The 57671-nt window shown below is 64.3% G+C and carries 51 protein-coding genes and 2 pseudogenes (2 of these 53 running past the window's edge); 19 read left to right on the top strand and 34 right to left on the bottom strand.

Features of this window, described 5'->3' with window-relative positions; all coding sequences use genetic code 11:
- The 10 genes from ACAH01_RS00595 to ACAH01_RS00550 all read right to left on the bottom strand — a co-directional run.
- Positions 1-457 carry the beginning of an argininosuccinate synthase gene (locus ACAH01_RS00595; RefSeq protein WP_170093096.1) on the bottom strand. It extends 818 nt beyond the left edge of the window, so only the first 457 of its 1275 coding nucleotides appear in the window; it begins with the start codon at positions 455-457; its stop codon lies off the left edge, out of view.
- A gap of 367 nt (positions 458-824) precedes the next feature.
- Complete coding sequence (locus tag ACAH01_RS00590; RefSeq protein WP_372479896.1) at positions 825-1517, bottom strand: PGF-CTERM sorting domain-containing protein; 693 nt, start codon at positions 1515-1517, stop codon at positions 825-827.
- 3 nt (positions 1518-1520) lie between these two features.
- Positions 1521-2438 (bottom strand): hypothetical protein, encoded by a 918-nt coding sequence (locus ACAH01_RS00585; RefSeq protein ID WP_372479895.1) that lies wholly within the window; start codon positions 2436-2438, stop codon positions 1521-1523.
- A gap of 167 nt (positions 2439-2605) precedes the next feature.
- A complete protein-coding gene (locus ACAH01_RS00580) occupies positions 2606-3694 on the bottom strand; it encodes a helix-turn-helix transcriptional regulator (protein WP_372479894.1) in 1089 nt (362 codons plus the stop codon).
- Between the two features lie 340 nt (positions 3695-4034).
- Positions 4035-4946 (bottom strand): ABC transporter ATP-binding protein, encoded by a 912-nt coding sequence (locus ACAH01_RS00575; RefSeq protein WP_153554837.1) that lies wholly within the window; start codon positions 4944-4946, stop codon positions 4035-4037.
- 17 nt (positions 4947-4963) lie between these two features.
- Positions 4964-5923, bottom strand: a complete 960-nt coding sequence (locus ACAH01_RS00570; RefSeq protein WP_372479892.1) for an ABC transporter permease — start codon at positions 5921-5923, stop codon at positions 4964-4966.
- Positions 5923-6690 carry an ABC transporter permease subunit gene (locus ACAH01_RS00565; protein WP_372480816.1) on the bottom strand — a complete coding sequence of 256 codons (768 nt, stop codon included), beginning with the start codon at positions 6688-6690 and terminating at the stop codon, positions 5923-5925. The genes ACAH01_RS00570 and ACAH01_RS00565 overlap by 1 nt, the downstream gene beginning before the upstream one ends.
- A 60-nt stretch (positions 6691-6750) precedes the next feature.
- Entirely contained in the window at positions 6751-7581 is an 831-nt protein-coding gene (locus tag ACAH01_RS00560; protein WP_372479458.1) for an IS5 family transposase, read from the bottom strand.
- 504 nt (positions 7582-8085) lie between these two features.
- A complete protein-coding gene (locus ACAH01_RS00555; protein WP_170092412.1) occupies positions 8086-8910 on the bottom strand; it encodes an IS5 family transposase in 825 nt (274 codons plus the stop codon).
- Positions 8911-8968: 58 nt separating this feature from the next.
- Positions 8969-9418 carry a hypothetical protein gene (locus tag ACAH01_RS00550; RefSeq protein WP_372479891.1) on the bottom strand — a complete coding sequence of 150 codons (450 nt, stop codon included), beginning with the start codon at positions 9416-9418 and terminating at the stop codon, positions 8969-8971.
- Between the two features lie 553 nt (positions 9419-9971).
- Here ACAH01_RS00550 and ACAH01_RS00545 point away from each other — a divergent pair.
- From ACAH01_RS00545 to ACAH01_RS00535, 3 genes are read left to right on the top strand one after another with little or no spacing between them, the layout of a single operon-like run.
- Positions 9972-10475 carry a 2'-5' RNA ligase family protein gene (locus ACAH01_RS00545; protein ID WP_372479890.1) on the top strand — a complete coding sequence of 168 codons (504 nt, stop codon included), beginning with the start codon at positions 9972-9974 and terminating at the stop codon, positions 10473-10475.
- A gap of 36 nt (positions 10476-10511) precedes the next feature.
- A complete protein-coding gene (locus ACAH01_RS00540) occupies positions 10512-10934 on the top strand; it encodes a PPC domain-containing DNA-binding protein (protein ID WP_170093103.1) in 423 nt (140 codons plus the stop codon).
- Entirely contained in the window at positions 10935-15053 is a 4119-nt protein-coding gene (locus tag ACAH01_RS00535) for a DNA-directed DNA polymerase II large subunit (protein ID WP_372479889.1), read from the top strand. It abuts the gene before it with no gap.
- Positions 15054-15073: 20 nt separating this feature from the next.
- On the opposite strand, the pseudogene ACAH01_RS00530 reads toward ACAH01_RS00535, so the two are convergent.
- Positions 15074-15145: pseudogene (locus ACAH01_RS00530) on the bottom strand (IS6 family transposase); the annotation flags it as partial.
- Between the two features lie 433 nt (positions 15146-15578).
- Between ACAH01_RS00530 and ACAH01_RS00525 the strand changes: the two are divergent.
- A complete protein-coding gene (locus ACAH01_RS00525; RefSeq protein ID WP_372479888.1) occupies positions 15579-15779 on the top strand; it encodes a hypothetical protein in 201 nt (66 codons plus the stop codon).
- 152 nt (positions 15780-15931) lie between these two features.
- A complete protein-coding gene (locus ACAH01_RS00520) occupies positions 15932-16153 on the top strand; it encodes a hypothetical protein (protein ID WP_372479887.1) in 222 nt (73 codons plus the stop codon).
- Between the two features lie 85 nt (positions 16154-16238).
- Here ACAH01_RS00520 and ACAH01_RS00515 read toward each other — a convergent pair whose 3' ends face one another.
- Positions 16239-16481 (bottom strand): hypothetical protein, encoded by a 243-nt coding sequence (locus ACAH01_RS00515; RefSeq protein WP_372479886.1) that lies wholly within the window; start codon positions 16479-16481, stop codon positions 16239-16241.
- 34 nt (positions 16482-16515) lie between these two features.
- On the opposite strand from ACAH01_RS00515, the gene ACAH01_RS00510 reads away from it, so the two are divergent.
- On the top strand, positions 16516-17832 hold the full coding sequence (locus ACAH01_RS00510) for a hemolysin family protein (protein ID WP_170093107.1): 1317 nt from the start codon (positions 16516-16518) through the stop codon (positions 17830-17832).
- Positions 17833-17858: 26 nt separating this feature from the next.
- On the opposite strand, the gene ACAH01_RS00505 is transcribed toward ACAH01_RS00510, so the two are convergent.
- Positions 17859-18275, bottom strand: a complete 417-nt coding sequence (locus ACAH01_RS00505; protein WP_372479885.1) for a hypothetical protein — start codon at positions 18273-18275, stop codon at positions 17859-17861.
- Positions 18276-18393: 118 nt separating this feature from the next.
- Here ACAH01_RS00505 and ACAH01_RS00500 point away from each other — a divergent pair, with 118 nt between their 5' ends.
- Positions 18394-19572, top strand: coding sequence for an aspartate kinase (locus tag ACAH01_RS00500; RefSeq protein WP_170093109.1), 1179 nt, complete (start codon positions 18394-18396; stop codon positions 19570-19572).
- A 28-nt stretch (positions 19573-19600) separates the two neighbouring features.
- On the opposite strand, the gene ACAH01_RS00495 is transcribed toward ACAH01_RS00500, so the two are convergent.
- From ACAH01_RS00495 to ACAH01_RS00480, 4 genes are all read right to left on the bottom strand, one after another.
- Positions 19601-20305: a metallophosphoesterase gene (locus ACAH01_RS00495; RefSeq protein ID WP_208627560.1), complete on the bottom strand. Its 705-nt coding sequence runs from the start codon at positions 20303-20305 to the stop codon at positions 19601-19603.
- 119 nt (positions 20306-20424) lie between these two features.
- Positions 20425-21702, bottom strand: coding sequence for an adenosylhomocysteinase (locus ACAH01_RS00490; RefSeq protein ID WP_372479884.1), 1278 nt, complete (start codon positions 21700-21702; stop codon positions 20425-20427).
- A gap of 45 nt (positions 21703-21747) precedes the next feature.
- Positions 21748-22590, bottom strand: a complete 843-nt coding sequence (locus tag ACAH01_RS00485; RefSeq protein WP_372479883.1) for a hypothetical protein — start codon at positions 22588-22590, stop codon at positions 21748-21750.
- A 138-nt stretch (positions 22591-22728) separates the two neighbouring features.
- Positions 22729-24027, bottom strand: coding sequence for an amidohydrolase (locus ACAH01_RS00480; protein WP_372479882.1), 1299 nt, complete (start codon positions 24025-24027; stop codon positions 22729-22731).
- A 162-nt stretch (positions 24028-24189) separates the two neighbouring features.
- Here ACAH01_RS00480 and hisG point away from each other — a divergent pair, with 162 nt between their 5' ends.
- The gene (gene hisG / locus ACAH01_RS00475; RefSeq protein ID WP_170093114.1) at positions 24190-25038 is read left to right on the top strand and encodes an ATP phosphoribosyltransferase; all 849 of its coding nucleotides are present in this window, start codon (positions 24190-24192) and stop codon (positions 25036-25038) included.
- A 147-nt stretch (positions 25039-25185) separates the two neighbouring features.
- Here the strand turns inward: hisG and ACAH01_RS00470 are convergent, their stop codons facing one another.
- The 3 genes from ACAH01_RS00470 to ACAH01_RS00460 all read right to left on the bottom strand — a co-directional run bounded on the left by ACAH01_RS00470 (position 25186) and on the right by ACAH01_RS00460 (position 27710).
- The gene (locus ACAH01_RS00470; protein ID WP_372479881.1) at positions 25186-26382 is read right to left on the bottom strand and encodes a matrixin family metalloprotease; all 1197 of its coding nucleotides are present in this window, start codon (positions 26380-26382) and stop codon (positions 25186-25188) included.
- 117 nt (positions 26383-26499) lie between these two features.
- Positions 26500-26742, bottom strand: a complete 243-nt coding sequence (locus ACAH01_RS00465; RefSeq protein WP_372479880.1) for a hypothetical protein — start codon at positions 26740-26742, stop codon at positions 26500-26502.
- Between the two features lie 2 nt (positions 26743-26744).
- Positions 26745-27710, bottom strand: coding sequence for a hypothetical protein (locus ACAH01_RS00460; RefSeq protein WP_372479879.1), 966 nt, complete (start codon positions 27708-27710; stop codon positions 26745-26747).
- A gap of 395 nt (positions 27711-28105) precedes the next feature.
- Here ACAH01_RS00460 and ACAH01_RS00455 point away from each other — a divergent pair, with 395 nt between their 5' ends.
- The gene (locus ACAH01_RS00455) at positions 28106-29149 is read left to right on the top strand and encodes a hypothetical protein (RefSeq protein ID WP_372479878.1); all 1044 of its coding nucleotides are present in this window, start codon (positions 28106-28108) and stop codon (positions 29147-29149) included.
- Between the two features lie 140 nt (positions 29150-29289).
- Here the strand turns inward: ACAH01_RS00455 and ACAH01_RS00450 are convergent, their stop codons facing one another.
- Positions 29290-29487: a hypothetical protein gene (locus ACAH01_RS00450; protein ID WP_372479877.1), complete on the bottom strand. Its 198-nt coding sequence runs from the start codon at positions 29485-29487 to the stop codon at positions 29290-29292.
- An 881-nt stretch (positions 29488-30368) separates the two neighbouring features.
- On the opposite strand from ACAH01_RS00450, the gene ACAH01_RS00445 reads away from it, so the two are divergent.
- The gene (locus tag ACAH01_RS00445) at positions 30369-31646 is read left to right on the top strand and encodes an MFS transporter (RefSeq protein ID WP_372479876.1); all 1278 of its coding nucleotides are present in this window, start codon (positions 30369-30371) and stop codon (positions 31644-31646) included.
- Between the two features lie 79 nt (positions 31647-31725).
- Here ACAH01_RS00445 and ACAH01_RS00440 read toward each other — a convergent pair whose 3' ends face one another.
- The 4 genes and pseudogenes from ACAH01_RS00440 to ACAH01_RS00425 all read right to left on the bottom strand — a co-directional run bounded on the left by ACAH01_RS00440 (position 31726) and on the right by ACAH01_RS00425 (position 36379).
- Complete coding sequence (locus ACAH01_RS00440) at positions 31726-32586, bottom strand: cyclopropane-fatty-acyl-phospholipid synthase family protein (RefSeq protein WP_372479875.1); 861 nt, start codon at positions 32584-32586, stop codon at positions 31726-31728.
- A gap of 789 nt (positions 32587-33375) precedes the next feature.
- Positions 33376-34308, bottom strand: coding sequence for a polyprenyl synthetase family protein (locus tag ACAH01_RS00435; protein WP_372479874.1), 933 nt, complete (start codon positions 34306-34308; stop codon positions 33376-33378).
- A 107-nt stretch (positions 34309-34415) separates the two neighbouring features.
- Positions 34416-34993: pseudogene (locus ACAH01_RS00430) on the bottom strand (IS6 family transposase).
- Positions 34994-35869: 876 nt separating this feature from the next.
- Positions 35870-36379 (bottom strand): DUF367 family protein, encoded by a 510-nt coding sequence (locus tag ACAH01_RS00425; protein WP_153554820.1) that lies wholly within the window; start codon positions 36377-36379, stop codon positions 35870-35872.
- Positions 36380-36468: 89 nt separating this feature from the next.
- Here ACAH01_RS00425 and ACAH01_RS00420 point away from each other — a divergent pair, with 89 nt between their 5' ends.
- Together ACAH01_RS00420 and ACAH01_RS00415 are read left to right on the top strand one after the other, a co-directional pair.
- Positions 36469-38013 (top strand): redoxin domain-containing protein, encoded by a 1545-nt coding sequence (locus ACAH01_RS00420; RefSeq protein ID WP_372479873.1) that lies wholly within the window; start codon positions 36469-36471, stop codon positions 38011-38013.
- Positions 38014-38057: 44 nt separating this feature from the next.
- Entirely contained in the window at positions 38058-38474 is a 417-nt protein-coding gene (locus tag ACAH01_RS00415) for a nuclear transport factor 2 family protein (RefSeq protein WP_372479872.1), read from the top strand.
- 3 nt (positions 38475-38477) lie between these two features.
- On the opposite strand, the gene ACAH01_RS00410 is transcribed toward ACAH01_RS00415, so the two are convergent.
- From ACAH01_RS00410 to serS, 3 genes are all read right to left on the bottom strand, one after another.
- Entirely contained in the window at positions 38478-40628 is a 2151-nt protein-coding gene (locus tag ACAH01_RS00410) for an amino acid permease (RefSeq protein ID WP_372479871.1), read from the bottom strand.
- A 298-nt stretch (positions 40629-40926) separates the two neighbouring features.
- Positions 40927-41403: an Lrp/AsnC family transcriptional regulator gene (locus ACAH01_RS00405; RefSeq protein WP_170093122.1), complete on the bottom strand. Its 477-nt coding sequence runs from the start codon at positions 41401-41403 to the stop codon at positions 40927-40929.
- Between the two features lie 143 nt (positions 41404-41546).
- Entirely contained in the window at positions 41547-42932 is a 1386-nt protein-coding gene (gene serS / locus ACAH01_RS00400) for a serine--tRNA ligase (RefSeq protein WP_372479870.1), read from the bottom strand.
- 614 nt (positions 42933-43546) lie between these two features.
- On the opposite strand from serS, the gene ACAH01_RS00395 reads away from it, so the two are divergent.
- The gene (locus ACAH01_RS00395; RefSeq protein ID WP_372479869.1) at positions 43547-44395 is read left to right on the top strand and encodes an alpha/beta fold hydrolase; all 849 of its coding nucleotides are present in this window, start codon (positions 43547-43549) and stop codon (positions 44393-44395) included.
- Positions 44396-44420: 25 nt separating this feature from the next.
- Here the strand turns inward: ACAH01_RS00395 and ACAH01_RS00390 are convergent, their stop codons facing one another.
- The 4 genes from ACAH01_RS00390 to katG form a co-directional block, all read right to left on the bottom strand.
- Complete coding sequence (locus tag ACAH01_RS00390) at positions 44421-44561, bottom strand: hypothetical protein (RefSeq protein WP_170093125.1); 141 nt, start codon at positions 44559-44561, stop codon at positions 44421-44423.
- Positions 44562-44586: 25 nt separating this feature from the next.
- Positions 44587-45075 carry a type II toxin-antitoxin system death-on-curing family toxin gene (locus tag ACAH01_RS00385; RefSeq protein WP_208627575.1) on the bottom strand — a complete coding sequence of 163 codons (489 nt, stop codon included), beginning with the start codon at positions 45073-45075 and terminating at the stop codon, positions 44587-44589.
- A 250-nt stretch (positions 45076-45325) separates the two neighbouring features.
- On the bottom strand, positions 45326-45601 hold the full coding sequence (locus ACAH01_RS00380; protein ID WP_015761721.1) for a hypothetical protein: 276 nt from the start codon (positions 45599-45601) through the stop codon (positions 45326-45328).
- Between the two features lie 205 nt (positions 45602-45806).
- The gene (gene katG, locus ACAH01_RS00375; RefSeq protein ID WP_372479867.1) at positions 45807-48008 is read right to left on the bottom strand and encodes a catalase/peroxidase HPI; all 2202 of its coding nucleotides are present in this window, start codon (positions 48006-48008) and stop codon (positions 45807-45809) included.
- A 95-nt stretch (positions 48009-48103) separates the two neighbouring features.
- Between katG and ACAH01_RS00370 the strand changes: the two genes are divergently transcribed.
- The 3 genes from ACAH01_RS00370 (at position 48104) to ACAH01_RS00360 (ending at position 52326) form a co-directional block, all read left to right on the top strand.
- Positions 48104-49054, top strand: a complete 951-nt coding sequence (locus tag ACAH01_RS00370) for an MBL fold metallo-hydrolase (RefSeq protein ID WP_372479866.1) — start codon at positions 48104-48106, stop codon at positions 49052-49054.
- A 37-nt stretch (positions 49055-49091) separates the two neighbouring features.
- Positions 49092-50984 (top strand): cation:proton antiporter, encoded by a 1893-nt coding sequence (locus ACAH01_RS00365; RefSeq protein WP_170093129.1) that lies wholly within the window; start codon positions 49092-49094, stop codon positions 50982-50984.
- 91 nt (positions 50985-51075) lie between these two features.
- Positions 51076-52326 carry an ArsR/SmtB family transcription factor gene (locus ACAH01_RS00360; protein WP_372479865.1) on the top strand — a complete coding sequence of 417 codons (1251 nt, stop codon included), beginning with the start codon at positions 51076-51078 and terminating at the stop codon, positions 52324-52326.
- Positions 52327-52383: 57 nt separating this feature from the next.
- Here ACAH01_RS00360 and ACAH01_RS00355 read toward each other — a convergent pair whose 3' ends face one another.
- Both ACAH01_RS00355 and ACAH01_RS00350 read right to left on the bottom strand, forming a co-directional pair.
- Complete coding sequence (locus ACAH01_RS00355; RefSeq protein ID WP_372479864.1) at positions 52384-52848, bottom strand: PaaI family thioesterase; 465 nt, start codon at positions 52846-52848, stop codon at positions 52384-52386.
- 361 nt (positions 52849-53209) lie between these two features.
- On the bottom strand, positions 53210-54349 hold the full coding sequence (locus ACAH01_RS00350) for a thiolase family protein (RefSeq protein ID WP_170093132.1): 1140 nt from the start codon (positions 54347-54349) through the stop codon (positions 53210-53212).
- A gap of 136 nt (positions 54350-54485) precedes the next feature.
- Between ACAH01_RS00350 and ACAH01_RS00345 the strand changes: the two genes are divergently transcribed.
- The 3 genes in view from ACAH01_RS00345 to ACAH01_RS00335 are tightly spaced (at most 39 nt apart) and all read left to right on the top strand, a layout consistent with a single transcriptional unit that may run on beyond the window.
- Positions 54486-55853: an ATP-binding protein gene (locus ACAH01_RS00345; protein WP_170093133.1), complete on the top strand. Its 1368-nt coding sequence runs from the start codon at positions 54486-54488 to the stop codon at positions 55851-55853.
- 39 nt (positions 55854-55892) lie between these two features.
- Positions 55893-56729, top strand: coding sequence for an MBL fold metallo-hydrolase (locus ACAH01_RS00340; RefSeq protein ID WP_372479863.1), 837 nt, complete (start codon positions 55893-55895; stop codon positions 56727-56729).
- Positions 56726-57671, top strand: partial view of a DUF418 domain-containing protein gene (locus ACAH01_RS00335; RefSeq protein WP_372479862.1) — the 5' portion only. Its footprint extends 257 nt past the window's final position; only the first 946 of its 1203 coding nucleotides appear in the window; it begins with the start codon at positions 56726-56728; the stop codon falls past the right edge of the window. The genes ACAH01_RS00340 and ACAH01_RS00335 overlap by 4 nt, the downstream gene beginning before the upstream one ends.

The following is a 57671-nucleotide window of genomic DNA, read 5'->3' as shown; positions in this document are numbered from 1 at the left end:
GGGTCAGTCCGAGTTCGCGGACGGGTGCGATCACGTCCAGTTCGGAGTCGCGCCAGACGGACTCGAAGCGAAGCTGGTCGTTGCCCTTGCCCGTACAGCCGTGTGCGACGGCCGAACAGCCCTCCTCTTGGGCGACTTCGAGGATGGCCTTGGCGATGACCGGGCGCGCGAGCGCGGTCCCGAGCGGGTACCCCTGGTAGTCGGCGTTGGCCTTGACGGCTTTCAGACAGAGGTCCGCGAAGTCCTCTTTCGCGTCGACGACGTACTGTTCGACGCCAAGGGCCTCGGCGGTCTCTTCGGCCTCCTCGAACTCGTAGTCGGGCTGGCCCACGTCGACGGTGACGCCGACGACCTCGTCGTAGCCGTACTCCTCTTTCAGCAGCGATACGCAGACTGTCGTGTCGAGCCCGCCCGAGAAGGCGAGTGCGACGGTTCCGGATGCGTTTTCTGGTGTCATGGGTTTCGTGTCTGGGTGGTGTCTGTCGACGGTCGTCGTCTGCGTCGCCGCACCCATCACACGAGCGTGCGAACGGCGAGACGACGCGGCGACCAACAGACGGTGGTCGGTGGTCGATGGTCGAACGAATCGGAAATCAGAGATGTGAGTATTGTGGGCCTAGAAACGGCCCCGTCGTCGTCGCCGAAGCGCGCGCCGGTCTGGCTGCTCGTCGGAGCGGATCCGACGGCGACCAGCGGTGAAAAGAGTGCCAGACCCGTTGCTGGGAGAGCGGCGTCCGCCAGCACTCTCGGTCTGACTCATGTACTCGCCACTATCCGGGGTTCGGTACTAATAGTTTCCGAGTCACACGCGGTGTGTGATTATTTCACGTCCCCGAGCGTCGTCGTAAGGCGAGGAGGCTCGTGGCCGCCAGTGCCGCGACCGCGCCGCCGACGCCGAAGCCGGGGCCGTCGGCGTCCGTCGCCGCGTCGGTATCGGCGGAGGGTTCCGCCGTCGCGACGACCTCGAAGTCGTCGAGTGCCGTCCCGCCGGCCCACTCCAGTCGCCCGTCACCGCTCTCTGCAGGCGAGGGCGTGACCGTCGTCGCCTCGTAGCCGTCTGGGAGGACGACGACGAACGCACGGTCGGGCTCGAAGCCACTGGCGAACGGCTCGTCGAGGACCAGTCCGTCCTCGGTCGTCGCTGCCAGCCCGCTCCACTGGACCGACACCTCGACGACCCCGGTCCGGTCCTCTCGCGTGAGTTCGACCGCCGCCGATTCGATCGCCATCTGTCGGCTGGTCCGGTTCTCGCTCGCGTTCGCGACGCGCTCGAACCGATCGTGAACGCGGTCCTCGAACGCGGCGGTCGCCGTCTCGTTGCGCTGTAGCTCCGCGAAAGCCGCTTGCTCGGCGTCGTCGCCCAGGTCGTAGGTGTACGTGATCGTCACCGCCGCGTCGCCGCGGTCGTCGAGTTCGACGACGAACGTCGGCTGCTGGGCGGCCGCCGCGGGTCCGGCGCTCCCGACTAACAGGAGCGTGGCGACGACGCCGACCGCCGCGATTCGGTTCGCGTCCATCGGCTATCGGCCCTGACCGCCGTCCGAGCGATCGTCGTCTCCCGGCCGTTCGCCGTCGCTCTCGGTCGCGTCCTCTGACTGCTCGTCGGTGGCAGTTTGCTCTCCGTCGGCCGACTGCTCGCCGGTGTCCGCCGATCCCACGTCCGTCGGCTGCTCGCTACCGCGGTCCGCTCCGTCGGCGGTCGTCTCGTTTTCTCCTCCTCGGGGGCCGCGCTCTCCCGCGCGGTCGCCGTCGGGGCGGTCTCCGCGTTCGGTTGCGTTGCGTGCGTCGCCACCGCGCTCTCCTGCGCGCTCGGGACCGAAGCCGTCACTCGCGTTGGCACCGGCGATCGAGCGGGCGATCGCGGCCACTTCCGGCCCGCTCAGCTGGTCGGCACGGTCGCGCAGCGTCTGAATCGCGGTCGCGTTGACGCCGTTGGCTTCGAGGGTCTCGGCGGGGAGCGACTGTGCGGTCTCGTTGCTCTGGTTCGCGAGTCGTTCGGCCGTGCGAGTCTCGGCGGCCAGTCGCGCCATCCGGGCGCGGTACTGACCCTCACTCATCGAACCGTTCTCACGCGCCGCCTCCAGCGTCTCTCGGCGCTGTTCGAGTTCGTCGAGTCGCTGCTCGACGTCGGCCACTTGCTGCCCGACGACGGCGGCCTTCGAGTCGTTGCTCTCGGACTGGGCGACGCGGATGCCGTACGCACGCGTCTCGACTTCACCGTCGATCTCGGCTCCCTGTACGCCCACGACGCCAGCGAGTTGCTCGCCGGGAGCGGTCGCGTTGGCGTCGGTCGCGTTCGCATCGGTCGTGTTCGTGTCGGTCGTACTCGTTTCGGTCGGCGTCTCGGTCGTCTGGGCAGCCAGTCCGGCCATCGGGACGGCCGCGAGGCTCCCGACGACCAGCACGACTGCGACCAGTACGGTGGTGGTGTCTCGCATCTGTACGCCATCCTTGTGCCGGCAACCCCATATAAAGGAGCGGCCATAACCCCGAATTGCCGACGATCAAGCCGAATTAAGCGCGATCGAAACCGCACGACAGCGTCGGTATGATCTCGTCTCGTCTCCCTCATTCGATCGAAACGTCGATGGTTTTATATACTGGTCTACGACTCGTCGTCCTCACCCACGTCACTCGCCAGGTCGACGCCGGGGAGCGTGACGACGTTCTCTCGGCCGATTCGGAACGTCTCCAGTTCGTCTTCCTCGCGCAGGTCGCCGATCACCTGACTGGTCTTTGCGGCGGTCCAGTCGAGTCGCTCGGCGATGGCCTGCTGTTTCAGCCGGCCACCGCTGTCGTCGAGCAACTGGAGCACCCGCTCCTCGTTGCTCAGTAGTTCCGGCGGCGGCGACGGGTCATCGCCAGCGTCCTCGGCAGTCGCTTCGCCAGCGGCTCCGTCGGGCGTGTCCGATCCGTCGTCGGCCGCCGCTCCACCGGCGACACCGTACCGGCGATTGGCCCACAGCAGCGCGACGACGCCGCCGGCCGCGAGCACCGTCGCGACCACGAGCAGCCAGGCGTCGCCTCCCCCGTCGTCCGCGCCGGTCGTCGTCTCGTCGGCTGTTGCGGATTCGCTCACGACGAGCCGCGGCTCGTCACTCTCGAAGTCGAGGCGGCCGTCCCAGGCGACCGTCTGCTCGTCGCTGCGGGTCGGCGACGGATCGACGCTCGTGCGCTCGTAGCCGGCGGGCCAGTCGATCCGCAGCGTGCTCTCCTCGTCGAGATACAGCCCCGACAGCGCGTCGCCCGCCCGGAGCTGGTCGCCTTCGACGGCGGCGAAGTTCGTCCACTCGAACCGGTAGGTGACCACGCCGTACTCCTGGGGCAGCGTCTCGGTCTCGGTCGCCACCGTGAGGTTCCGGAGCGCCATCTCTCGGCCGGTCGCGTTCTCGGCGGTCGCGATCGTCCGGTTCATGCGGTCGCCGAAGTCGGCCGTGTACGCGGTCGGATCGGCGCTCACGTCCGCTTGCAGGCTCTCGAAGGCGGCCGTCGTGTTGTCGTCGTCCAGCCGCGTCCGGTAGTGGACGGCCCACGACGCGTCGCCGTCTGCCTGCAACTCGACCTGTAGCACGACGGTGTCTGGATCGACCTGTTCCTGTGCCAGTCCGCCGAGCTGTCCGCCCGCGACCGGGACGACCAGCAGGGCGACGACGAGAGCCAGCACGGTGGCGCGCCTCCGGCGAGCTGTCGACATCTCACTCGGTGTTGGCCGCCTCGCGGTATATGGCTTTAGGCCGAATATATAGACTTTTCAACGCGGCTGGGTGACCCCCGTTCGAGTCACGGCCAACGAAATCTGCCGGCGGTTCGCGGGGACTCGTGGTTGGGTTGGGTCCTTATTTATTATATATTTGTTTGTATATTATGAGCCTGTCATACAATAGTTCTCAACAAATACTATTCATGGTTTAGAAGTTGAATAAAATATCGAATGGCGAAATCACGGACTTAAGAGCGGATTTAGGGCTGTATAATCGTCAAGTAGAGGCCGTGAGACGTATTCTATGACACGCTGACAGGGTCAAACCCGCACCTTAGTCGACATACGCCGTGAAAACCTCTTCCAGAGACGGTCGGTCCGTTTCGAACTCAGTTACTTCAATCCCCGCCTCGGTCAATGCGACGACGATGTCCGACCGAACACTCGTGTTCGTACAGTCGACGACGATGGTCGATCCGTCTATGGACGTATTATTGACTCCGTCGAGTCGTCGAACCGACTCCGGAACACGCGTCGGTGGCGTCTCTGGAACGATAGTCAACGTCGGACCGCTATCGACGGACGCCCGAAATTCCTCGATTGACACCTCTGCAACCGTGCGTCCGTCAGTAACGATACCGACCCGATCACAAATTGCATTGACGTGTGCGAGCTGATGCGAGGAGAAGAACACGGTTGTTCCGTTCTCATTTTCCGCTTCGATGATCTCTTTCACTCGCGCTGCACCATCGGGGTCGAGTCCCGCTATCGGCTCGTCCAGAACTAGCAACTTGGGACTGCCGACGAGCGCCATCGCAAGTCCGAGTCGCTTCGTCATCCCACGCGAGTATTCGCCCGCTTTCTGATCAGCAGAGTCGGAGAGTCCGACCCGTTCGAGATAGGCCCCAGGATCGTGTTCGTCGCGAAGCCGACACGCGAGGGTGAGATGTTCGCGTCCAGTCAGTCCTGGATACGGTGTGAATCCTTCTGGCAGTATGCCGGTTCGCGCCTTGACGGCCACCTCGTCGTTTCTAGGATTGAGACCGAAAACCCGGACGCGTCCAGCCGATGGCCTCAAAAAGTTGATAAGAAGGCCGATAGTCGTCGTCTTCCCGGCACCGTTCGGCCCGAGGAATCCGTATACCTCCTCAGATTCGACACGCAAGTCGAGGCCGTCGAGAGCGGTGACGTCGCCGAAGGTTCTAGTCACGTTCGTCAATTCGATCGGTACGCGTTCTGTGGTCATAGTGGGTGTCATATCTCTCAGTGAAGTTCGAGGTTCGCAATTCGACTGTGGGTGTACAGTAATGGAGTGACGATCCAGATGAGCAATACCCCAACTGCCACCGGCCAGGTGAAGGCGACGGGTGGATTCGCCGTGACCTCGCTGGTGGAGAGAAACGCGGTCGAAAACCCGTCGATATCACCGGCTGCGATCTGGTGAAGCTTCGGTACCATGTCGTCGTACGGCGCGGCGACGAGCGTGAGATAAGCTTGTTGTGGATCGAGCACGAACCCCCCGGGAGAGAGACCGACGACGTCGAGAAGGCGGCCGTGCCAGTTGAAGACTGTGACCAGAACGAAGACGACGACAGCCGTCGCAACATGTCGATCGGTGCTGAACGAGGCCGACAGCGCGATGCCGATGCTCGTCCAGACGACACCGTACACGAGCGTGACCGTAGCGAAGATGAGGAACCGCCACACAGATGCGGTCTCGAAGTGTGTCACTATCCCGATCCAACCGACGCCCAATGCTACGACGAGGCCAAGCACGAACACTCCCGCCCGTCCCAAATACATTCCAGCGAGCATCTCGGCGCGAGGGCAGGGGAACGCCAGCAGTGTCTGGAGCTGTCCGTCCGTCCGTGGATTCACGATGGTCGGGTAGCCGATCAACAGTCCTACGACCGGGATCAGGAAGACGAGCGAATTGACGTGCCAGGCAGTACTAACGAAGCCGTAGACGGCGTAGGAGCCATCCAGGGTTTCCGGTTTATTCAGAATCATAAAATACGTTGCTCGTCCCCCGTCCGTCCCGTCTATCGGGTTGACGTTCCCGGCGACCCGCCAGGTCGAGAACACGACGAACGCGAGCGCGACGAGTATCGACTTCGATGTCAGGAGACGCCGCCCTTCCAGCCGGGTTATCGCACCGATTGTCCGCAGTGATCTCGTCGCTCCCGTAGTGGCGTCGCACTCACCGACAATTCCGGAAGTCATCAACCGATCACCTCGTTCCGGACGCACAGGTAACCGAGCGTGATCGGACAGCAGACCCATCCGGCGAGGACGGCGACGGCGACGAATGGAGAGAGAAGTTGTGGGGAATACAACTGTATCAGTGGCGAGTACGCGGCCTCAACCTGAGTGGTGAGTAACTGTGCATAGGACTGGAACGGATGGAGGATGATGAACACTGACCTACGTGCAAGCAGAAACGGAATACCGTACACCATGGCGAAACCTCCACCGATGATGCCGAGAATCCCTTGCTTCCTCGTTGAGGCAAGGGCGGAGAGGCCGATCCCCGGTGCGATGAGTGCCAGTCCTAGGCTGATCGTGAGAAATCCCGTACCGAACTGGCGAATTAGGGAACCACTCGCACCGAACGCCATCATAGTCAGTATGCCGATCGCCGTTCCGGTCGCCAGCACGATCGCGAAGGCAGCCAAGTGGGCGACGACTGTCGCGAGGTAGATTTCGCCTCTCGTCAGGGGAAGCGACCCGAGACACGTAAGGTTACCACGTCCGCTGCCACCATGGATCGACCCATAGCCACATAAAAATGCTAAAAATGGGAGGAACAGGGTGGACAAATCAAAGATGCGAAGCCAGAACCGACTGACTGCGCTGTGGTTTGCCTCAAGTGCGAGTAATGGTACCCGTACGACCGATGACGTGTCGGCGCCTACAGATACCATCGCGCCGGCAACGAACATTGCGATGACACCAGCGACGAGTAGCCAGTTCCGAACGGACCGACACAGTAACTGGGACTTCAGAATCAGAAGAGTCGGCTGTGTTGAATCGCCATAAGGCGGTAGATTTCATTGTTTCACAGCACGTTTGATGTTGTAGACGACACACATCAGGGCGATTTCGCGGAACTCACGAAACCAGGATCGCGCTCGCACGGCGAAGCCGAGCGAGCGCTTCACAGCCGAATTGACGGTCTCAGTCATCGAGCGCTGGTTGTATCGCTGTTCGTCGATTCTGGCGTTGTGTGCGTGGTCGTAGGGAGCGAAGATGCGGTGCTTGATCAGGGGTCTGATGCCGAGTTCACGCAATGCTTCGCGGAGCGCTTGCTTGTCATAGCCTTTGTCGGCGGCCAGAGACCGCAGATCGCCCGCGTTCCGACGGGCGATCTGCTCGGCGAGGTCTGCGTCGCTTCCTTCCCTATTCGTCGAACAGTGTACGTCAAGGACGGCTTGAGTGTCTGTATCGACGAGTTTCGTGACTTTTAGCTTCTGCACGCGGTAGCTGATTCGCTGGCAGTAGTGGCGGCTGGCGGCCGAGCGTTCGTAGAATGTGGCGTCGATAGCAGCGTGTTTCGATGGGTCGTGTAGCTGCGCCGACTGGCGCAGCAACACTCGACAAACGCTCATCTCGATCCGGTCGAACGCTTTACACAACGTGGATGGAGAGGGAAGATCGGCCGCATTGAGGCCGATCTCCCCGGTTATTTGTGGCATCTCTTTGAGCAGGTCAATCGTCATTCGGTAGGACGCATCAAGGTAAATCCGCAGACAATGGAGAGAAACGAGGGCGTAATCGGCGAATCCGCCGCCACCTTCCGGGGCGGCGGATTCGTCTCCATCGCCAGTAACTCTTTGAGCAATCGGTACAATCTCTCCAGTGAAGCGGGAGATTTGTGTCATGGACAACCAAATCATCCCGCTTCAACTCCTTTGATTTAGCGACCTATCCCGACGCCGTCTAGTGATTCAACAGAGCCGAAGAGTCCAAAACCGTCGTCGAAACGGAACAGCGGTGGAGGGAATCCCCTTCTTACTCTCGGAGGACATCATCATCGAATGAATTGCCAATACACATGTGTTTTTTGATATTATATGTGGTGAATAAGGAAGGAAGTTTCCCCTCTTCGAACCTGGGAAACAGAGGGGTCCTAAAGGTTCTTTCTGCTAGCTTAGAAGAACTTGACCCCTGTGTCTTTTTTCAGGAAGAATCGGATTGCCTCGTTGATGGTTCCGTAGTGGTCTATCGTCGCGTTTATGTTCAGTGAGTTTCCTTCCCACCAGACGTTTGCTTCGTGGTCCGCATTCGTTTTGGCGATAAGCGGGAAGTCCGTGTTATAGAACTCTGCCGAGTGGTTCAGTTCATTGCTGCTCTTTCTGCCGTGTTGAATAGATACTGAGTCACGGTTAGAGTGGTTCACAGAGCGGTTCTATGTTGGAGACAGCGAACATCAGGACAATCTCACGGAACTGTCGATACCACCCGAGCGCTCGCACGGCATCGCCGAGCGAGCGCTTTGTTGTCGAATACGAAGTCTCGGCCATCCAGCGCTGAGAGTAGCCTTTTGACCGGATGAGTGCGTTGTGTCCTTGCGTCAGTGGTCTGGATCCACGCTGTAAGATGAGTGGTTCGACACCGAGTGTGTAGAACTCGTATTTCGTGATCCAGTTGTGGAAGGCCTTGTCAGCTGCGACGGACAGCAGGTCGTCCGCGTTCCGGCGGACGACCTGCGGCCCGGTTTTCGTATCGTGTTTCCACCGGGCCGAAATATGTACGTCAAGGACGGCAAGCGACTCTCTATCGGTTAGTGTCGTCACTTTCAGCGTTTGCACGTTACTTCCCGACCGCTGGCGGTAGTACGATGAGGCAGCGCGGCGGTCGAAGAACGTACTGTCGAGTGCGGCGTGGCCAGACTGCGGGTGCTGCTGCGCAGAAATGCGCAGCAGCGCCCGCCAGACCCACATTTCCAGCCGGTCGAATGATTTGTAGATCGTCGTGTAATCTGGCAGATCGTCCCGATCAAGGTTGAGGGCATCACGGATCTCCGCCATGTACTCCAACCGGTTCGGCGTTTCACGGTAGCTGTGGCCGTCTTCGAGCCGATAACAGTGCAAGACGACGTGGATCCAGCGGGCGAACCCGCCGCTGGCGGGCTCGCCCGCGTGCTTCCCCAACGCTTGTTTAGCCAGGTGCCGACACTGCTCAATGAAGTCGAGGAGATCGATCTCCATACCAAGCTCGATTTCCTCGGCTTCGCCCTTCTAATCCGTGATGTCAGCGATTAAATCGCTATTCAACACAGCAGCTCTTTCCGTAACTGTAGTCTTCGGTGTACCAGTGCGTGTTGAATGACTCCGGAACGTCACAGTCTGTTACTGGTGGAAGTTCACGACAGGGGAATCGGTCCCCGAACTGATCACCATCGCAGGCTGCACCATCCACGTTCTGAGTGATGATTGAATGATCATCAAACTTGCAGTTACCACTTTCTGGAGTGTAATTGAGGACAGAGTTGGACCGTGCCAATGATCCACATTCACTAGAGTTCGTCTCGGCCCAGGCCGCAGCTTCCCAATTGTCTCCCCAGTCAGGCTCGGGTAAGTCTTGGGCACTGATGTCTCCACTAGTCGTTCTCTGGCCCATACTCGCATCGAAATTTTCGACGTCTTTTTCGGACACCGAGAAATCGCCTTCTCCAAGCCGAGACACGGACTCGTCCTCGCTGTCGGTGTTAGTCATGCTCCTGGCCTGTTTCGGATCGAGTGATATAGAGTACCATGTACCGTGGCCCCCGCCCTGGGATTGCGCTTCAACTGACGGTGCCTCTTGGCTTATGTGGATGTTCGTCCGCGACTTGATTACGCTCCCATCTTGTACGAATTTGATGGTGGCGGACTCGAGACCAGAACGATTACTAGTATCCAACTCGATTGTCTTCCGCGTCATCTCGCTACCGTTATGATCTCGCTGCCGACCTTGCTGTGCCGCACCGGCAGTCGTTCCGAAGACGGTCAATGCAGACGTCGCGCTCAGCTTTTGGAGAACTGATCTACGATCGATATTGGAAACGCCGTTGTTATCTTCTGACATCAACGTAAAGGGTGTCTGGTATCAATGTGAATCTAGACCACGTCGAACGACAGTCGCCGTCTGATGGACCAGTGCTGTCGTTACATAAGAATTGTATGCGAACACACAACGGGGACGATTGGGTAAATAAATCGCTTTCGAACAGCGTGTACGATCGGTCGAAATCGGGTCGCTTTTCGCCGTCGCCGCCGTCGGTCCGGACGTGTTCAGCCTGAACGTCCCCGTTCCGGGCGAGGTCGCGCGGCTGGCGAGCGACCTGGCTCGCGAGTGGCCCAGCGCGAGCCCGCGCCCCCGCGGCGAGCACTCGATGGTCGCCAAGCGGCTCGCGACCGACGACCACCCCGCCAGCGTCGTCGAGGCTCGCGCTCGGGAGGTCCTCGCCGACCAGCCCGCCGTCGCGGTCCGCATCACGGGCGTCGACTGGTTCGCCGAGCCGACCTCCGGGACGGCCCCGGTCGTCTACCTCGCCGTCGAGAGTCCGGGGTTGCACGACCTCCACCGCACTCTCTGTGACGCGTTCCACACCGTCCCGCGGGTCGAGGGCGAGGAGTACACGCCACACGTCACCGTCGCGCGTGGCGGCGACCGGGCCAGCGGGCGTCGGCTGCTCGACCGCGACATCGAACCTATCGAGTGGGTCGTCGACGAACTGGCCTTCTACGACGCGGCCCACGCGGTGGAGTCCGGCCGGGTTTCCCTCGGGTGACAACCCTTTTGCCCTGCCCTGCCCTCTCACTCCAGTATGGATTACCGCGAAGTCGAGACCACCCGAGAGTACGTCTGTCGGCTCGAAACCGGGCGTGACTGGCGCGCCCAGATCGAGGACTTCGCCGACGAGCAGGGGATCGACGCGGCCTTCTTCCAGGGGCTCGGTGCCGTCGAGGACGCCGAGATCTACTTCTACGACCAGGAACGCCAGGAGTACGACGCCGTGACCTTCCCGGAACCGCTGGAGGTGGCGGCCTGCGTCGGCAACGTCTCGCTGCTCGACGGGGAGCCGTTCGCCCACACCCACGCCGTCCTCTCGCGACCCGACGGGTCGGCGCTTGCGGGCCACCTCAACAGCGCGACCGTCTTCGCCGGAGAACTCCACGTTCGCGCCTTCGACGCCGAGCTCGTGCGCGAGCACGACGAGACGACGGAGCTGGACCTCTGGGGGCTGTAGATGCGCGAGGTCGACGAACGCTACTTCGACCGCCTGGAATCCCAGCTCGACGACGCCTTCGAGGTGGCCCAGGCGGCCAAGCGACGCGGCGGCGATCCCGTCCCCGAGGTCGAGATCCCGACGGCCCGCGACATGGCCGACCGCGTCGAGAACATCCTCGGGATCGACGGCGTCGCCGAGCGGGTGCGCGAACTCGAAGGCGAGATGAGCAGAGAGGAGGCCGCACTGGAGCTGGTCTCTGACTTCGTGGAGGGCGAGGTCGGGAACTACGACTCCAAGGCCGGCAAGGTCGAGGGAGCCGTTCGAACGGCCGTCGCCCTGCTGACCGAGGGGGTCGTCGCCGCACCGATCGAGGGGATCGACCGCGTCGAGATCCTCGAAAACGACGACGGCACCGAGTTCGTCAACGTCTACTACGCCGGCCCGATCCGCTCGGCCGGCGGGACCGCACAGGCACTCTCGGTCCTCGTGGCCGACTACGCCCGCGCGCTGCTGGGCATCGAGGAGTACAACGCACGCGACGAGGAGGTCAACCGCTACGCCGAGGAGATCGAACTCTACGACAAGGAGACGGGCCTCCAGTACTCGCCAAAGGAGAAAGAGTCGAAGTTCATCGCCGAGCACATGCCGATCATGCTGGACGGCGAGGCGACCGGCGACGAGGAGGTCTCGGGCTTTCGGGACCTCGAACGGGTCGACACCAACTCCGCCCGCGGTGGGATGTGTCTCGTCGCCGCGGAGGGCATCGCGCTGAAGGCCCCGAAGATCCAGCGCTACACCCGCAACCTGGACGAGGTCGACTGGCCGTGGCTACAGGACCTCATCGACGGAACGATCGGCAAAGACGGCGGGGACGACGGCGAGGACGAGGAGGTCGACGACGGGGACGAAGAGAGCGACGGCGAGGACGAGGAGAGCGACGGGGACGACGACGGCCCGCCGCGTGCCGATCCCAGTACGAAGTTCCTCCGTGACCTCATCGCCGGCCGACCCGTCTTCTCACACCCGAGCGAACCCGGCGGCTTTCGCCTCCGCTACGGCCGGGCGCGCAACCACGGCAACGCGACTGCCGGCGTCCACCCCGCGACGATGCACCTGGTCGACGACTTCCTCGCGACCGGCACCCAGATCAAGACCGAACGGCCCGGCAAGGCCGCTGGCGTGGTCCCGGTCGACACCATCGAGGGGCCGACGGTCAAGCTCGCCAACGGGGACGTGCGCCGGATCGACGACCCGGCCGACGCCATCGAGGTCCGCAACGGCGTCGAGAAGGTGCTGGATCTGGGCGAGTACCTCGTCAACTACGGCGAGTTCGTCGAGAACAACCACCCGCTCGTGCCGGCCTCCTACACCGTCGAGTGGTGGCGACAGGAGTTCGACGACGCCGGTGGCGACCTCCAGGCCCTGCAAGACGACGTTCACGTCGACCTGGCCGATCCGACCGCCGAGGAGGCGCTGCGGTGGGCCGAGGCGTACGACGCTCCCCTGCACCCGAAGTATACCTACTGCTGGCACGACGTGACCGTCGACGCCGTCGGCGCGCTGGCGGCCGCCGTCGAAGACGCCGAGAGGGCCGAGACGGACGGCGCAGCCGTAGCAACGCCGTCGCCGGACCGTGATACCGACGGCGACCTCGTTCTCCCGAACCGCGAGCCCGTCGCCCAGACGCTCGAACACCTGCTGGTCGAGCACACCCAGCGCGAGGACACCATCGTCGTCCCCGACTGGGAGCCACTGGTCCGGACGCTTGGCTTCGACGCCGCTCTCGAACGCGAGTGGTCGCTCGACGACCTCTCGGAGGACGCCCGCACGTACGCGGACGGCGACAACGCCATCGAGGCGATCAACGAGATCGCCCCCTTCCGGCTCCGCGAGCGCGCCCCGACCCGGATCGGCAACCGGATGGGCCGCCCCGAGAAATCAGAGGAGCGAGAGCTGTCACCGGCCGTCCACACGCTGTTCCCCATCGACGAAGCCGGCGGCGCTCAGCGCTCGGTCGCCGACGCCACCAAACACGCCGAGGAGATGAACGACCAGCAGGGCCTCGTCGAGGTCGAGGTCGGTCGCCGCCGCTGTCGGGACTGTGGCACCGAGAGCTTCCGGGGCCGCTGTCCGGACTGCAACGGCGTCACCGACGCCGTCTACGTCTGTCCCGACTGCGACTCCGAGGTCGAGCCCGACGAGTCGGGCCGAGCCGAGTGTGCCCACTGCGAGACGATGGCCTACCCCACCCAGTACGAGGCCATCGACCTCGGCGAGGAGTTCCGCGACGCGCTCGCTGCCGTCGGCGAACGCGAGACGGCCTTCGACATCGTCAAAGGCGTCGAGGGGCTGACCTCCAAGGAGAAGATCCCCGAACCGATGGAGAAGGGGATCCTCCGGGCGAAACACGACGTGTCGGCGTTCAAAGACGGCACCGTCCGCTACGACATGACGGACCTGCCGGTCACCGCGGTCCGGGCGTCGGAGCTCGACGTGAGCGTCGACCAGCTCCGCGGGCTGGGCTACGAGGAAGACATCCACGGCGATCCGCTGCGCCACGAGGACCAGCTCGTCGAGCTCAGAGTCCAGGACGTGGTGCTCTCGGATGGCGCGGCCGAGCACATGCTCAAGACCGCCGCGTTCGTCGACGACCTCCTCGAGCAGTACTACGGGCTCGACAGGTTCTACGAACTCGACGACCGCGAGGAGCTCGTCGGCGAACTCGTCTTCGGGATGGCACCCCACACAAGCGCCGCGACGGTCGGGCGCGTCGTCGGCTTCACCTCCGCGGCGGTCGGGTACGCGCATCCGTACTTCCACGCCGCCAAGCGGCGCAACTGCTTTCACCCCGACTCGCGACTCTGGTACGAGGACGAGACCGGCGACTGGCAGTACGGCCCCATCGCCGACCTCGTCGAGGAGCGACTCGACGACCCGCGCGAGGACGACTTCGGGACGCTGGTCGAGGAACTGGACGGCGACGTCACGGTGCCCTCGGTCGACGCCGACGGTCGCCCGTGTCGCAAGCCAGTCGAGGCGGTCTCGAAACACCACGCTCCCGATCACATGGTCCGCATCGAGGTCGGCGACCGCTCGCTGCGGGTGACCCCCGACCACACGATGCTGCGACGGAGCGGTGACGGGATCGAAGAAACACCGGCCAGCGAACTCTCGGCCGGCGACGAACTCCCGGCCTACGACGGCGGCGAGACGACCGTGATGACGGCGAGCGATACCCCACAGCCCTCGGCGGGAGCCGACGACGGCGTTCCGTTCGACGAAGTGGCGTCGGTCGAGTACGTCGAGAGCGACACGAACCACGTCTACTGTCTCACCGTCGCCGACACCCACACGGTCGCCCTCGACGGCATCTACTCTGGCCAGTGCGACGGCGACGAGGACTGCGTGATGCTGCTGATGGACGGCCTGTTGAACTTCTCGAAGACGTTCCTGCCGAACCAGCGCGGTGGCCGGATGGACGCACCGCTCGTGATGTCCTCGCGGATCGACCCCAGCGAGATCGACGACGAGGCCCACAACATCGACATCATGCGGGAGTACCCACGGGAGTTCTACGAGGCCACCCGCGAGATGGCCGACCCCGGCGAGGTCGAGGAGATCATGACCATCGCCGAGGAGACGCTGGGCACCGACCACGAGTACACCGGCTTCGACCACACCCACGACACCTCCGACATCGCGCTCGGCCCGGACCTGTCGGCGTACAAGACCCTGGGGTCGATGACCGACAAGATGGACGCCCAGCTGGACCTCTCGCGGACGCTGCGGGCCGTCGACGAGACGGACGTGGCAGAGCGGATCATCGAGTACCACTTCCTGCCGGACCTGATCGGCAACCTCCGGGCCTTCTCCCGCCAGGAAGTCCGCTGTCTCGACTGCGGCGAGAAGTACCGCCGGATGCCCCTCACCGGCGACTGCCGGGAGTGTGGCGGCCGCGTCAACCTCACGGTCCACGAGGGGTCGGTCAACAAGTACATCGACACGGCGACGATGGTCGCCGAGGAGTTCGACTGCCGGGAGTACACCAAACAACGCCTCGAAATCCTCGACAAGTCGATCAAGCGCGTGTTCGAGAACGACAAGAACAAACAGTCAGGTATTGCCGACTTCATGTGAGACCACCTTTTTACGCGGCGGGTGCGCTCGTTCTCCCAAACGTCTTGATCGTCCGTTTCTAACGTTTCTCTGAGCAGGTCTGCGAGTTCCATGATCAGTTCTCGCTACGGCCTGCTCGTTCCTCAATCCCTCAACTAGACAGTGCCGATTCTTTCGTTGCGTCACTCAGCCGACAGCAGGACGCTCTCACGTGGGCGACACCTGTTCAGACACGAGATCCCTGACCGACGGCTTGATTGAGGTGACTGGGTGGATTCCGAAGCGACCGCTGACAATTCATGTAGGTCCGACGACGATCCTTCTGGGGAGTATCAGAAAGACAGTTGGTTCAGCCAACTGAAAACTGAACAGTGATCAGATTGGCCAGAGCCAGTCGTACGCTGGTGCAACCTGCCTGAGTTACGCTATCGCCGTTACGCAATCCGATCTTGAGCAGCGGTACGGTGGCGAATGACACCAATCGGAAGCACTCGCCGGTTCGATAATAATGACAACTAATACATGTTTCGGGCGGTTTCGCAGAGTATGAGCGACAGTGACGGGAAAGCGATGTGGTTATTCACGCTTGCGCTCGGCGGCGCGCTCAGCGTGGCGGTTACCGATCAGTTCGTATTGGGTCGGTTCGGCGAGATGGCAGTCGCTGCAGCGACGATGTTAGTGGTCTATTACGTCGTGCTGTTCGTGTATCGCCAGGTGGAGGAGCTTAACAGCGAGGAGACAGCGTGATGCCCATCCAGGCTACCGCGTCTTTCAACAGCAGTCGACCTAAGCCACAAGTAGAGAGTATCATAGAAGAGTTCATAGGGATTGCTAAACCAGCTCAAACAAATCCAAACCGTCGTACACTTGTCGCACGCTGTTCTAAGATTGCTGTAGCTATGGCGGAAGAGAAGTTCGGCGTCGCTGTTGACGAGGAAATCGTACGAGGAGTGGACGAATGGGTGGCTGAGTGTGACAATCTCGGAGCTAGCCGCTCCGAGACCGTCGAAACCATCCTCACAGCGTTCGTTCAATCCGAGACGAACCACGTCGAACGGGTGAGAAAACTCATTATTCGAAAACAGAAAAGTTCTTTCGCGGTCAATTCGCACACCTACTGAACGGTTGTTTCTGGCCATAAAAAATCGAAAGAACAGCGATTCAACAGCACAGCTCTCGTCGGCCTCGTCACCCCCTTCTCGACTCTCACTCCGCTTTCGAGAACACCAGTACCTGTGGTCGGAGCCGAAGGCCGGCGAGGCCGTCGGTCGTGTGGCTGTGGTCCTCGCTGGGGTCGGTGGACCGGCACACGAGCCGGTCGGCCAGCGCCGGGGGCATCCGGCCGTCCGAGTCGATGGCTGCTGGAAGCTCACGGTCGTGCTCGTCGGTGAACCGCCAGACCGTCTCCGTGGGACGGGGCGCGGAGTGAACTTCCTGTCTCGACCCCACCGTTTAACCCCGAGACGCTGGAAGGACTGGCCACATGACCGACATCGCACTCTCGCTGGGGGGTATCGCGCTCGCGCTCTTTCTGGTCCTGCTGAACGGCTTCTTCGTCGCCTCGGAGTTCGCCTTCGTCCGGATCAGGGCGACCTCCGTCGAACAGCTCGTCGAAGAGGGGGCGGCCGGTGCCGGCGTGCTGGACGACGTGATGGACCACCTCGACGACTACCTCGCGACGACGCAACTGGGGATCACGGTCGCCTCGCTGGGGCTGGGGTGGGTCGGTGAGCCCGCCATCGCCGACCTGCTGGAGCCGGTGCTGGCTCCGATTCTGCCACCGAGCCTGCTCCACGCCGTCGCCTTCGCCGTCGGATTCACCGTCATCACCTTCCTCCACGTGGTCTTTGGCGAACTCGCACCGAAGACGCTGGCCATCGCTGACGCTGAGAAGATCTCGCTGCTGGTCGCCGCGCCGATGAAGTTCTTCTTCTATCTCTTCTATCCGGGCATCGTCGTGTTCAACGGGACGGCGAACTACTTCACGCAGCTGATCGGCGTCGAACCGGCCTCCGAGAGCGAGGAGACGCTCGAAGAGGAGGAGATCCTGCGGGTGTTGAACCGGTCGGGGCAGGCCGGCCACGTCGACGCGAGCGAAGTCGAGATGATCCAGCGCGTCTTCGAGTTCGACGACCGGTCCGTTCGCGAGGTGATGGTCCCGCGGCCGGACGTGATCAGCGTCCCCGCCGCCATGCCGGTCGCCGAACTCCGGTCGGTCGTCCTCGACGCGGGCCACACGCGCTACCCCGTCGTGGACGAGGACGACGATGTCGTCGGCTTCGTCGACGCCAAGGACGTGTTGCGGGTCATCGAGACCGGCGACGAGTCCTCGGCGACGGCGGGCGACATCGCACGGGACCTCCCGCTCGTCCCCGAGTCGACCCGGATCGACGAGCTCCTCGGGGAGTTCCAGGACCAGCAGCGCCAGATGGCCGTCGTCATCGACGAGTGGGGCGCGTTCGAGGGCATCGCGACGGTCGAAGACGTACTGGAAACGCTCGTCGGGGACATTCAGGACAACTTCGACACCGACGAGCGCGAACTCTCGATCGAGCACCGCGACGACGGCTCCTACCGCGTCGGCGGCTCGGTCCCCCTCTCGGCAGTCAACCAGGAGCTTGACAGCGACTTCCAGAGCGACGCCTTCGAGACGATCGGCGGGCTCGTCCTGGACCGCCTCGGTCGCGCACCGGAGGCCGACGACGAGATCGAGGCCGACGGCTACCGGATCTCCGTCCTGCGTGTCGACGGGGCACGGATCGCTGCCGTCGAGCTGTGGCCGTCTCAGTCGGCCGAGTAGCGCCCCACGTTCGGCCAGACGGACCCCTACTGGTGGGCGCGACCGGCGTCGAGTCGATACCGGGTCGTCTGCTGGCCCTCGAACTGGGGGCCGGCCCCCTCGTTCTCGAAGCCGGCGTCTTCGATGGCGGTGCGTGCCGCGTCCTCGTCGGCCGGGAGGAGGACCTCGACGCCCATCTCCTCGCGCCGGGCGAAGCTGACCGGCTCTTCGATCAGTCGCGCACACGCGCTCTCGCTCCCGCCGATCTGTGTCACGTGAACGGTGCTGTCCCGGGCGTCGAAGCTGACGAACCCGGCGACTGTCGTCTCCTCGTCCCCGTCGGCCGGTGTCTCCGCGATCCGCACCGTCCGGTCGTGGACGAGGTTCCGCATCACGTCCGGCGGGCTCCCCGATAGTTCGGCCATGCGCTCGGCGTCGGCCTCGACGGCGTCCCGGATCTCCATACCGGAGTGTCGGCGCGAACGCAAATAAACGGTGTGCCGCGCCAGATGAACACAGTTATCCCCGACCATGGGCTACGGGTCGGGTAATGAGTCACGTACGCACGATCAGGGTGGTAGCATGCGCGTAGTCGCCAAGTTCGGTGGGACGAGCCTTGGCAACGGCGAGCGGATCAACCGGGCCGCAGACTCGATCGCGTCGGCCATCGAGAACGGTCACGAGGTCGCCGTCGTCGCCAGCGCGATGGGGAACACGACCGACGAACTCCTCGAAGAGATCGAGTACGACGCCGAGCCCGAGGACCGCGCACAGATCGTCAGCATGGGCGAGCGCACCTCCGTCCGGATGCTCAAGGGCGCGCTCGCGGCCCGCGGCGTCGACGCGATGTTCCTCGAACCGGGGAGCGAGCACTGGCCGATCATCACCGACGAGTACGGCGAGGTCGACGTCGAGGAGACGACCAAGCGGGCTCACGCGCTGGCCGGCCAGCTGGAGGACGTGGTGCCGGTCGTCACGGGCTTTCTCGCACAGGATCTCGCGGGCAACGTCACCACCCTGGGGCGGGGCGGCTCGGACACCTCCGCGGTGATGCTGGGCAAGTACATGGACGCCGACGAGGTCGTCATCGTCACCGACGTGGAAGGCGTCATGACGGGCGACCCCCGCGTCGTCGAAGGGGCGCGCAACGTCGGCGAGATCTCCGTCGACGAACTCCGTTCGCTCTCCTTCCGCGGGGCCGAGGTCGTCGCGCCCTCGGCGCTGTCGTACAAGGACCGCGATCTGGGCGTCCGGGTCGTCCACTACCAGCACGGCGACCTGCTGACCGGCGGCACCTCGATCGAAGGCGAGTTCCAGAACCTCATCGACCTCCAGGAAGAGCGTCTCTGCTGTGTCACCGTCGCCGGTCGCGCGATCCGAAACAGTCCGGGCATCCTCGGCGAGCTCTCGACGGCGCTGGGCGACGAGGGGATCAACATCGACGGCGTCTCCTCCGGGATGGACTCGATCACCTTCTACGTCGACACCGACCACGCCGACGACGCGGAGGCACTCTTGCACGATCACGTCGTCGACGACGACACCCTCTCCAGTGTCACCGTCGAGGACGACATCGCCGTCGTCCGGGTCACGGGCGGTGAGTTGCCCAACCAGCCGGGCATCGTCAAGCGCGTCATCGACCCGCTCTCGGACGCCCACATCAACCTCTACGACGTGATCACCTCGGCCACCTCGGTGTCCGTGTTCGTCCCGTGGTCGGACCGGGAACAGGCCCTCTCGCTCGTTCAGGACGTGTTCTGACGCCGTCAGCTGTCTCTGGATCTTCGACTTATCGCCCCTGTGTCAGCCGGAACCCGATCTGTCGCGGGAGCCCGGCGTCCTCGACTGCCTGGATGACCGCGTCCGTGTCGTAGTCGACGCGTCGCTCCTCGACGGTCCCCTCGGCCACGTCGAGGACGGCGTAGGCCGCCGTCGGGTCGTCGTCCCGTGGCTGGCCGACGCTCCCGGGGTTCAGGACGATCCCCTCGTCGTACCGTTCGTGGTGTTGCACGTGAGTGTGGCCCATGATCAGCGCGTCCTCGTCTCCCAGCAGGTCCGGTCCGAACTCTCCTGGCCGGGTGTAGTGGTCGGGGTCGTCCGGGTGGCCGTGGACGATCTTCACTCGCCCGTCGAGCACGTGGCGCTCCGTCGGCAAGTCGTCGAGCCACGCCAGCTGGTCGTCGGTCAGCTGGTCGCGGGCGTGGTCGACGGCGGCCGCCGCCATGTGGTTGAAGTGTGGGGCGTGGTCCGTCGCGACGGCCCGGTCGTGGTTGCCCTGCACCGTCGGGACCGTTCCGTCGAGCAACGCGGCGTCGCTGTCCGCGATCGGCCCGCTCTCTGGCGCTGCGATCGCGTCGACACACGCCGCGTGCCACGGATTGTACCCCACCACGTCCCCGGCACACACCAGTCCGTCGACGCCGGGCATGTCCGCGAGGACGGCCCGTAACGCGACCTCGTTTCCGTGAACGTCTGACAGAACGCCGAGCTTCATTGCCACTCTCTACGACGGTCAGAACTTAGTTCCCACTGACTTGTTTCACGAGCTGGACGTGCGGAACCCTCGTTTGCCTGTCGCTCGCCGGGGTCATCCAGACTGTGCGCGAGACCGGCCTACGTCCCGTGCTGCCAGGAGTCCATGTACTCGGCCTGGCTCTCGGTCAGCGAGTCGAACTCGACGCCTTCCGCGTCGAGTTTGATCTCCGCGACCTCCTCGTCCAGTTCGTCGGGTACGTCGTGGACGCCGGCCGCGTACTCTTCGCCGCGCTCGACGAGTTCCCGGACACAGACGGCCTGGATGCCGAACGACTGGTCCATCACTTCGACGGGGTGGCCCAGCGCGATCGGGGTCGCGAGGTTGACGAGCCGCCCCTCTGCGAGGACGTTCAGTCGGCGACCGTCGGCCATCTCGTAGGCCCGGACGCCGTCGCGGGCCTCGTACGTGTCGACGGCAAGCTCCGAGAGCGCGTCGAGGTCGACTTCCACGTCGAAGTGGCCGGCGTTGGCCAGCAGGACGCCGTCCTGCATCGCTTCGAAGTGTTCCTCGACGATCACGTCTCGGTTGCCCGTCGTCGTGATGAACACGTCGCCCGCTTCGGCGGCGTCGGCCATCGGCATCACGTCGTAGCCTTCCATGTGGGCCTCTAGTGCGCGGCGAGGCTCGACTTCCGTGACGATCACGTCCGCGTTCTGGCCGCTTGCCTTCTTCGCGACGCCTTTCCCGCAGTTCCCGTAGCCGGCGACGACGACGGTCTTGCCGGCCCACGAGAGGTTCGTCGTCATGGCGATCGAGGCCAGCGAGGACTCGCCGGTGCCGTGGACGTTGTCGAACAGTCGCTTCATCGGCGTGTCGTTGACGGCGAAGACGGGGTACTCCAGCGCGCCGTCGTCGTCCATGGCTCGCAGGCGGTGGACGCCGGTCGTCGTCTCCTCTGCGCCGCCGACGATCGTGTCGATCAGCTCCGGATAGTCCTCGTGGATCGCCGCCACGAGGTCCATCCCGTCGTCGACGGTGATCGTCGGTTCGTGGTCGATGACGGCCTCGATGGCGGCGTAGTACTCCTCGTCGTCGACGCCGCGCTCGGCGTAGCAGGTGACACCGTCGACGGCGTCCAGCGCGGCGGAGACGTCGTCGTGGGTCGACAGCGGATTACAGCCGGTCATCGCGACCTCGGCCCCACCGGCGGCCAGCACTTCGGCCAGGACGGCGGTCTTGGCTTCGACGTGCATCGCCATGCCGATGCGCTCGCCCGCGAAGGGCTGGTCGGCCTCGAAGGACTCCCGGAGCGACGCCATGATCGGCATGTGCTGGATGGCCCAGTCCATCTTGCGGCGGCCCTCCTCGCGGGCCGTGGCCGGGTCGTCGAGTCGCGCGGTAATGGGATCAGTCATACCCCAGATAAAGAGCAGGCCGCTGAAAACGCTACCGAACCCGGATCAGTTGCCGCCCGCGTTGGCGTGGTCGGGCGGACCGCCGTCGTCGGTCTCCGTCTCGTCTTCTGGCGCTTCGTCGGTCTCTCGTTCCTCGTCTTCGCTCTCGGCTTCTCCTCCGTCGTCCTCGTCTTCTGGCGCTTCGGTTTCCGTTTCGTCGTCCGCTTCGTCGTCTTTGTCGGGACCAGCGTGTTCGGGCGGACCGCGCTCGTCGTCGGTCTCGTTCTCGCTGTCGGGACCGGCGTGTGCGGGCGGGCCACGCTCGTCTTCGTCGGTTCCGTTCTCGAATGCCGTCTCGTTCTCGTCTTCGGTCTCGTTCTCACGGTCGGGGCCGGCGTGTGCGGGCGGACCCGCGTGGGCTGGTGCGTTCCCAGGATTGTTCGCCTGGACGAAGGCGGCGACCTGCGGGCCGATGTGGCGTCGGTCACCGTCCAGCAGCGACTGGACGTAGGCAGACACCTGCTGGCCGAAGGCGCTCGTCCGGTTCTCGCCGAGGTACTCCTCGCCGAGCAGGTCGGCCGTCGTCGTGGCCGTCCGGTTGTCCGCGGTCGCGGTGACCGAGATGGTCTCGTTGACCTCGGGCGAGTCCAGCTCGACCTCGCCGTCGTCGTCGGTCGTGTACGACCCGATCCCTTCGTAGGAACTCCCGTCTTCGCCACCCACGTCGACGGTGGCGTTCTCGACGGCGCTGTCGTTTTCCGTGACGCTGATCGTCACGTCGTCGTCCTGTGCGACGCTGACCGACAGCGCCGCGTTCCCGGCCCCGTCGTCGGCCGCCGCGACGCCGGGACCGACTGCGGCCCCGACCAGCGTGACGGCCATCACCAGTGCGAATAGTTCGGTGCGCATCGTACCAGAGACGTGTCCCAACACCGGCATAAACCCCGAATCTGGTTCAGTCAGTTCGGCGACGTTCGAGACTAACCCAGATGGCGCGAGAACGTTTAGAAACGCCTCTCGTCGTTTAACTCTGCCCGGCGGCCGCCGCTACTCTGTCGCGCGCTCGACCAGTGCCGTCGCGTGCTCGCTCGCCCGCTGGACGACGGCCGCCTCGTCGAACGGTTGCACGTCCCGATCGCGCATGAGGACCGTCCCGTCACAGACGGTGTGGCGCACGTCGCTCGCGCTGGCGGCGTAGACGAGGTGGCTCACGAGGTCGTGGGCCGGCGTCAGGTGGGGTTGGTCGAGGTCGACCACGGCGAGGTCGGCGTTCGCGCCCGCTTCGATCCGCCCGCTGTCGAACCCGAGCAGTTCTGCCCCGCCGGCCGTGGCGATCTCGACGACGCTCGCCGCCGCCATCGCGCTCGCGTCCTCGGCGGCGAGCTTGCCGATCATCGCGGCGTCGCGCATCTCGTCGAACATCGAGAGGTCGTTGTTCGAGGCCGCCCCGTCCGTCCCCAGGCCGACGGTGACGCCGGCATCGAGCAGGTCCTGGACGGGTGCCATCCCGCTCGCGAGCTTCATGTTCGAGGCCGGGCAGTGGGCGACGCCGGTGTCGGTGTCGGCCAGCAACTCGATCTCTCGCTCGTCGACGTGGACGCCGTGGGCGATCCAGGTGTCCGGGCCCAGCACCCCGAGGTCGTCGGCGTACTCCAGTGGCCGCTTGCCGTGCTCGTCGACGATCGGGCCGACCTCGTCGCTCGTCTCGTTGGCGTGCAGGTGGATCGGCCGGTCGGCGTCGTTCGCCGCGGGGACGAACTCCCGGAGGAACTCCTCCCCGACGGTCGTCAGCGAGTGGGGCTGGAACGTCGTCCGGATGCGCCCGTCGGCCGCGCCGTCGAGGCGCTCGGCCACGTCGAGGCTCTGCTGTGTGTCTTCGCGTGCGGCCTCCTCGTCCTTGCCGACGGTGACTGCAGTGTGGCCCAGCACCGCCCGCAGGCCGGACTGCTCGACGGCCCCGGCGATCTCGTCGACGTGGAAGTACATGTCCGAGAGCGCCGTCGTTCCGGACTTGATCATCTCGACCAGGCCGAGCTCGGCACCGGCCCGCACGTCGTCGGCCGTCAGTTCGGCCTCGACGGGCCAGATGTCCTCCTGGAGCCACGCATCGAGGGGCTTGTCGTCGGCGTACCCCCGCAACAGCGTCATCGCCACGTGCGTGTGTGCGTTGACCAGCCCCGGCACGACGAGGCCGCCGCTGGCGTCCAGTTCGTCGTCGCCGGCGAGCGCGCCGGGCTCGTCGACGGCCGCGATGTCGCCACTCGACTGATCGATCAGTACGTCCGCGCGTTCGACGGTCAGGTCCGGTCGGAGGACCCGTCCGCCGGAGACGAGGAGTTCGCTCACGCCCGACGGTTCTGTCCGGGGGTGCCTGAATCCACCGCCTTCCTCGTACTGCTGTCTCTGCGGACGGTCCCCACGGCCGGGGTGCGAATTCCGGCGGACAGCGACGGCCGCTCACGACTCGGGAAGGGAAAAGCAATTGCGGCGGGCCGTCGAGGTGTCGGTATGCGCATCGCCGTCCCCAACAAGGGCCGCCTGCACGATCCGTCGGTCGACCTGCTGGAACGGGCGGGGCTCCACGTCGTCGACGGAGCCGACCGCCAGCTGTACGCCGAGACGGTCGATCCCGACGTGACGATCCTCTACGCCCGCGCCGCAGACATCCCGGAGTACGTCGCCGACGGCGCGGCCGACGTGGGGATCACCGGACTCGACCAGGTCCGGGAGGCCGATCCCGGCAACCTCACCGAACTGCTCGATCTGGACTTCGGCTCGTGTCGGCTGGTGCTGGCCGCGCCCGAAGACGACGCCGTCGAGACGGTCTACGACTTCGAGGGCGGCCGCGTCGCCACGGAGTTCCCCAACGTCACGCGCCGGTACTTCGAGGAGATGGACGTGGACGTTTCGATCACCGAGGTCTCGGGCGCGACCGAGCTCACGCCCCACGTCGACATCGCGGACGGCATCGTCGACATCACCTCGACGGGGACGACCCTGCGGATGAACCGCCTGGCGGTCGTCGACGAAGTGCTCGACTCCTCGGTCCGCCTGTTCGCCCGCGAGGAGGTCGTCGGCGACGAGAAGGTCGGGCAGGTCGCGACCGCGCTGGAGTCGGTCATCTCAGCGGAGGGCAAGCGCTACCTCATGATGAACGCGCCCGAGGACGCGCTGGACGACGTGAAGGACGTCCTGCCCGGCATGGGCGGCCCGACGGTGATGGACATCGCCGGCAGCGACGACGTGGCCGTCCACGCCGTCGTCGACGACGCCGACGTGTTCGAGACGATCACCGCGCTCAAGGACGTGGGTGCCAGCGACGTGCTGGTCACCGAGATCGAACGGCTCGTCGAGTAATCTCGTCTCGGTGGTCGCTGGCGAGGGGGCGTGATTGCGACCGACGCGAGGGCTTTCGGTGTCCTGACGAACGAAGTGAGGGCGTGAAAGACGAGTGCAACGAGTCTTTCAGTGTCTGTCCCTGGTCGGCTGTTGCTCCTCAGAACCCTACTCCCACCACTCGCTCCTGCGCTCGCCGTAGTCGGCGTCCTGGAACACCGCGGCGCGTTCGCCACTTTCCAGCCCGAACGCCGACCCCAGCCAGTAGCCGGTGTGCCAGCCGACGGCGTCCTCGCCGACGGGGCCGATACAGACGACCATCCGGGTGTACAGCTCCGCGCGCTCGTCGGTGTCGAGGTTCCGGACCGAGCGGAGAGCGCCCGATCCGTCGGTGACCGTACAGCCCCGCTCGCTGTCGTTGGTGACGACGACCTCGGCGAACTCCGGTTCGTCGCTCACGACGACGCTGACGTTCTCCGGCACGGTGCCGTCGGCCCCGGCGTCGTAGTACTCGACCGCGTGGCGGACCTGCTCGCGGACCACCGCCGGGTCCCCGTCGATCGTGTCTGGCTCGACCGCGACGTGGAGGGTGTCGCCGTACCACGGGAACGGCCGGTCGGTGGCGTCGCGGATGTCGCCCTCGTAGCGCTGTGCCATCAGGTCTAGGGGCTCGTCGCTGTGGTTCAGGCCGACGAGGTGGCCGAACTCGTGGCGCGTCGTCGCCAGGACCCCCGCGTTCGAGCCCTGGCTCTCGACGGCGGCGACTTCGAGGTCTCTGGCTCTCGTCTCCTCGTGGAGGTACGCCGCACAGCCCGCGACGTTGGTCTCCTGCTCGTCACAGCGATCGACCGACTCTCTGAACTGGACCTCGACGCGGGCGTCGTCGGGGTCCTCGGCCAGCACGAAGCGGTACTCGAAGTCGGTGTAGCGCTCGATGTTGGCGTTCCAGTAGTCGATCGTCCGGAGCGTGAGCGCGGTGGTGTTGCGCCCGTCGTCGGCGCTGTCGTTGATCCGGACCGGGACGATCTCCTGGCCCCAGGGGTTGTCCGACGAGAGCGTGTCGTCCGGCGTTTGCGTGGCCGTCTCTGTCGGTGATGGAGTGGCCGTCTCTGTCGGTGATGGAGTGGGCGTCGGCGTGGGTGTCTCGGTTGCGGTCGGCGTCGGCGTGGCCGTCTCTGTCGCGGTCGGTGTGGCCGTCGGCGTCGCGGTCTGGGACTCGACGGCCGTCGGCGTGGCCGTCTCGCTCACCGTCGGCGTGGCGTCCTCTGAGACCAGCAGCCCGCTACAGCCTGCGAGGGTGACGAGGACGACGAGACCGAGTAGCGTCCCGTTCCGGGGAGCTACCGACCAGCGTGAGCGAGACATCTACCCACTCTTCGGTGGTTCGACGTGTTAAGTCATGGGGCACTCGTACGGTCGTGGACTGGCGGCCATCAGTTTCCGGCGACGTTCGCGTCGGGGTGATGCCGCGTTCGAATGCCCCTAGCGCTCCGCTTCGGTTCGATAGTACTGGTAGGAGAGGTACACGAACAACGTTCCCAGGCCTGCGAGCGCCCCGGCGATGCCTGCAATCTGGCCGGTCGTTCCGGTCGTGTACCGGCCGAAGCCAACGGCCGAGAGACCGAACAGGACGACGGCCGCGCCGACGATAGCCGACAAGAGCAGCGAAACCGCCAACACCACGCGGTTCGCGAGCAGGAGGGTGCGTTCGGTTGTTTCGGACATGATCAATCGAGTGACTCGATCCGGATCGGTTCGTTGAGGACGACGCGTCGTTTGCTGAGGTCGATTACCGTGGTGAGGTAATCGGCGTAGAAGTACGCGGCGGCGATCGTATCGACGCTCGTCTTGATCTCGATTCCGATGTCGTGCTGGACTCCTGCGGGCAGCACGAACTGCTCTGAACGGATCGTATCTCCGGTGACGAATCCGGGATTCTCGACAGTTCGGAAGACGGCCGTCGAAGCCGGGCGTGCTGTCTCTCGGACGAAGAACCGAACCCTCGCGTTCCCTCCGACGGCACCGCCTTGACGGTAATACTTCGCTGTCATCCGGACCGCACCACCGATCGACGAACTCGGTGTGAGACGACCGTACAACCGCGCGTACCCTGTTGCACCGCCGATCCCGGCAACGCGCGCATTCGCCTGAACGCGGTTGCTGCTGACGTTGAATGCTCGATCTGCGGCTCCGACACCCCACGAGTTCCCTCCCTTCTGCCCTCGTGTCGCCGTGACTCTCGTGGTTGCCCCGACGGCGGCGGTGGTGCCCTCGGAACTGGAACTCGAATCCGGGGTCGTTGCGGTCTCGGGCCCGCTCTGTTTCTCGCCTGTCGTCAACGCACGGCGTTCTCGAATGTCGGTAGAGACCCGTGGCGTCTGTGGATGTGCGAGAATCTCGTCTGCTGCCGCCCTGAACGCGGCCTCTGTATCGAGAGAGCCGGTGTTCGACCGACGCCGATACTTCGTCGCGATCCCCTGAATGATGGCCGCCTCTTTGCGTCCGTACTCCGCCACCAGGAACGCCCGTCGATCTCGTCGGGAGGGTTCTGTCTCGGTGCCTCCCGGTATGTCCGGATCGTCCGCGAGCGGAGCGTCTCCGTCGGCCTGTCCACGCACGACTTCACTCGACGCGACTGTGCTTCCGAGGATGCCGACCGCGAGTTTCCCGAGGAGCGATCGACGGTCCAGCACACTGTCGGCTCTCTTCGACGGTCTGCTCTCTCGCGAAGCCATCTCTCTTCGACCGTCGGAACTCGCATCGGCGTCGGATCGCCGCCGGTTCTGGTCGGTATCTCTCTCCTTCATGCCGCCTCACTCTGATCCGGTCTTTCGCGACTCACACGACATCTATTGACAACGAGAAACAAAAAACTTATGACTGCTGAGACAAATTGAAAACCTCTCTTTCTGATACTATCACCGGTGCCGGCCCGAAACACGTTCCAGACTCACGTCGCGGTCCTCGTGATCCCGCGAACTGCCCGTCGGTGACGCATTTCGCCGTCCCGTGCGGTGCGTCCGGTCACGAAGCGACGGCCGTGGTCTCACTGCCGGCCATTTATTTCGCCCCGCGACCAAGGAGTGGTATGTACGAGCGGGTCGCCGACCTGAAGCTGACCGTCGACGAGTACGAGCTTGCCGATCGTCGCCGTGACACCTCCAGTGGGTTCACGCGCCGAACGACGACGGTCGCGCTCCACGGCGACGGCGAGATCGGGCGCGGGGAGGACGTGACCTACGAGCCCGAGGATCACGATTCGATGCACGCGCTCACGGCCGATCTGGCCGGCGAGTACACGCTGGATTCGTTCTCCGACCGACTCGACGACATCGACCTGTGGCCGGAGCCCCCGACGCAGGACCCGGCCCGTCACTACCGGCGCTGGGCCTTCGAGAGCGCGGCACTGGACCTGGCGCTGAAACAGGCCGGCCGGACGCTCGGGGACGCACTCGATCGGACGTACGATCCCGTCCGGTTCGTGGTCTCGACGCGGCTGAGCGAGGACGGCGACGGGCGGCCGACGACCGACCGCGTCGAGGCGTGGCTCGACATCGACCCCGGCATCGAGTTCAAGCTCGACCCCACGCCCGACTGGGACGCCGAGCTGATCGCGGCCCTCGCGGCGACCGACGCGGTCCGCGTCGTCGACCTGAAGGCCTACTACGAGGGGACCGACGTGGACACGCCGATCGACGCCGAGTTCTATCGGCACGTCGCCGAGGGGCTGCCCGACGCCGTCGTCGAGGACGCGGCGATCACCGACGAGACGCGATCGGTGTTCGAGGGGCGCGAGGAGCGGCTGAGCTGGGACTACCCGATCACGGGCATCGCCAGCATCGAGGCACTGCCCGTCGAACCGTCGTGGCTCAACTGCAAGCCCTCCCGGTTTGGCACCGTCGAGTCGCTGCTGGAGTCGATCGCCTACTGCGAGCAACGCGGCATCCAGCTGTACGGCGGCGGGCAGTTCGAACTCGGCGTCGGCCGCGGGCAGATCCAGGCGCTGGCGTCGCTGTGCTATCCCGACGCACCCAACGACGTGGCACCGGGCGAGTACAACGCGCCCGAGCCACAGGCGGGGCTCCCGTCGAGCCCGCTGGTGCCGGGCGATCACCGCGGCTTCGGCTGGTAATCCCGGCGACGAGCGGGACACGCCTGCTCGGACCGCCATCCACCGGCGGGCGATCACGAACGCCGCCACGTCGCCACTGGCCGCGACGTAGCCGTCGACGACCTCTTCCAGGATTGCCGTCCCCGTCCGATCCATCGCGGTCACGCTGCTGTCGTCCGCGACCGCGAGCCCGTCGATCTCGCGGGCCAGCCCGACCGCCTGCTCGTTGCCGAGTCGACGAGGTCGCCGACCGCGGGCACGATGTCGCCCGGTCCCTCGCCGTCGTCGTCGGCGAAGACGGTGTTCACGAGGCGGAGGTACGACTGCCAGTGCGGACCGCTCCGCGCTCCGCCCGTCATCGTCAGTGGCCTGTCCCTGCCCTCACAGATCCCATTAGCGTGCTGTTGCGGACTCCAGGACAAAGATACTGGTGCTGGTCTGGGGGGTCGTGTTCAGATACGGATGAAGAGTGAGGCGGTGTCTTTCTTGAGTGGTTCATATCCGAGGACACACCCCTCGGCGGAAACTCGGTGAGACCGACTTTGTGTTTGTTGAACGAGAGGCGACACGACGATTCTCGATGAAGCTTAGAACGGTACTATATACTGCTAAAATATACGCTTCAAATACTATTTTTGTTCTTGTCATATCCGGTGTCAGACGGGCTCGATTCACAGTGTATGATTCGGTTTACAAGGCGAACTACAGACAGCATCTTATCGATCTCCAGGTCAGATTACGGTCGACGAAACGGTGTTCTGAATCGACGACGGGTAGTATTGGCTGTACGCTACCGTCGATCTCAAATCGAACAGATTGCTCTGTAAAGCTTGAGATAGCAAGAATATGGGGATTTGAGGCGTGTTCTTTGTCGGGTCACGCAAGCAACACGAAGTCGGTGGCGCTCTGGTGCTCGTCGACAGTGTGACTCCATGGCAAGATATCTGTCCACGCCGTGGGATCGATCTCAGATATCAGGATCATTGGAGCTGGAATTGAGCATACCACATCATATAGGTGATAAAAAGACAAATATGTCGGATTTCAATTGTTTATGTGGGGCAGGCACAGACACAGCTGAAAACTAGTCCAGATCATTTATCATCGAGTGTTGTCAGCGTGACAACTTTTACCCCACGTACTCGGTGACAGTGAAGAGCTGATCGGGGCAGCGTCGGATATCTCTTCGATTGCACTCAAATTTGACAAGAGTTATGTATTGGGATATTTTCTTCCAAATGTGAACGAAAGCAGAGCACAGGTATTCGTCCTCGCAGGCGCCAGACTGGCGGACACGACGGGCAATGGCTTCCTCATAGTTCTTCTTCCTGCGTACCTGAGCAGTTCGCTATTCTCCCCGTCGCTCTCAGCTGGACCGATATTTCTGGCCAGTGGGACGATGATCGGAATCGCTGTCTCGGCTTATAGTTACGTGAGCGCAGGCCTGCAGCCGTATACGGGTCGACTGTCTGACTGGGTAGGAGTGCGTCGTCCGTTCGTCCTCCTCGGCCTCGGCATCGTCGGCGTCGGAAACCTCCTCTACCCGTTAGCTGAAACGTACGGCTACGTCGTTGCAGTTCATGCCATTCAGGGACTCGGTGCTGCTCTTGCACTCCCAGCATCGATGGCTATCATCAACGACATCACACGCCGGTCCAACCGAGGCGGAAACATGGGGATTTTCAACAGTATTCGCCTCCTTGGCTACGTGATCGGGCCGGTCCTCGCTGGATTCCTCATCACCAACGGACCGTATACGCTCTCATTTGGGGGCTTCTCGAGTCAGATTTCGGGATTCCAAATCGCGTTCTGGGGGGCCGGGTGCTTCGCTTTCATCGGAATGGCACTCGTGGTCGCGTTCGTCACCGAACCTGCGGTGCAACCCACGACGGAAGAGAATAAAACGTCGCTTACAATTCTCGGACACAATCAACTCTTCCATCCGGTCTTTGCGCTCGCAATTGCCACGTTCCTCATGTCGGTCACTGTCGACTTGATCGTCGCGCTACAATCCGATATAAACTCACATCTCGGTCAGACGGCCTCGGAGTTCGGGCTTCAGTACTCCGCATTGATCATGGCTGTCGTTCTGCTGATAATTCCGTTTGGTATCGCGAGCGACCGCTTCGGGCGGCGGCCGTTCTTATTGGGCGGTGTGGTACTGCTTATTCCCGTGATCGCCGTCCAGGGATTCATTCAGTCGGAACTGCTCATGGTCGCAGCGCGCTTCACGCAGGGTATCGCGATGGCGATGGCCTTCGCCCCGTCGCTCGCGTTCGCAGGCGACTTTGCAAGCTCAGGTCAGTCCGGCCAGTGGATGGCGGTGATCACCTCTGCCTACGGATTCGGCCGCGCAAGTGGCCCAGCTATCGGTGGGTTCCTCGGCAGCTTTGGATACGTGATTCCGTTTCTGGCGGGTGGGCTGATTTCGGTGATCGCCATGTTACTTATCGTCACGCAGGTGGGCTATAGCGATCGGTTTCAGCCAGTGCCCGGTGGTGTGACCTCGGATTCGTGACGATAATCAACTGGGGCTAGCCGTCTCCTGGTGTTGAAAGACGGATCGGTTGGTTACGGCGGGCGGCCTATCGACGCTACTACTCGGGGATCTCACCATAGGCTGTCTGGTGGGACCAAAGTCCTTTTCGGAGAGCCCGGTACTGGTAGTGACAGCCGACGATGTGATCGACTTCGGTCTGGCTCACTTCACCCCGTAACTGTCCAAGCTTCGCCTTCGCATACCGCGGGAAACTCCGCAGGAACGTCCCTCGGGAGAACGGCATGACGTTCTCGTCATTGCAGTGCATCTCGACGTTGCTGAAACCGTACTCGTGGAGCCCCTCCTCGAATTCGTCAACATGTGCGAGATTCGGAACCTTCCAGCCATCAAGCCACTTCCGCATTAGTGTCTTCTCTCGGACGGAGAGGTGATCCCTGACCATGTAGCCGTCTGCGACGACGAGCCGGCCACCGTCGCGAAGCACACGCCGTGCCTGTTCGATGAAGTCCCGTTTGTCTTCCGCGTAACAGACCGCTTCAAGTCCCCAGACGACGTCGATGGAGTCGTCCTCGATCGTCTCCATCTCGGTGTGGTCGTCGTATCGGAAGTCAGCCTGGTCCGTCACTCCTCGCTTTTCCGCGAGGTGTTCGGCCTTGCTCAGTTGCATCTCATTGATGTTGATCCCGACGACGTCGGCTCCCCGATTTTTTGCGAGCCACGTCGCGGGTCCGCCGATTCCACATCCACAGTGGAGGACTCGATCATCTTTGTCGATGTCCGCGATGTTTGCCAGCACACGGTTCATATTTTGAACGGCTGTCTCGCGGCTCGTGTGCTCCCTGTCGAAATATCCGTAGTGAATCGACGCGTGATCGTTTGTATCCATCGACTCCTGATAGAGATCGTGTGTATCTGTGTAATACTGTTCGACACTGTTGGTAATCACGTCCTGCACCATAATAGTCGGGACATAGGAACAGAAATTAAGTCTTACTGTATTGAATTCTGCTCTTGGGAAGGACATTGTCGATACTTCTGATCGGTAGCTGTGGAGTCGAAGTGGACGGGGGCACTGCGTCAGCGGTGGCCGTTGTTGGCCCGGCCGGGATCGACGAAGCGCAGGTCTTTGCTGGGAAGAACAGCCCCAAGCGCGATTGAGCGGTACGCTCGGCGCAGCGCATCGATATCCAGATTCGACCACTCGCCTGCTATTATAAATTATATTCTATTTACTACTATTGTATTTAGGCTAATACTTACTCTATATATACATATTGTATAATAAGTACACAATTGAAAGATAGGCGAATTTGGTGGCTTCTGAGCCTGCTATTCGCAATCTCTAATTTTTATGTTTGGAAATATAACACGACGTATAACAAGCGTACGATTGAAAGATTAGTCAATTTGGTAGCTTCCTGGGAAGACGCCGAGAGGCCCATTGTGAGGCTGTCGAGAGGCATCCGTTCGATGCGAGGTCAGTCGATGTTCACGAACAGGTCACCAAAACGCGTCCCGAACTGCAGTATGGTGGTTTCGACCGCGCTTCTCGAAGACAGTGTGTGATCCATTGTCGTTGATAGCTACCACCACGACTGGTCGTCGGATGGGTACACCGGGACCCAGAGACGCTCAAAGTATTCATGGTGTCGGAAAGAAGCATGAGGCTGGCAACGCGTACTTGCGACCGACACGTGCGAGCTCCTGAAGAACCGCGAGGAGTGGTGTGCTCGCTTGTGCCGTGGCGTTACAGTTCGAAGTCCAGTTGGGCTAGGACCTGGAGCTTCGTTCGCTCTGGCGATTCGGGAAGGTTCTGCAAGGACGCCTTCGCGTCGTCCTGAAGTTGTTCCATGTAGTTACGCGCATACGTGATGCTACCGTTTTCTTGGTAGCGGTCTATGACCTCCTGTACGTCTGCCTGCGTTGTTTCTTCTGGTGGCTTGTCTAGTATATCGTACACCTCGTCGCTGTTAGTGTGGATCGTCATCAATGTTCGCTTCCCCGAGCAAATGTCTCCGCCGGGTTTGGATTTACCTTTACCGTGCTTGCAGTCCTGAATGTCGTCGTAAATTTGGAAAGCCGGCCAGAGACTCGAGTACCCATCGACATCCAGATCCGTGTCGCTCACCGCCTGTGGAAGTTCCAGACACAGGTCAAACAGCGAACCAGTCTTTTTCTGAACCATCTCGAGATACTCCTCGGAGGTCACGTCACGGCGTCGATCGAAATCCAGGTCCATCTGTTGCCCGGCCGTCATCTCGTGGACCGTCTCTATCGCGAGGTGTTCTTGGTCGTCCGGAACTGTCTTGAGGCCACGTGTGAACATCATATCGCCGATATTGATAGCATCGTCGTGGCCGAATTCGACCCAGAAGGCGGGTTCGCCGCGCCGATATCGGTCGTCGTCCACGAGATCATCGTGCAACAGCGAGTAGGTGTGGATCATCTCGACGGCAGCGGCGATATCGAGGATATCGGCCGCTTCAAGCCCGCAAAGGGTTCCACTGAGCATGGCCAGTCCGGGGCGAAGTCGTTTTCCGCCACTCCGAATCTGGTAAGTCAGTCGGTCGGCGAACTGACTCTCACCAAGTATCGCCTCGAGGTGGTTGTCGACTGACGGTGTCACATCCCGTTGCAGCCATTCCAGAACGTCTCTCGTGGACGAAGCTTTATCACTCATTGTAATTCTCTCGAAAGAAACTCTCGGTTCAGAACATATATTACTTCTGGGTATCTCATAGGTAGTACTCAGACACGCTGATTCAATGCGAAACTGCCTGATTTGAGTCATTCGTCAGGTGCATCTAGTTCGACGTTGCTGAAATAGTTTGAGAACGAAGAAGTTCACCTTTTCACTTCTCGAAGGACACGTTCAACGCTCTTCCGATTTCCCTGTTGTTAGTATCTGAAATCGAGTCCGTGACGTGAACACGCGTCTTTCAATGGTGTCGCACCATCGATGAGAAACGTGGTGTCATCGACGTCGTGTTTTTCGCGCAACTCGCCAAAGAATGTGTGAGCGATAGCTCCGATCTCTCCGGCTCAAGCTTTGTATATGGTAATTCGCTCCAATCAGGAGCAACGGCAGCGTACAGCCAATACTGTTCGTCGTCGATTCAAACACCGTTTTCGTCAACTGCAACCTGATCCGGAGCTCGACCGGCTTCTGGCTGTAGTTTGCTCTTGTGGATCAAATTATGCACTGTAGATCAAGCACGCTCGACACCAAAACCCTCAAAAAGCAAAACAGTGTTCGAAAGCGACACTCTAGTAGGGTTCAGTTGGAGACTGAACTTCCTCAAGAATCGACGTGTCGATTCTCGCTCAACAAACTCAAAGTCGACCTCGTCCAAACTTCGACTGATACTACCGGCTGTAAGTCTGTGAATGATTTCGCCACCCCGGGGTGGCGAAGATCTTCACGAAGCTACAGCCGGCAGTATGAGGTGGGCGTTTTCGAGTATATCTCATTTCGAAAACGTACCGCCTTACTCTTCATCCGTATCTGAACACCGCCGACGAGATCGAGCTATAGTAGCAATTGAAAGTCAATGCACGCCCGATCGCACGACAGCAGTCCGATCGGTGTGTAAATCGTTTCAATTGTTACTATAGCGTTTATTGAACGAGGGACGAGAGCCTGTTTCTCGATGAACTCCAATATTCAGTTGTATTCGCAGAAATACCTCTTCCATATACAATCTTTCTTTTTATGACTTTGCCGCTGTAGCGGTTCAATTGACTGTCTTCAATTCGGTTCTCGAAGCCGACGTTTAGGCAGTGTCCGGTCGATCTTCGGAGCGGGTCGCAGCTTGGGAAACCTTGACTCGAATCGGCGACGCTGACGCTGCCGTCGATCCAGTGCCGAATAAATTTCTCCGTACAAAGTCTGAGGTGGAGAGATAGGCGCAGTCTCCGTGTTCTTTGCCGAGTTTACCGGGAAATACGCTGCCGGTGCCGCCGTGGTTTGGAAGCTGCGTATCTGAGCACTACTGTCCGCCGACCCGCGGTCCGGTCACTACAGTACCATTGAAAGTCAATGCATGCCCGAGCGCACGACAGCAGTGCGATCGGTGTGTAAATCGTTACTATAGCGCCGGAGCGGATCGTTCGTTTCGCCAAGAATTATACGGGACTCGTGTGCCACCCTTGTATCAGGACGAGTCGCCACCTGCAGCCCGAGGGTCGCGCGCCGTGGGAGTCGTCCGCGCCACTGAGACATGTTCACCGACGTCGAGTAATCACTCTTCGGCCAGATAGTCGTCCTGGACGGCGACGACCTCGCTCGAATCCGCACACGCCGCGTACCGCTCCAGTGGCTCCTCGTTGAGTTCGAGGAAGGTGTGGCCCCAGCTGAAGTGTTCGAGCAACCGCTCGGCGTGGTCGCGCTCGCCGAGGATACAGAGCGCCCCGGCGAAGGCCTCGACCGTGTTGAGCTGGAAGGCGGTGCCGTAGTTGACGGGGTTGCCGGCAACGAGGAAGGGCAGCGACCGGTGGAGCCCTTCGAGGTCGAACGCCTCCCGCTCGGCGGTCTCCCACGAGCAGTCCAGTGCCACCACTCGGTCGGTGCGGGACCCGGAGCCCGCCCGGTCCGCCGGTGAGAGGGCCTGGTCGGCGAAGGGGTTCAGCACGATCCCCGGCGGCGTCGACCGGGTCGCGCGGTGCAACTCGGCCTCGTCGAACTGCGCGAGCCGCCGGGCGCTGCACTTGTCGGGATCGTCGTCGCCCTCGTACCGGACGTGTAGTTCCACGGCCGCTCGTAGGTCGCCAGCCGGTATAAGGGCCACGAGCTTCGATTTTGGACATACAGTTAAGTGGCCGAACGAGAAACTCTCTCGCAGTGATTTCCGAGGGCGACGAAGCGCCGCGGTTCGAGCTGCCGGCCGTCGTCGACGGCGAGCACCGGCGGGTGGCGCTGGACGAGTACCTCGGCGAGGACGTGGTCATCCTCGCGTTCTATCCCGGCGACTTCAACCCGGCCTGTGACGAGGAGTCGGACCTGGACGAACTCGACCTGTTCACGATGCAAAAAGACGTGAGCGTGCTGGGGATCAGCGCGGACACCCTGTACAGCCACGCCGCCTTCGCCGAGGCGTACGACCTGCACGTCCCGCTGCTCTCGGACACGCGTCGCGAGGTCGCCCGAGAGTACGGCGTCACCTTCGAGGACGCCGTCGGGCAGGCCCTGATCGAACGGGCGGTGTTCGTCGTCGACCACGACGGGATCGTCCAGTACGCCTGGTCGACACAGAGCCCGCTGGCCCTGCCCGACGTGGACGCCATCAAGGACACGATCGGCGACACCGGCGGCGACGACACCGCCTTCGCCCGCTATCGGGTCGGCCACGCCCACTACACCGAAGGGCGGCGGGCGTTCACGAGCGCCATGGGATCCTACCAGGACTCGGAGTGGATGCTCGCTCAGTCTGACTTCGGGCGGGCACAGGCGGCCTTCGAAGAGGCCGCCGACCACTTCGACAGCGCCGTCCGGTTCGTCGACGACGCCGACCTGACGACGTACTACGAGCGCGCCGAGGAGAAGGCGACCGCGCTCTGGCAGGCCGCCGAGTGGCTCTCGGAGTCGGCCAGCGAGTATTCGAGCGGTGCCGGCGCGGCGGGACAGCGCCTCCGGGACGACGCCGAGCGTCCGCTGGAGACCGCCCGCGACATCGGCGAACCGATCGATCCAGACGCGTGGCCGCCGGACTTAGACGCCGACGACGCCCAGAGCATCCTCCCGCAGGACGACGACGCGGAGGTCGAACTGGCGATCGACATCGACGAGGCCGCGACCGGCGGTGCGGAGGCCGACGCGCCGTCGCTCGACGAGACGCCGGCAGGCGAGGGGTCGGGAGACGAGACCGGCGGCGAGGAGGAGATCGACGACGCGGAACTCCAGGAGATCGAGGCGGAACTGACCGCCAACCAGCCCGACGACCCGACCGGTGGGGACCTAGAGGAGACGCCGACGAGCATGGTCGACGCACCGCCGGACGCCGACGACGGTGGCACCGGGGGCGACGATCTGGCCGAACTCGAAGCGGACCTGGAAGCGAGCCAGTCGACGTCGGAGCCCTCACCGGCGGACGAGGAGCGTCCGGACTCCACGCCCGACACGCCCTCGCTCGAACCGGACGACGCGGACGTTCCCCCGCCGGGATCTGGCTCGCTGGAACCCGGCACGGGATCGGGTGACGGCGGAGCCGCGTTCGACGATGGCGACGGCGCAGCGTCGCCCGACGACGGTCCGGACGAACGGGACCACCTCGACGAGACGGACGAACTCGACGAACCGGACGGAGCCAGCGACGAGGACATGGCCGCGATCCCGACCGAGGAGGAACTCGCCGCGGACGACGAGGACGACGACCGCGAGCGGTACTGACACGGCCGATCGTCGTTCGCTCTCGGCTCGATCGACACCGGTGTGTGATCGACCGAGCCGTCGCCTCCAACCGTCCGTCTGGCTACCGGACCACCACTTTCTCGTCGCTGCCGGGCGAGGGACCAGTCATGGATCGGGTGGCGACGGCACGCGCGTACTACCGGGCACTGGACGAGCACGACTACGACCTGCTTTCGGACGTACTCGCCCCTGACTTCGTCCACGAGCGACCGGATCGGACCTTCGAGGGGCGCGACCGCTTCGTCCAGTTCATGCGCGAGGAGCGCCCACAGACGGAGACGAGCCACCCCATCGACGCTGTCTACACCGGGGCGTCGACCGTCGCGGTCGAGGGACGACTGCTGGCCAGTGACGACGCCGAGATCACGCGGTTCGTCGACGTGTTCGCGTTCGAAGACGGCGTGATCGACCGTCTCAGGACTCACACGCCGGAGTCCTGAGGGTCAGAACACGATGCGCTCGAACAGCCGCCGGAGCAGCCCCGGCTGTTCGGACTCGTGTGCGTGGACGGTGATCTCGGTGCTGTCGGCCGGGCCGTCGGGCCGCCGGTCGAGCAGCGAGCCCCGGAGTCGGTGATCGGCTCCCCGGCGGATCCGAATGTCCGGTCTGGTCTGTGCGGTCTCCGTGCCGGTGGCCGAGACTGGGACCGACAGCAGGTCCGCCAGCTGTTCTCGGTACGTCACTCCGGGGCCGTTCTCGTCTTTGTCCCCCGGGCTGAAGACGACGCGACCGCCGTTCTCGGCGGCCAGCGTGTCCGTGATCGCGACGGTGTTGGGGTGGAACGGGCCGCCGTCGTCCTCGACCGCGATGCGCTTCGGTCGGTCGTACCCCCTGTTGTCCACCAGCAACACGTCACACGGGGCGTGGTCGACGATCCAGTCGACCGGATCGCCGAACAGCCGCGACCGGAGCCGTCGGTGTTCGTGTTCAGCGACGATTGCGTCGACGCCGCGGTGGCGCGCGAAGTTGACGATCGCGTGTTTCGTGTCGTGGCTGACGATCTCGCCCGCGTCGACGGCGACGTTCAGGTCGTCTGCGAGGTCGTCGGTCTGTTCTTCGAACTGAACGTCTGCCGGCGACTGCGTCTCGGAGGCCGTTTCGAGGTCAATCTGGTCTGGCACCTCCTCGAACCAGACGGCGACGACGCGGCCGTCGTGTGGCCGCACGAGGTCGGCGGCGATCCGCAGCAGTGCGGCCTCGCGCTCGCGATCCATCTCTCGGGTGATCGCGACCAGCACCTCGTAGGGCTTGTTCTCCATCGCCGAGGCGGTCTCGTCGATGAGCGCGTCGCCGATCCCCTGTCCGACCGCGTCGGCCGCGGCACCCTGTCGCTCGACGTTGGGCCGGGCGTAGAGGACGTACCAGAGCACGCTCCCGACGGTGATGACGACGGCCCCGACGATCGCGACCGGTCCCATCTGGGTGAGCAACACGATGCCGCTGAGCACCCCGCCGACCTGCAGCCAGGGATACAGCGGGGCCTCGAAGCTTGGCTCGTAGTCTCCCTCGCCCTCGCGGAAGGCCACGATCGCGACGTTGATCAGGACGAACACGAGGATCTGGAACGCACTGGCGAGTTTCGCGATGTCGAGGATCGGGACGAACGCGATCAGGGCCAGCAGGACGATCCCGGTCAGCGAGATCGACAGCGACGGCGTGCCAAAGCGCTCGCTGACCTCTGCCAGCGACGTGGGCACGAGGCCGTCACGGGCCATCGCGAAGGGGTACCGAGACGACGAGAGGATGCCGGCGTTGGCCGTCGAGATCAGCGCGAGGATCGCCGCCAGCACCACGGCCCAGACCCCCCACTCGCCCAGCGTCGCTGCCGCGGCCTCGGCGACCGGCGTGGCGGAGCCGGCGACCACGCCCGCGTCGGTGACGCCGACGATGATCGCCACGATCAGGACGTACAGCAGCGTCGTGAACGCCAGCGAGCCAAGGATGCCCAGCGGGATGTTCCGGTCCGGGTTCTCGACTTCCTCGGCGACGCTGGCGACCTTCGTGACGCCAGCGTAGGAGACGAACACCAGCCCCGTCGCGGCCAGCAGGCCGGACAGTCCGTCGGCGTAGAACGGCTGGAAGTTGGCCTGCTGGACGCTCGCTCCGCTGCCGGCGACGAACCACGCCAGCGCCGCAAGCATCACCACGACGATCACGACCTGCAGGCGACCAGTCTGTTTCGCTCCGACGAGATTCACCAGAATCAGGACGCCCGCGAGTCCCAGCGCGACGGGCTTGACCGGGAGGTCGAACAGGATCAGGAGATATGGGACGCCACCGACCAGTGCGAGCCCGCCCTTGAACGCCAGGGAGAACCACGTGCCGACGCCCGCAACTGTCCCGAACAGCGGCCCCATTCCGCGCTCGATGTAGAGGTAGGTCCCGCCGGCCTCGGGCATCGCCGTCGCCATCTCGGACTTCGACAGCGCCGCCGGCACGACGAGGAGGCCGGCCAGCAGGTAGGCGAGCACGACCGAGGGACCGGCCGTCTTGAGCGCCAGTGCCGGGAGAATGAAGATCCCGCTGCCGATCATCGCGCCGACGCTGATCGCCATGACCGTCGGGAGCCCGAGGTCTCGCTCTAACTGTTTCATCTGTCTCGTCGTGTCCCGCTACTGTGCGCTCGCTCGGACTCCGCGATGTCGGCCCTCCGGACGCCCGGCGGGGGATCGGTCGCCTCCGCCCGCGCGACCAGTGATCGCCCATCGACGAGAGCCGTCCGTTCGTCTGGGAGTGCTGTGCGAGTGTGACCGGGTAGTGACTGTCGGATCATGTGTCGCTGTGTCGACACCGCTTCGGTTCGGTGTCTATGTTACCCGGCTGTTACAGACGGACGGCAATAAGCTAGCCGATGTAATTGACGATCCGGTAGATTATAGGGTACGATATTCTCTATTCGTCCGCACACTCGACGTCGAACCCGTCGAACGCGTCCACGTGCTCGCTTCGGATGAGGTCCTCGTCGGCGACTTCCAGCCCGAGTTCGTCGAGGTCCCGGCCGATGCGGCTGAGGTCGTCGCCGTCCGCCCCGACGACGCTGACGTGGACGTTCTCCTCGCCGGTCATGACCTCCGTCACGCGAACGACGCCCGGAACTTCCAGCGCCGCTTCGGCCAGCTCCTCTCGCCGGGGGACCGGCGCGGTACAGATGATCAGCGTGTACAGCTGGTAGCCGGCGCTCTCGTACTCCACGTCGGCGTGGTACCCGCTGATGAGCCCCTGTTGTTCCAGTCGCTGGATCCTGTTTCGGACCGTACTGGCCGAGACGTCGGCCGCGTCGGCGATCGTTCCAGAAGACGTGTGGCGCGCGTCGGTCTGCAGTTCGTGGATGATCTTCTTGTCCAGTTCGTCGAGTCCTTCGAGCGTCATGCGTTTCGGTCACGCACCGGATACAAATAGGCATTCCCCGTCACAGCGGCGTCAGCTTTCGATCCCGAGTGCCACTCGACGCCGCCCAGTGGGATCGCTCGTCGCTGGCGGTCCCCTCTCGGACGCTCGGACGACCGACCGCCTCAGGCGTCGCCGTCGCCCTCGCCGACGGCGCTCTCGCCGACCGGGTCGTGGCCCTCGATGCGTTCCTGGCCCCCCATGTACGGCCGGAGCGGTTCGGGGACGGTGATCGTGCCGTCGTCGTTCTGGTAGTACTCCATGATCGCGACCATCACGCGCGGGACGGCGACGCCGCTGCCGTTGAGCGTGTGGAGGTACTCCGCCGACTCGTGGCGTTCGGGCCGGTAGTGGATGCCCGCCCGACGGGCCTGGAAGTCCTCGAAGTTCGAGACCGAGGACACCTCCAGCCAGCGCCCGCCCTCTTCGGGGCCGTCGTCCATGTCGTCGCCGGGTGCCCACACCTCGATGTCGTACTTCTTGGCCTGGGTGAACCCCATGTCGCCGGTACACATGTCCAGCACGCGGTAGGGCAGGTCCAGGCGGTCGAGCACTTCCTCGGCCTCAGCGAGCAGCCCTTCGAGGCGCTCGTAGCTGTTCTCCGGCCGGACGAAGTTGACCAGCTCGACCTTGTTGAACTGGTGGACGCGGACGTACCCGCGGGTCTCGGTCCCGTGCTCGCCGGCCTCGCGGCGGAAGTTCGGCGAGAACGCCTGGTGTTTGATCGGGAGGTCGTCGTCCAGCAGGATCTCGTCGCGGTACATGTTGGTCACCGGCACCTCCGCGGTCGGGAGCAGCCAGAGGTCGTCGTCGTCGTGGTCGTCGTCCTGCCGGGCTCCGATACGGTAGGCGTCCTCGGCGAACTTCGGCAGCTGGCCGGTCCCACGCATCGACTCGCTGTTGACCGGCAGCGGCGGGAACACGTCGACGTAGTCCTGCTCGCGGTGTACGTCGAGCATGAACTGGATCAGCGCGTACTCCAGCCGTGCGCCCTCGCCCTTGACGAACTGGAACCCGCCGCCGGAGACCTTCGCGCCGCGCTCGAAGTCCAGAATGTCGAGTTCCTCGCCCAGCTCGTAGTGAGGGATCACGTCCTCGGGCAGGGTCCGCAGGTCGTCGAATCCCTCGCGGTAGCGCTCGACGTTGTCGGTCTCGTCGTCGCCGACCGGCACCGACTCGTGGGGGACGTTGGGGATCTCCAGCAGGCGAGCCTCCAGCTTCGCTTCGAGTTCGTCGGCCCGGTCCTCGACGCGCTGGAGCTCCGCTTTCAGCTCGCTGGAGCGCTCGATAGCTTCCTGGGCCTTCTCCTCCTCGCCCTCGCGCTTGTACTCGCCGATCTCGCTGGAGACCTCGTTGCGCTGGTGGCGCAGATTGTCGCCCTCCGCCTTCAGCTCGCGCCACTCCGCGTCGATCCGCAGGATCTCGTCGAGGTCGACGCCCGTGACGCCCTTCTGCTCGATGGCCTCCCGGACCATCTCGGCGTTCTCACGGACGAACTGTCTGCTCAACATGGACGGCGGTTGTCCACGCCCGGCCCTAATCATTCCGATCCACCTTTTTCCAGCGGGGGTGCGCCGTCGGCGCACCCCGCTTGCAAAAACGTCCTCAGAGATCGAAGATCTCTGATGGGCTCGCAAGAGCTGTGCTCTTGCGAACGTGGGCGAAAAAGGCTCGCCCTCACTACGCTCGATCGAGTGAATCGCGCGAACTGCCGGGTCCTTCGGACCGCTCGTTCGCGCGAATGCTCACAGTAACGATGTGGCGCGCGCTGTCGCTCGCTCCGTCGAGCGACAACACTGTGCGAGGGACGACAGAGCGACCACAGGGAGCGATGGAGTCGGCTGGGGAGGCCCGTGGTGCGGTGCTGCAATGCAGTCCTGGTGGATCGAAAGGGCGAGACGCGGTCGCGGGTTCTGCGCGGGCACTATCCGAACAAAGTGAGGATATCCCGCACAGAACCCGCGAGCGGGGCGAGGGCTTTCAGTGGTCAGTAGTTCCATTCGTTGGCGTAACTGCTAGCGAGCGGGGCGAGGGCGTTCGTCGTCGGGTACCACGAAGAACGGCGTCTTCGCACACGATTGCTGGACCGCCCGCCTATAAGACCGACCGGCAAGAACAGCCGCCAATGACCGAGCCGGAGACGGTCGTCGTCGGCGACGGGCGGCGACTGGCCTACGAGGAGTACGGCCGCACCGACGGGCGGCCGGTGGTGTGTCTCCACGGCAACCCCGGTTCCCGGCTGCTGTGGTCGCTGTTCGACGAGACGGCCCAGCACCACGACGCCCGCCTGATCGCGCCGGATCGGCCGGGGTTCGGCGCGTCCGACTTCCGGCCCGACCGGGACCTGCTGGACTGGGTCGACGACGTGCGGACGCTGGCCAAGATGCTCGACCTCGACACCTTCTCCGTCGTCGGTTTCTCGGCTGGTGGACCCCACGCGGCGGCCTGCGCTCACGAACTCGACCGCGTCGAGCGGGCCGTCCTCGTCAGCAGTCCCGGTCCGCCGGAGACCCGGCAGTACGCCACGGCGTCGAACCGTCGGCTGACGGCCGCGACACAGTCGATCCCGGGCTTTTCGCGTGGGGTATTCGGCCTGACGGGCTGGCTGGCCCGCCACTGGCTCGGGCGGTTTCGCGAGACCATCGAGAGTGGCGCGTCCGACGCCGACCGCGAGCTGTTTGCCGCCCCCGACGGCACCGTCGTCGTCGCCGACGCCGCCGAGGCGTTCGCTCAGGGCGGGCGCGGGCCGGCCCACGAGTTCCCGATGCTGGGCGAGCCCTGGGGGTTCGACCCCGCCGACTGTGCCCGCAAGCTGTCGCTGTGGCACGGCCGCCAGGACGAGCGAGTCCCGCTCCGGGTCGCGCAGGCCGTCGCCAGCCGACTGCCCGACACCGACGTGACCGTCGTCGACGCGGGCCACTACTCGACGCTGGTCGAGCAGTTCGAGTCGATCTTACTGGATGCGAGAAGATAGTGTTCTCGAACTGGCCGATTTCGGCCTACTCGTGTTCGAGCGCGTCGTAGATGTCCCGGTGTTCGTCCCGGTCTGCCGTGGCAACGCGCCGAACCAACTCGCGACGGATGTCCGCCATCACGTCGTCGAGCGGCGAATCCGCCTCGGACGATTCGTCTGTCGCCATAGTTGAACCTGTCTCCCGAGAGCCGTTAATCGTTCGGATTCGATCGGTCGGTCGTCAACTCGCCGACCCCGTACCGAACGAGTTCCTCGCGCCACTGACTGATTTCACCTGCCAGATCGATCGGTGCGGTGTTCGTTCGAAGATACTCGGTGACCGCGTCCTCGTCGACTGTCTCAGCGTCGGTCCCGAAATCTCGCAAGATCGTTCTGATCTCGTCGTCGTACGCGAACCGGTAACCGTTCAGGAAGTAGAACACGACGGTCGTGTTGAGGGCAGTCCGTTTGTTGCCGTCCACGAACGGGTGGTTGGCGACCAGGAGTCGAGTGAGATGATACGCTTTCGCGTGGAGTGTCTCCGGAACCGTCCCGAAGTTGCCGTGTTCGACGTAGTCGAGCGCGAACTCGATGTCTCCCTCGTTCTTGACGCCCGGGCTGGTGTCGTCGTACTCGTCGACGATGTCCTCGTGGATCGCGAGCACGTCTTCGACAGAGGGGTACCAGTACGAACCGGCCATTCACTGGCAGTCCACGCGCGAACGATTTGATCTTTGGCATCGGCAGGCACCGTTCGTTCCGCAGCTCCGCGCAGTGTGACCGTCGTCGACGCGGGCCACTACTCGACGCTGGTCGAGCAGTTCGAGGGGATCCTACTGGACGCGGTCGAGTGAGACCGCCGGCTGTCGTCTGTGACCGGTCTTGCCGCTCCAGGCTTGACGGGACGGCCGCAGTACGACGTTCGATTCGACGGCAAAACGGGACGCTCGGCTAGACGCGTTTCGACTGGGCGTCGACCGTCCAGCCGGGATCTTCGCCGGTCTCCGCGATGTGCTCGGACCGACACGCCGGACAGTAGTCCGGCACCGTGGACTCGCTTCTCGGAACGTAGACCGCGCCGCCACACTCCACGCACGCGTCCTCGACCACTGTCGTACAGTCGACACAGAGGTTGAAGTCGTCGACCGTCAGCTCGCGCAGGGGTTCGAGGTGTTTGTCCAAGAGGTACTCGTCGATAGCCGCCTGGCAGTTGTGGCACGGTTGCATAGCGATCCACTGCACTCCATGTGATACCGACACATAGTCCTACCGCCTGCAGTGATACTGCCGGTAGTATGAGTTCTGCCAGCGACCTGTCGTGAAACGAACTCCGTGTGTCGCTCCAGCGTTTCCGGCGACTGCAAAAAGCGGGCGTCGTCTGCCCGGTGGTGTTCCGGCCCGCGCCTTTCAGCGGCCAGGCACAGACGGGACGCTATTCGAGGTCGAAGCGGTCGGCCCGCATGACCTTCGTCCACGCGTCGACGAAGTCCTCGACGAGCTGTTCCTCGCCGTCGTCGGCCGCGTACACTTCCGCGATCGCCCGGAGCCGGGACTGGGACCCGAAGATCAGATCTGCGCGGGTGCCCGTCCACTTGTGCTTGCCCGTGTCGCGGTCGTACCCCTCGTAGATCTGGGTGCCCTCGCTGGCTGCTTCCCACTCGGTGTCCATGCTGAGCAGGTTCGCGAAGAAGTCGTTGTCCAGCGTCCCCGGTTCGTCGGTGAAGACGCCCAGATCGGAGCCGTCGTAGGTCGCGCCGAGCGTGCGCATGCCGCCGACGAGTGCGGTCATCTCGTCGGGACCCAGGTTCAGGAGATCCGCCTTGTCGACCAGCAGCGTCTCGGCCGGCTGTTCGAGGCCGTCCTGAATGTAGTTGCGGAAGCCGTCGACCTTCGGCTTCAGCGCCTCGAAGGAGTCGGCGTCCGTCTGTTCGGCGGTGGCGTCGGTCCGGCCGGGCTCGAACGGCACGTCGACCTCGTAGCCGGCCGCGGCCGCGGCTTCCTCGACGGCCGCGTTGCCACCGAGGACGATCAGGTCGGCCAGCGAGACGCGCACGTCGTCGGATCGACCCTCGTTGAACTCGGTCTGGATCTCTTCGTAGGTTTCGAGGATCGTTTCGAGTTCCTCGGGCTGGTTGACTGCCCAGCTACGCTGGGGTTCGAGACGGAGTCGGGCACCGTTCGCGCCGCCGCGCTTGTCGCTGTCGCGGTAGGTCGAGGCCGACGCCCAGGCGGTCTTGACCAGCTGAGGGGTCGAGAGGTCCGAGTCGAGGATCTCTCCTTTGAGGTCGGCGATCTCGGCGTCCCCGATCAGCTCGTGATCGACCTCCGGGATCGGGTCCTGCCAGATCATCGTCTCGTCGGGCACTTCCGGACCGAGGAGCCGCTCGGGCGGACCCATGTCGCGGTGGGTCAGCTTGTACCAGGCTTTCGCGAAGGCCATCCCGAACTCCATGGGGCTCTCCTGGAACTCCTCCATGATCTCCCGGTAGTCGGGGTCGCGTTTGAGCGCGATGTCGGTCGTCAGCATCATGGGGGTCTGGGTCTCGTCCGGGTCGTGTGCGTCGGGCACGGTGTCTTCGAGCTCCTCGTTCTTCGGTGCCCACTGCCACGCGCCGCCGGGACCGCGCTCCGGTTCCCACTCGTAGTCCAGCAGGTTGTCGACGTAGCCCATGTCCCACCAGGTCGGGTCCTGGGTCCAGGGGCCTTCGATACCGCTGGTGATCATTTCGCCGCCCTTGGTGCCGTTCTCGTTCTTCCAGCCGAGGCCCTGCTGTTCGATGGGGGCCGCCTCCGGCTCTGGACCGAGGTTCTCGTCGGGGTCGTCCGCGCCGTGGACCTTCCCGAACGTGTGTCCGCCAGCGATGAGTGCCGCGGTCTGCTTGTCGGTCATCGCCATCCGCGAGAACGTCTGGCGGATGTTCTTGGCCGACGCCTCGGGGTCGGGGTTGCCGTCTGGGCCTTCCGGATTCACGTAGATGAGCCCCATGACGGAGGCACCGAGTCCCTCCTGAATCTCGCCGGGCTCCTCGAAGCGTTCCTGGGTGTCCATCTCTTCTTCGGGACCCCAGTTGACCGCCTTGTCGGTGTCGAAGGCGTCCTCGCGGCCGCCGCCGAAGCCGAAGGTCTTGAAGCCCATCGACTCGATGGCGACGTTGCCCGCCAGGACGATCAGGTCGGACCACGAGAGGCGCTTGCCGTACTTCTGCTTGACGGGCCACAGCAGGCGTCGGGCCTTGTCGAGGTTGGCGTTGTCGGGCCAGCTGTTGATCGGGGCGAACCGCTGGCGGCCACCGGCAGCGCCGCCGCGGCCGTCGTAGGCGCGATAGGTCCCGGCGCTGTGCCAGGCCATCCGAATCATGAACGGTCCGTAGTGGCCGTAGTCGGCCGGCCACCAGTCTTTCGAGTCCGTGAGTACGTCCTCGATGTCCGCTTTCACTGCTTCGAGATCGAGCTTCTGGAACTCCTCGGCGTAGTCGAACTCTTCGCCAAGCGGGTCCGCGTCGCGGACGTTCTGGTCGAGGATCTCCAGGCTCAGCCGCTCGGGCCACCACTCGTCGTTCGACGTTCGCTCGGGCCAGGCGGTCGATCCGCTCGTACTCAGTTCTGTTCCGGATGTCGGACTGTTGTCTGCCATCTACTAGTCTCGTGCAGACCCTCCTCAAAAACAGTTGTTTTGGCATATGCCAAAGTGGCGGTGGCTTTAACGCGTCGCCGCTCCCCACTCGTAGTATGGCAATCGGCGACGTCGTTCGAGCACGAGCGGTCCACGACGACTGCTGGTACGTCGACACCGGCATGTACGATGTCGAGGAGTACGGCTCCGTCTACCTCGTCGACGGCGACCGGCCGGCGCTGGTGGACACGGGTCTGGGCACCAACGTCGAGCGGGTCCTCGATCTCCTCGACGCGGCCGACCTCGCACCGGAGGCACTCGACGTGATCGCGCTCACGCACGTCCACCTCGATCACGCTGGCGGCGCGGGTCCCCTCGTGGAGGCATGTCCGAACGCGACCGTGTTCGTCCACCGGTCGGGAGCGCGCCACCTCGTCGATCCCGCTCGCCTCTGGGCCGGCACGAAACAGGCCGTCGGCGACCAGATCGAGTACTACACCGAGCCGACGCCGATCCCCGAATCCCGTATCGAGACACTGACCAACGGCGACGTGATCGACCTCGGCGACTACCGCCTCCGCGCCCGTCACGCGCCCGGCCACGCACCCCACCAGGTCGTCTTCGACGCGCCCGAACTGGACGCCGTCTTCACCGCCGACGCGGCCGGGATCTACACGCCCTCGACCGACGAGGTCCACGTGACGAGTCCGCCGCCGAACTTCGATCTCGACGGTGCCCTCGACGACGTGGCGATGCTCGCCGACCTCGATCGGACGTGGCTCTGCTACGCACACTACGGCCCGGCCCGGATCGACGACCGTCTCGACGAGTACGCCACGACCCTCGAAACGTGGGTCGAGGCCGTCGAGACCGCACGCGCTGACGCCGACGACGAGGCGGTCGTCGACCACTTCGTCGAGACCGTCGAGACGCCCGCCGTCTGGAGCGACCACAAGGCACGGGCCGAAGTCGCGATGAACGTCCGTGGCGTCCTGACGTATCTGGACCGCCGCGAGGAGAGTGCGGAATCGACCGACAGTGGCCGAGGTGATACTGCCGACGAGTGAGTGCGTTTATACGCGCCGACTCCGTGCGTTCCTGTAGATGGCGGCTACTGAACTGATACTCCTCGTCGCGGGGATCACTGCGATCGGCGTCCTCGCTCAGTTGCTCGCCGACCGACTCCAGATCCCGACTATCATCTTCTACATCGGTGCCGGACTCTTGCTCGGACCGATCTCGGGGTATCTCTCCGGCCACCTCCCGTTCCTCGGTGGTCGGATCATCGATCCGGCGTCGTTCGGTGACGCGCTGCCGGCGATCGTCGGTCTCTCGGTCGCGATTATCGTCTTCGAGGGGGCGTTTCACCTCAGGGTCGGCCGCATCCGCGAAGCCCCGGCGGCGGCGCTGCGCGTCGTCACGATCGGTGCGCTCATCGCGCTGCTGGGTACTGCTATCGCGGTCCACTTCGCACTGGGTGCCTCCTGGGCACTGTCGCTGACCATCGGCGCACTGCTGACCGCCACTGGCCCGACCGTCGTCACGCCGATCCTCGACATCGTGCCGGTGCGCGACCGGGTCGCGGCCACGCTGGAGACCGAGGGGATCGTCAACGACGTGAGTGCCGCCATTCTGGCCGTCGTCTTCTTCGAGATCGTCAACCCCGCAGACAGCTTCGAGGGACTCCTGCAAGGGTTCGCGGGACGACTCGGGATCGGCCTCTTTTTCGGGGTCGTCGTCGCCGGTGTACTGTACTACCTCGTCCGGTACGTGGATCTCGCGCCCGGCGACGCACCGCGCAACGCCCGACTGCTCGTCCTCGCGGGGGCGCTGGTCGCCTACGCCTCGGCGAACTCACTCGCCAGCGAGGCCGGCGTCGCCGCCGTCGCGACGGCCGGCTTCCTGCTTGGCAACGCCGACATCCCCTACGAGGAAGACATCGAGGACTTCAAGGGCGACATCACGCTCATCGTCCTCTCGTTCGTCTTCATCACGCTCGCGGCCCTGCTCGAATTTTCCACGCTCCAGACGGTCGGTCTCGCGGGCGTCGCCGTCGTCGTGATCATCGCGCTCGTCTTGCGCCCGCTCCTGATCTTCATCTCGACCGTCGGCGACCGCTTCACGCTACAGGAGCGGACGTTCATGAGTCTCGTCGGTCCTCGCGGGATCATTCCCGCGTCGGTCGCGACGCTGTTTGCCGTGCAACTCCGATCCGAAGGGCTCCCAGAGGAGGCCAGTCTCCTGCTGGGGGTCGTCTTCCTCGCGATCCTGCTGACGGCCATCTTCGAAGGTGGCCTCGCGCGCTACATCGCAGAATACTTGGACGTGATACCAATGCGAGTCATCATCGTTGGAGGCGGTAAGGTGGGCCGGTCGCTCGCCGAACGCCTCGAAGACCGCGGCGAGAACATCGTCATCATCGAGAAGAATCAAGCAGTCGTCGAATCGGCGCGAAACGCCGGCTACACCGTCGAGTACGGCGACGGAGCCGACACGGACACGTTACGTGCCGCCGGGGCCGACAACGCCAAGATCGTCGCCGCCGCCACCGGTGACGACGACGTGAACCTGCTCGTGTCACAGCTGGCGTCCTCGAAGTTCGACGTGGAGAACGTCATCGCACGGGCCAACAACCCCGACAACGTCGAGGCGTTCGAGGATCTGGGCGTTCGGACCATCTCCTCGTCGATGGCGACGGCCTGGGCGATGGACAACCAGATCGAACGCCCGGCGATCGCCAACTGGATGACCGACATCGGCCACGAGGGCGACGTCCAGGAAGTCGAGGTCTGTGGCGGGGAGTTCGTCGGGACACCGATCAACGAGGTCGGCTCCATGCTGCCCGAGGCCTGCCTGATCGCGCTGGTCACCCGCGACGGCGAGACGAAGGTGCCCACGGCCGACTTCGTCATCGAGAAAGGCGACATGATCACGCTGCTCGGCCGTCGCGAATCCGTTCGTGAGGGGATGCAGATGGTCGATTCGAAGACCGCTTGACGACGCTTTCTGCCGTCGTCCTGTGTTCAATCGCCGTTGAACACAGAGACACCACTAAATGCTTGGTGGCTCTCTGCTTCAGACGACCAGTATGTCGCTGTTGCCCTCCTCGCGCTCGGAGACCGAGTCGTCACAGGACGGATCGCTGCAGTTGCTCGACGTCGACGACGAGGAAGCCGACGCGGTCTTCGACGCGCTCTCCTCGCAGACGACGCGGACGGTGCTCGCGGAGATCCACCGCACGCCGGGCACCCCTGGGGAACTCGCAGAGCGAGCGGACACGACGATCCAGAACGTCATGTATCACATCGAGAAGCTCGAAGCGGTGGATCTCGTCCGGGTCACCGAGACTCGGTACTCCGCCCGGGGCAAAGAGATGGCAGTGTACGGCCCGTGTGAGAACCCGGCCGTCGTGTTCCTCGGCACCGACGACCGCAAACAGAGTCTCATCGCGAAGCTCAAACGATTCCTCGGTGGCTTCCTCGTCTTCGGGCTCCTGTACGCACTGTTCGAGACAGCGACGGAACTGGTCAGCGGTATCGAGCAGCCGGCCGTGTCGGGGGCCTCGAACCCGAAGACGATACTCGTTCCGGCGACGGGGGCCGTCACGACCCTCATCGTGACGTACGTCTCCGCCGACGGCCAACGGACCGTCCCGTTCGACCCCCGCCGGCTCTCTGACCTCAACACGATGCAACGACGAACACTCCTCGCGTCGTGCATACTCCTCGTCGGCGTGTGCACGACACCGGTCGCCCTGGCGTACAGCCCTGCGGTTTCGGACGACTACTTCCACCACGCGCCGTCGGCGTCGATCTCCGCGACGCCGGCCGACGCCGGTGTCCCCGACCTCCCGAACCAGACCGTCCACCTCGTCGTCACCGGCGACAACGACGCGCTGGAAGCCCCACTCACCGAGCGACTCTCCGCGACGCTCCGCGATCGGGGTGCCACCGTCCGACACCGCGACGAGGTCGGAGACGTCTCCGGCAGCCTCCTGGTCGTGCGCTTCGAGACGACCACGTTCGATGCCGGCGGTCTCACGCGGGACGCCAACGTCACGACGCAGTTCGCCTACGTCGAATCGGGCGACGGGCCAGCGGCCGAACGGATCGTCGCCAGCAAGCAGCGCTCGTTCCGTGGTGGGGCCGACTTCCCGTCGAACACGACCGGGCAGGCCGCTGGCGGTGCGTTCGTCTTCGAACGGGCCGGCGGCACGGGGTCGCCGCTGACCACGATCAAGCGCACGAACAGTAGCGCCGAGGCGTTCACCAACGAGACCGCCGCGCTCGTCGGCGACCGAACCGTGTCATACGCGTTCGGACAGGACATCTGGAACTGACGCTGCTGGCTGTCACCGTCGCAAGCTTTTCTCTTCCGTCCCGGAGGATGACATGCGTCACTCCTCGGACTGCTGTCCTCCGTCGCCGTTGGCGGGTTCGACGTCGGTGCCGTCGGTCCAGGGGGTCGCCTCGCCCTGTCCGCCGGTCTTGTAGACGCCGCGGGCGCTGGCCACGTGGTGGTCGTCGGCGTCGTACACCTCGATGTCGACGGTCGCCACGCTCGCTCCCGACCGGACCACGTCGGCGACGGCCCGCAAATCTGCGGTCGCTGGCGCGAGGTAGTCGATTCGCATGTCGATCGTCGGCGAGACGGACTCGGACTTCGAGACGACGGCCGCGCCGCCGACGGTGTCGGCCAGCGAGAACGTGACGCCGCCGTGGGCGATCTGTCCGCCGGGGTTCGAGGAGTGTTCTTCGCGCAGCGGCAGGCGGCCCTCGGCGTGACCGTCCGCCACCTCGTCGAATTCGATACCCAACTCCGCGGCGAACGGGATCTGTTCGAACATCGCTCCGATTTCCATACCACTCCCAGCGTCGCCGAACGGATAAACCTGCGAGAACGCCCCGAAACTGGCGTTCTGTGGTCTGTCACGGACCGGCTCGCTTCGCTCGCGCACCACTCCTCGAAAAACGTGGGCGAAAAAACCGACCCTCGCTGCGCTCGGTTCGGCGAACCGGCTCGCTTCGCTCGCCGGACGCTGGTGTTACTGGGGCAGGCGGAACTCGATCGCTTGGCCTTGCACCACCATCTTTTTCCGCTGCGGGTTTCCTCGTTCGTTTCACTCACTGCGGAACCACTTGCGCAAAAACCTGGGCGAAAAAACCGACCCTCGCTGCGCTCGGTTCGGCGAACCGGCTCGCTGCGCTCGCCGGACGCTGGGGCTACTGGGGTAGGTGGAACTCGATAGCCTGGCCTTGCCCGAAGCCGACACACTCGGTCGCCAGCCCGAGTTCGGCGTCGCGTTTGTTCATCTCGTGGATCAGCGTCACGGGCAGGCGTGCGCCGCTGGCCCCCAGCGGGTGGCCGATCGCGATGGCCCCGCCGTTGACGTTGAAGATGTCGTCGTCGAAGCCCAGTTCGCGCTGGCAGTACAGCGTCTGGCTGGCGAAGGCCTCGTTGAGTTCGACCAGATCGTACTCTTCGGGGTCGCGACCGGTCCGCTCACACAGCGACTCGACGGCCGGAACGGGACCGATGCCCATGACCGTCGGGTCGACGCCGGCCACCGAGTGGTCGCCGACTTCCGCCAGCACGTCGAGCCCGTGTTCCTCGGCGAAGGCCTCCGAAGTGATCATGAGGCCAGCAGCGCCGTCCGAGACCTGCGAGGCGTTGCCGGGCGTGATGGAGCCGTCGGACTTGAAGACGGTCGGGAGTTCGCCCAGCTTCTCCAGCGTGGTGTCGGGGCGAATGCCCTCGTCGGCGTCGACGGGGCCGTCGTCGGTCTCGATCGGGACGATCTCGTCGTCGAACCGCCCGGACTCGGTTGCCTCGGCGGCGCGTTGCTGGCTCCGCAGGGCGTACTCGTCCTGTTCCTGGCGGGCGACGTCGTACTCGTCGGCGACCTTCTCGGCGGTCATCCCCATCTGTAGCTCGCCGATGTTGTACAGCTCGGCGAGCTTCGGGTGGACGTTGTGCGTGTTCTCGCCCATCTTGACCCGAGACATCGACTCGACGCCTCCGGCGATCACACACTCGCGCTGTCCGGCGGCGATGGCGTCTGCGGCGGTCGTGATCGCCTGTGCCGAGGAGGCACACCAGCGGTTGACCGTCGTCCCCGGCACCGACTCGCCGAGGTCCGAGAGCAGCGCGATCACGCGTGCGAGGTTGTTGCCCTGTTCGTCGCGCTGCTGGGCACAGCCCCACACGAGGTCGTCGACCTGCGCGGACTCGACGCCCGTGCTCGCGAGCATCTGGTTGATCAGCGGGACCGAGAGGTCCTCGCTTCGCGTGTCGGCGTACACGCCGTCTTCTTTGCCCTGGGGCGTCCGTACCGCGTCGACGACGACTGGTGTCCGTGTCATACACCCACCGTAGAGCGCAGCCGTGTTAAAATCTCACAAACTCGGAGGCCGGTGTCGTCCGTTTACCCCGCGACCTCCTCCCACGGACGCCCCGGTTCGATTCACTTATCCCCGTGCCCGGCGTACGTGGCTGGGAATGAGTGATCCGGAGCTAGATATCGTCGAGTTCTTGCTGACGACGAAGATCTACACCGAACAGCGTGATCTGGAACCCGACGATCTCCCGCCGGGGTACCGGGCCGCGTTCTGGACCGACGGGGAGATCGAGCGGCCGCTGACGCCGACGAGCAGCGCGGCCACGACCGCCACCGGCATCGAACGACCCTGGGAGGCCGTCTCGGGACTGATGTTTACCGACCGCGACGAGTTCTCCGGCGCGATCTCCTTTACCGACCGGGAGATGGCCGAGGAGTGGTACGAGAAGCGCACCGACGCCCAGCGCCTCCAGCGCAACCCCGTCATGGCCGCGGCCTTCGAGGACCGCGTCGACGGCGTCGACTACGAGAGCGCGCGCCAGCAGAACCGCCCCGCCCGCGCCGACCGGGCGCTGATCGACGCCTTGCTGGACGAGGCCTTCGACGAGGAGGAAGAAGAGGAGGGAATGCTCGACCTCGTCGAGGTCCGGGCACCCGAGGAAGTCGACATGACGATGGACCAGCTCGTCCTCACGCCCGATCAGGAGGCCGAGATCCACAAGATCGTCAAGGCCATCGAGCACCGCGACTACCTGGCCCAGATCGGGCTGCGCGAGATCGGGAAACTCCTCTTTGTCGGGCCGCCGGGTACGGGCAAGACCAGCGTCGCCCGCGCGCTCGCACAGGATCTGGACCTCCCCTTCGTCGAGGTGAAGCTGTCGATGATCACCTCCCAGTATCTCGGCGAGACGGCCAAGAACGTCGAGAAGACCTTCGAGGTGGCAAAGCGACTCTCGCCGTGTATCCTCTTTATGGACGAGTTCGACTTCGTCGCCAAGACCCGCTCCTCGGACGAGCACGCGGCGATCAAGCGCGCGGTCAACACGCTGCTGAAGTCCATCGACGAGGTCAGCCTCATCCAGGACGACGTGCTCCTGATCGGCGCGACCAACCACCCCGACCAGCTCGACGCCGCGGCCTGGCGGCGCTTCGACGAAATCGTCAACTTCCCCAAGCCCGACCGCGACATGCGCTCGGACATCCTCCGGGTGGTCACCCAGGAGATGGAGATCGTCGACTTCGAGCCCGACGAGCTGGCCGAGATCACCGAGGGCCTGACCGGCAGTGACCTCCGGCTCGTCCTCCGCGAGGCGGTACTGGAAGCACTGACCGAGGAACGGACGACGCTCACCCAGCAGGACCTCCGGGACGCCGTCACCGACTTCGAGGAACGGGACAACCTCAAGAACATGGACATGATCGAGGGCGACCACGACGCGCTGGTCGCTGGCGGCGACATCTCGGGGACCGACGAGGACTCCGAAGCGGCGTCTGACGGCGGCCACGACCACCACGATCACGACCACTGACCGCCACGCCTTTGTCCGCGAGGGACCCATCCGGAGACGATGCAGGTCACGCTGCTGGGAACGGGGGACACGACGGGGACGCCGACGGTCGGGTGTGACTGTGCCACCTGCGAGCGCGCTCGCGACCGCGGCGTCGAACGGACTCGCTTTTCCGTCCACGTCGAAGGTGCGAGCGGCGAATCGCTCCTGATCGACTTCAGTCCCGACTTCCGCCAGCAGTTCCTCCGCGAGTCGGTCCCGCTGCCGGACGCGGCGGTGGTCACGCACGTCCACTTCGATCACCTCGACGGGCTGGGCAACGTCTACCGGCTGGTCGACTCGCTGCCGGTGTACGCCGCCGACGAGACGGACCCCCAGACCGGCACGAGCGTCGCCGGGACGATCCGGGACCGCTATCACTACCTCGACCGGATCTCCGTCCACGGACGGACGCCCTTCCAGCGCTTCGAGGCGGCGGGCTTCGAGGTGACGCTGGTGCCGGTCGTCCACCCGCCGCTCGTCTCGTACGGCCTCCGCGTCGACGATCCCGACAGCGGCGCGAGCCTCGCGATCTCGGGGGACACGAGCTACGCGATCGACGAGGACGCCCGCGACGTGTTGCGTGGCGCGGATCTCGCGCTCGTCGAGGGGATCGTCCACGACGACCTCTGCTCGCACCACCCGGCCGGCGGCGATCACTACGACGACGCCGGCCGACCACGGACGTTCGGGACCAAACACATGACCCTGACCGGTGCCCGCGCGCTGGCGGAGGACCTCGCCGCCGACCGGTATCGGATCGTCCACACCGCCCACTTCGTTCCGCCCGAACAGGCCTTTCGCGACGACGTCGCGGTCGACGGCCAGCGGTTCGACCTCGCGGGGGCGAAGCGATGAGCGACGCCGCCACGCCCACGCCGCCATCGGACCGGATCGTGAGCCTCGACGCCATCCGCGGGCTGGCGGTGCTGGGCATCCTCCTCATCAACGTCTGGGTGTTCGCGATGCCCGAGTCGGTGTTGCTCAACCCCCAGACGTACGGCGACCTCACCGGCGCGAACTACTGGGCGTGGCTGGCCGCCCACGTCTTCGCGAAGTCGAAGTTCATCACGCTGTTCTCGGCGCTGTTCGGCGCGGGCATCCTGCTGTTTACCGACAGCAAGCGCCGGGACGGCGAGGCGGCGATGGGGCTGTACTACCGGCGGATCGGCTGGCTCCTCCTCGCCGGGCTCGGCCACGCCTACCTCCTGTGGTACGGCGACGTGCTCGTCGCCTACGCCCTCTGTGGGCTCTTGCTCGTCTCGTTTCGCAACCGCGAGCCGGCGGTGCTCGCCCGCCTCGGCGTGCTCTTCTTGCTGGCACCGTTCGCCACCGAGCTGTTCGCCGCTATCGCTCAGGGGCCGTCCGTGATCGCCCAGCAGTGGCAGCCCCCGGCGGCGACTCTCCAGCAGGAGGTCGCGACCTACCGCTCGGGGTGGCTCGCCCAGATGGACCACCGCGTCCCGACGGCGTTTCGGCGACAGACCTCCGGCTTCGTCGGGTCGACGCTGTGGCGTGCCGGCGGCTCGATGTTCCTGGGGATGGCCCTCTATCGCTGGGGCGTGCTGACCGGCGAGCGCTCGACGCAGTTTTACCGCCGGCTCGTCGCCGTCGGCGTCGTCGGCCTCCTGATCGTGCTGGCCGGCGTCTGGTACATCGAGGCCAACGACTGGTCGGCCGACGCCGCGATGTACTGGCGGCAGTTCAACCACTGGGGGAGCCTGCTCGTGGCCGGTGGCTACGTCGGTGCGGTGACGCTGTACACGCGTTGGCGGCCGACGGGGATCGTCACCCGGACGC

The organism is Halomicrobium sp. HM KBTZ05 (assembly GCF_041530035.1).
In the GTDB taxonomy this organism is placed as follows: Archaea; Halobacteriota; Halobacteria; order Halobacteriales; family Haloarculaceae; genus Halomicrobium.
This window is presented reverse-complemented; position numbering and strand designations above follow the sequence as displayed.

Bases quoted from the DNA above. Each gene is read 5' to 3' on its own strand.
- ACAH01_RS00590 (WP_372479896.1), bottom strand. From the start codon at position 1,517: ATGGACGCGAACCGAATCGCGGCGGTCGGCGTCGTCGCCACGCTCCTG.
- ACAH01_RS00585 (WP_372479895.1), bottom strand. From the start codon at position 2,438: ATGCGAGACACCACCACCGTACTGGTCGCAGTCGTGCTGGTCGTCGGG.
- ACAH01_RS00580 (WP_372479894.1), bottom strand. From the start codon at position 3,694: ATGTCGACAGCTCGCCGGAGGCGCGCCACCGTGCTGGCTCTCGTCGTC.
- ACAH01_RS00575 (WP_153554837.1), bottom strand. From the start codon at position 4,946: ATGACCACAGAACGCGTACCGATCGAATTGACGAACGTGACTAGAACC.
- ACAH01_RS00570 (WP_372479892.1), bottom strand. From the start codon at position 5,923: ATGACTTCCGGAATTGTCGGTGAGTGCGACGCCACTACGGGAGCGACG.
- ACAH01_RS00560 (WP_372479458.1), bottom strand. From the start codon at position 7,581: ATGACACAAATCTCCCGCTTCACTGGAGAGATTGTACCGATTGCTCAA.
- ACAH01_RS00555 (WP_170092412.1), bottom strand. From the start codon at position 8,910: ATGGAGATCGATCTCCTCGACTTCATTGAGCAGTGTCGGCACCTGGCT.
- ACAH01_RS00550 (WP_372479891.1), bottom strand. From the start codon at position 9,418: ATGACTAACACCGACAGCGAGGACGAGTCCGTGTCTCGGCTTGGAGAA.
- ACAH01_RS00540 (WP_170093103.1), top strand. From the start codon at position 10,512: ATGGATTACCGCGAAGTCGAGACCACCCGAGAGTACGTCTGTCGGCTC.
- ACAH01_RS00535 (WP_372479889.1), top strand. From the start codon at position 10,935: ATGCGCGAGGTCGACGAACGCTACTTCGACCGCCTGGAATCCCAGCTC.
- ACAH01_RS00525 (WP_372479888.1), top strand. From the start codon at position 15,579: ATGAGCGACAGTGACGGGAAAGCGATGTGGTTATTCACGCTTGCGCTC.
- ACAH01_RS00520 (WP_372479887.1), top strand. From the start codon at position 15,932: ATGGCGGAAGAGAAGTTCGGCGTCGCTGTTGACGAGGAAATCGTACGA.
- ACAH01_RS00510 (WP_170093107.1), top strand. From the start codon at position 16,516: ATGACCGACATCGCACTCTCGCTGGGGGGTATCGCGCTCGCGCTCTTT.
- ACAH01_RS00505 (WP_372479885.1), bottom strand. From the start codon at position 18,275: ATGGAGATCCGGGACGCCGTCGAGGCCGACGCCGAGCGCATGGCCGAA.
- ACAH01_RS00500 (WP_170093109.1), top strand. From the start codon at position 18,394: ATGCGCGTAGTCGCCAAGTTCGGTGGGACGAGCCTTGGCAACGGCGAG.
- ACAH01_RS00495 (WP_208627560.1), bottom strand. From the start codon at position 20,305: ATGAAGCTCGGCGTTCTGTCAGACGTTCACGGAAACGAGGTCGCGTTA.
- ACAH01_RS00490 (WP_372479884.1), bottom strand. From the start codon at position 21,702: ATGACTGATCCCATTACCGCGCGACTCGACGACCCGGCCACGGCCCGC.
- ACAH01_RS00485 (WP_372479883.1), bottom strand. From the start codon at position 22,590: ATGCGCACCGAACTATTCGCACTGGTGATGGCCGTCACGCTGGTCGGG.
- hisG (WP_170093114.1), top strand. From the start codon at position 24,190: ATGCGCATCGCCGTCCCCAACAAGGGCCGCCTGCACGATCCGTCGGTC.
- ACAH01_RS00470 (WP_372479881.1), bottom strand. From the start codon at position 26,382: ATGTCTCGCTCACGCTGGTCGGTAGCTCCCCGGAACGGGACGCTACTC.
- ACAH01_RS00465 (WP_372479880.1), bottom strand. From the start codon at position 26,742: ATGTCCGAAACAACCGAACGCACCCTCCTGCTCGCGAACCGCGTGGTG.
- ACAH01_RS00455 (WP_372479878.1), top strand. From the start codon at position 28,106: ATGTACGAGCGGGTCGCCGACCTGAAGCTGACCGTCGACGAGTACGAG.
- ACAH01_RS00450 (WP_372479877.1), bottom strand. From the start codon at position 29,487: ATGACGGGCGGAGCGCGGAGCGGTCCGCACTGGCAGTCGTACCTCCGC.
- ACAH01_RS00440 (WP_372479875.1), bottom strand. From the start codon at position 32,586: ATGGTGCAGGACGTGATTACCAACAGTGTCGAACAGTATTACACAGAT.
- ACAH01_RS00435 (WP_372479874.1), bottom strand. From the start codon at position 34,308: ATGAGTGATAAAGCTTCGTCCACGAGAGACGTTCTGGAATGGCTGCAA.
- ACAH01_RS00410 (WP_372479871.1), bottom strand. From the start codon at position 40,628: ATGAAACAGTTAGAGCGAGACCTCGGGCTCCCGACGGTCATGGCGATC.
- ACAH01_RS00405 (WP_170093122.1), bottom strand. From the start codon at position 41,403: ATGACGCTCGAAGGACTCGACGAACTGGACAAGAAGATCATCCACGAA.
- serS (WP_372479870.1), bottom strand. From the start codon at position 42,932: ATGTTGAGCAGACAGTTCGTCCGTGAGAACGCCGAGATGGTCCGGGAG.
- ACAH01_RS00395 (WP_372479869.1), top strand. From the start codon at position 43,547: ATGACCGAGCCGGAGACGGTCGTCGTCGGCGACGGGCGGCGACTGGCC.
- ACAH01_RS00390 (WP_170093125.1), bottom strand. From the start codon at position 44,561: ATGGCGACAGACGAATCGTCCGAGGCGGATTCGCCGCTCGACGACGTG.
- ACAH01_RS00385 (WP_208627575.1), bottom strand. From the start codon at position 45,075: ATGGCCGGTTCGTACTGGTACCCCTCTGTCGAAGACGTGCTCGCGATC.
- ACAH01_RS00380 (WP_015761721.1), bottom strand. From the start codon at position 45,601: ATGCAACCGTGCCACAACTGCCAGGCGGCTATCGACGAGTACCTCTTG.
- katG (WP_372479867.1), bottom strand. From the start codon at position 48,008: ATGGCAGACAACAGTCCGACATCCGGAACAGAACTGAGTACGAGCGGA.
- ACAH01_RS00370 (WP_372479866.1), top strand. From the start codon at position 48,104: ATGGCAATCGGCGACGTCGTTCGAGCACGAGCGGTCCACGACGACTGC.
- ACAH01_RS00365 (WP_170093129.1), top strand. From the start codon at position 49,092: ATGGCGGCTACTGAACTGATACTCCTCGTCGCGGGGATCACTGCGATC.
- ACAH01_RS00360 (WP_372479865.1), top strand. From the start codon at position 51,076: ATGTCGCTGTTGCCCTCCTCGCGCTCGGAGACCGAGTCGTCACAGGAC.
- ACAH01_RS00355 (WP_372479864.1), bottom strand. From the start codon at position 52,848: ATGGAAATCGGAGCGATGTTCGAACAGATCCCGTTCGCCGCGGAGTTG.
- ACAH01_RS00350 (WP_170093132.1), bottom strand. From the start codon at position 54,349: ATGACACGGACACCAGTCGTCGTCGACGCGGTACGGACGCCCCAGGGC.
- ACAH01_RS00345 (WP_170093133.1), top strand. From the start codon at position 54,486: ATGAGTGATCCGGAGCTAGATATCGTCGAGTTCTTGCTGACGACGAAG.
- ACAH01_RS00340 (WP_372479863.1), top strand. From the start codon at position 55,893: ATGCAGGTCACGCTGCTGGGAACGGGGGACACGACGGGGACGCCGACG.